The sequence below is a fragment of the Desulfitobacterium sp. genome (assembly GCF_035539115.1).
GTDB lineage: Bacteria > Bacillota > Desulfitobacteriia > Desulfitobacteriales > Desulfitobacteriaceae > Desulfitobacterium_A.
The window spans coordinates 1-47,094 of sequence record NZ_DATLJA010000056.1 but is presented as its reverse complement, the minus strand read 5'-3'; the positions used below and the strand labels follow the sequence as shown (position 1 = coordinate 47,094).

The following is a 47,094-nucleotide window of genomic DNA, read 5'->3' as shown; positions in this document are numbered from 1 at the left end:
ATGGTTTCGGGGCAGGTGCCGCGGCGAGTGAGGAAAACCAAAGGCACCGCCCTCCTTGGACCGCAGGGTTCTGGGAAAGTAAGTCATTGCCAGGTAAATGTGAAGAGACTATCTTGAAAGATGGTCTCTTTGCCTTTTACTGCGTAAAAACTCCAGGTAAGAAAGGGCTGGGGTCGGTTCCACCTGTTCGAGCCACACATTCAAGTGATGATCGTAAGCTCAGTGTGTGTCCGATACTGTCCACTGGACAGTATCGCCTGCGCCGCTCAGTAATTCTTTGGGGTATACGGCTTGGCCGAAGACCTTCAGCCGATGAGCGTTTCTTTGAGGGCTTGCGGCTTCGGCGAAAGTGTCCACCGGACACTTTCGTCATGGACACTTTCGTATACCGAACACGGAAGTTCGAGTACCCTCCAGGGCTGATACGAAAGCATCAAGTGGTGGTTTCGGGGTAGGTGCCGCGGTGAGTGAAGAGAACGTGAGGCACTGCACTCCTTGACTGCAGAGTCCTGGGAAAGTAAGTCGCGGTTCAATCCATTAGATTCTTAGCCGGTATATTTTTTTCTCCCGTCATCCTCCCCCTAATCCTGTGTTCTGGTGCGTATATCTTAATATATGACATGCTTTTTATTGGCAAAGGGGATGGTTAACATGGTTTTTGACCTTTTCATAAGTACTATATTTATTGCCTTTCTTGGGTATGCCCTTTGCTATATGGCTGCAGCTGAAAAGAAATCAAAACGCAAGTACAAATAATAAGTACAAATAATAAGTACAAGTAATTTGAACTGTAAATCTACTTATCTTGAAAATAGGCCTTGCTTGGAAATACACATAAGATCGTTTCATTATAAGAGCATTATAAGAGAAAGAACTACGTTGCTAGAGCGTAGTTCTTTCTCTTATAATGAAATCATAATTATTTTACCATAAGTTTCCCCCTAAGGTTGTTGTTGGCTATGTTTATGGTAGCAATTGAGTGGATTTTGGCAGTTTGGGGGATTTAGATCTTCTTAAAGAGAACATCCAACCGTAACCGCATAAGGACTATCTGGAAAAAAGCCGAAATATAGTGACAAGACCTCGAAGCTTATGTATTATTTAACAAGAGGAATTTATGTTTATGATATCGAAATAATTGTATAGATCGCAAAAATTGAATATAGATTGTTAAGATCGAGTAAAGGATGGTTGTTTTGTTGTCAACAAATAATAATAATATTGCCTATAATTCTGGGGAAATGGGGCAAGCTCCCCTTCTTCCTTCCCCACGGAGAAAGGGGCTTAACTTCAAGACTAAGTTAGCTTTCTTCCTCAAAGATGGATTTTTCTTTTTCACGATTATTTCACTTTTGCTTAAATCTATTGTCTTCATTGGTGTAGCCAATAACGATGGAACGAACTTTAGTTTAGTTAAAGCGTTTGCAAGTTTTAGCTCACCTCCCCCGCTTAGTGTTTATGTTTTCTTTATAGTGATTTTTGTCAGCTTTACTTTTTTATTTCGAGGTAAACGTCATTACTGGGCTTTACTCGGTATTAATTTTCTAATCTCTTCTTTCTTGATTGCCGATTTAATGTATTTTCGAGGGTTTGGTAGTTTCCTCACACCCTTTCTTTTGAGTGAATCTTCTAATCTTGATCATCTTTTTACAACGATAATCTCCATGCTAAGGCCGGTGGATCTATTATTTGTTGTCGATTTAATCATTTTATCGGCTATTGGTCTACACGTGCGCAATCTCTATGCCCGTGCGGAAAGAAGTTTTTTACTGTGTTTTTGCTTACTCGCCGTCTCCGTTTCCGGTATTTATTATCAACATGTCCAGCTTGACCTTAATGGGAATGGCGAGACGATGCTTTTTAGAGTGGCCTGGGCACCAAATCAAACATTAACCAATTTATCCCCTCTTGGATATCACCTTTATGATATCTACAATTACTACGAAGACACGAAGCCTTATACGCTCACAGCTCAGGAAAATCAGCAGCTCAAAACTTGGTTTACCAACAAACAGGAGAATTTACCGCCGAATCAATATGCGGGGCTTTTCAAAGGAGAAAACCTACTTGTCATTCAGGTTGAATCCTTGGAAAACTTCGTCATTAACCAAAAAGTCAATGGGCAGGAAATTACTCCGAATCTGAATAAACTTTTAAACAATAGCCTCTATTTTTCAAATTATTATGAGCAAGTCTACAACGGAAATAGCTCAGATGCGGAATTGATGACGAACACTTCAGTTTATCCGGCGCGGAACGGGGCGACATTTTTCCGTTTTCCCCAAAACACCTATAATTCGTTACCGAAGCTTTTGCAAAGTCAGGGCTACACTACCCAGGCGATCCATGCGGATAAAGGAGCCTTATGGAATTGGATGCCTGCACTCCAATCAATCGGTTTTCAAAAGACGACTGATGCGGCTTATTTCAAGCAAGATGAACAAATCGGGTTAGGAGTGAGTGATGGAAGCTACCTCAAACAAATTGTTCCGCTTATTACCCAAGCGAAACAGCCCTTTTATAGCTTTATGGTGACATTGTCGAGCCATAGCCCTTTTGATTTGCCGGAACAGTATCAATCGCTTAATATCGATGCGGAGCTTAATAAGACGAAGTTAGGGGGCTATTTTCAAAGTATTCATTACACTGATGAGCAACTTGGAATTTTCTTGAAGACTCTCGAGGAGAAAGGAATCTTAGCGAACACTACCATTGCTATCTATGGGGATCATACTGGGGTGCATAAATACTACAATAATGAAGTTCAAGCCATGAATGCTCCAGAAAGTTGGTGGCTTGATGATTCCAAACGTATACCTTTGATCATATTCAATAAAGGGTTGGCAGGACAAAAAATTAAAACTACGGGTGGGCAGATCGACCTTTTTCCAACCTTAGCCTATCTCATGGGGATTCAAGAGGAGCAATATAAAAATACGGCCTTCGGTCGGAATCTCCTGAATACTCAGAAGAACTTCGCGGTTCTTGCGAACCGAGAATATCTTGGAGATCCAGTTTCGCAAGCTGAACAGAACAAGGAAATTGAGGGAATAGATCTTGCAGATTTAAGCCTGCGCAGTAATTATTTAAAAGTTATTGGATTTGAAGAATGAAATTGCTTGATAATTAAATGCTCCTCCGTTTTGTATGTTTATGACGCTAACCTTCCATAATATAAAGGAAACTCACTTCAGGTCGAGTTTTACATTCTATCTTAAGTTGAGTTGAATGGAAATAGAATTGAAGGAGCGTCATACTCATGTTACAAAATAATGAGGACTTAGCGGAAGAGTCTAATAATCCAGAAGTGCAGAACATCAAGGAGTTAGGGCAGATTCAGATACCGGAACCCGCTGAAAACATTTTTTGCTTGACCGTTGTCGGGCAAATCGAAGGACATCAGATCTTACCTGCTCAAGCTAAGGCAACAAAGTACGAACACGTGATTCCTCAACTGGTTGCAGTCGAGCAAAATCCTAAAATTGAAGGACTTTTGCTGATTTTAAATACTGCAGGGGGAGATGTGGAAGCGGGGCTGGCGATCTCCGAGCTAGTTAGCAGCTTAAGTAAGCCAAGTGTGTCTCTGGTTCTTGGCGGTGGACATAGTATCGGGATTCCGATTGCCGTCAGTTGTAGCAGAAGCTTTATTGCTCCAACCGGAACAATGACGGTACACCCGATTCGTTATACCGGATTGGTGATCAATGGTCATCAACAATTCGAGTATCTTCAAAAGATGCAGGAGCGAATTAATAGCTTTATTGTTCAACACTCTAAAATGTCTGAAGAAGATTTGAAGAAATTGATGTTTGCAACAGGTGAACTAGCTCAGGATATTGGAACAATCCTTATTGGACAAGATGCGGTCAATGTAGGTTTGATTGATTCCGTCGGGGGATTGAAAGAAGCTTATGCTGAAATTAAACGCTTAATTGATGAACAAAATAGGGATTAGAAAATCAGAAAAACGGGCATTATAGCCCGCTTTTTTGCACAGGTAGAGTTTCTATATTATACTATTGAGGGAATAGGGAAATTATCAGGTAATAAATGGCTTGAATGAGAGGAAACCAGCCTTCAACAGAGAAGGTATGAAATCAAGAATATTAAATTGGAAAATTTTGAAGGTGTGGGGGATTATTTGTGGCGAAAAGAAAAACACGCCGCACGGTGATAAAAAGACCAACGTTAAAAGAAACCGTACAGCATGAGGTCGTTGGAATTTTGGCTTTAGGTTTGGCAGCACTGGGAATTGTCATGCTTTATTCAGGACCGAGCGGATATTTGGGTGAAAAGTTAAAATATGCCCTGACTGTTTTTGCAGGCGGGGGTAGAATTTGGGTGCTGATTCTTCTCGGACTTTGGGGTGTCGCCTATATGAACCGACGTCATTTTGAAAATGGATGGCGGAGCGGTGGCGTACTCCTCCTTTGGCTCGTTCTGGAGGGAATACTTCATTTGCAACTTCCAGGAGTCGAAGCCTTTTCTCAAACGGATCTCTGGCAAGCTGGCAAGAGTGGACAGGGCGGCGGAATTGTTGGTGCAGGGATTGTTATTCTCTTAAAATCCTCGGTTGGAATTGCCGGAGGTTATGTCATTTTGATTATGCTGGCTTTGATTGGGGCCTTACTGGTGACAAATCGATCTTTAATTGGTGGGGTTCAGGAAGTGAAGCGGATTGGTAAGCAGACGGGAGAGTGGGTCAAGGAACAGGTCGGAGAATTTATCTACGTTGTTCAAGATTCCGAGTCCGAAGAAATTCAGGAACCTAACCTGAAAAAGGATCCAATCATAAATAAAACCCTAAAAAAGACGATGCGGAAAAAGGATATCAAGGATGAGCCAATACCAAATAAAGTCCTTGATCCTGATGTTGCGGAACGCCCGCTCATTATTCATACATTGCAGGATAGTCTGGATTATCCTGGATCAGAAATGAATTCTCAAAATTTAGAAGTAACGGATTCAGCGAAAGGTGTAGATGAGAATCATCGGCAAGAAGAAATCCTGCCTCCTGGGAAATTAACTGGAACGCCAATTTCTCGACAGATTCAAAAAGATAAGACTGTTTATCAACTACCCAATTTTACGTTGTTACAGAAGTCCTTAAAGGTTAAAAATCCACGGATTAATAAGGACTTAGCAGATAATGTCAAGATCCTTGAGGATACACTGGGAAGCTTCGGGGTTAGGGTAAAAGTTACGCATGTCACACAAGGACCAGCTATTACTCGTTATGAAGCGCAGCCCGCGCCAGGGATCAAAGTGAGCAAAATCACCAACCTTGCGGATGATATTGCCTTGAGTTTAGCATCCTCGTATGTCAGGATTGAGGCTCCTGTTCCCGGAAAGTCAGTGGTCGGGATTGAAGTACCGAACAGTGAAATTGCGATGGTTCATTTTAGAGAAGTTCTCGAAACGCCCGAATTTCATAATGCTAAGGGCAAATTGTCGGTGGCTTTGGGTAAAGATATTACGGGGACTCCCATTGTTGCCGATTTAACTAAAATGCCGCATTTACTGATTGCGGGTGCGACTGGTTCCGGAAAATCCGTTTGTGTGAACACGTTAATTAACAGTATTTTATTCAAGGCTCGCCCGGATGAGGTTAAATTTTTACTTGTCGATCCGAAAATGGTGGAACTTACAAATTATAATGGCATTCCTCATCTGATCGCTCCGGTCGTAACGGATCCGAAGAAGGCTGCAGGGGCCTTGAAATGGATCGTTACAGAGATGGAAACGCGCTATGAACTATTTGCAGCTTCAGGGGTACGTGATATTGTGCGCTATAATTTTTTAAAGACCCAAGAGAAAAAAGAGGCTTCACCCCCTCTACCTTATGTGGTCGTGATTATTGATGAGCTTGCCGATTTAATGATGGTTGCACCAGGCGAAGTAGAGGATTCCATTTGTCGTTTGGCGCAGATGGCTAGAGCTGCAGGTATTCATCTCATTATTGCTACCCAGAGACCCTCAGTAGATGTCATTACAGGCTTAATCAAGGCGAATATTCCTTCACGAATCGCTTTTGCGGTATCCTCACAGACCGATTCGCGGACGATCTTGGATATGAATGGGGCAGAAAAGTTATTAGGACGCGGGGATATGCTCTTTTCCCCCATGGGTGCGAGTAAACCCATACGTGTGCAAGGATGTTTCCTCGCGGATAAAGAAGTAGAAAATGTGGTACGGTTCTTACAGAACCAAGCGACCCCTGAATATCAGGAGATCCCTAACATTGAAATCGGAAGTAGTAAAGTCGAGGCAGCGGGGGATGAATTGTTCCATAAAGCCTCACTTTTGTTCCTTGAATCAGGCAATGCTTCTGTTTCTCTATTACAAAGACGGCTCAGAATTGGATATACGCGTGCTGCGCGTCTTATGGATTTATTGGAGGAAAAAGGAGTGGTTGGAGGGTACGAGGGTTCAAAACCTCGTGAAGTACTCTTGACACGAGGACAATTCGAACAGAAATTTGGTTTAATGGATGAAATTGTCGGTAAATAAGTTGCGGATTTTGCAAGTAGGATTTATGATAAAAGGGGAATGTAAGGTTTCCAGAAGGGATTAGGATGATTCGCGAAATTACTGTAGAAGAATTGGAGAATTTAGAGAATCCAATTTTTGTTGATGTGCGTTCAGAAGGAGAATATCGGGAGGCCACAATACCGGGTGCTCTAAATCTGCCTCTTTTGAATAACGAGGAAAGGGCGCAGGTGGGAACAACCTATACCCAAACTTCGCCTAAATTAGCTCGAGAAGAAGGGTTGAAATTCATCAGCCCGAAACTGCCAAATTTGGTCCAACAGGTAGAACATTGGTCAGAACAAGGTCCGCTTGTTCTTTTCTGTTGGCGAGGTGGGATGAGAAGCAAAGCCTTAGCGACGGTTTTGGACCTCATGGGAGTTTCAGTTTACCGTTTGAAAGGGGGGTATAAGGCTTACCGTAAAACCGTATTCGATTTTTTTGAACAGAATTCATCCCTAAAATTCTTTGTCTTGAGGGGAAATACGGGGGTTGGCAAAACGGAAATCCTCACCCAATTAAAAAGAGACGGCTATCCGGTGATCGATTTGGAAAAATTAGCGAATAACCGAGGGTCAGTCTTCGGAGACTTAGGGTTAGGGGCTCCCCCCTCACAAAAGACGTTTGAGGCTTTACTTTATGATGAACTCGGGAAAATCAGAGCTAACGGTCATTCGTATCTTGTTGTTGAATGCGAAAGTAAACGTCTTGGACGAGTAACTTTACCAGTCAAATTCTATGACGCCATGCAGCAGGGCACACAAATTCTTGTTTATGATTCCATCCCAAACCGCGTTAACCGATTAATCAAGGAGTATACGGAAATTCCGGAAGCTATACCGCAGATCCAGGCAGCCCTTCTTCGGCTGGATAAGACCCTTGGACAGAAGAAGATAGAAGAATATAATTCACTTTTGGACGGAAATCATTTAGCTAATTTTACCGGTAATCTACTTGATTATTATGATGCGCTTTATGGGTATCCCAATGAGGCAAGCTTTGATTATGATTTCAGTGTCAGTCAATGTTATCCAGAGCACGCGATAAGGGAGTTGGAAGGCTATCTCGTGGAGCGTAGAGATGATCAAGATGGACCAACATCTTGATCTGAAGTGCAAAATAAGTTTGGAACGGCTGGATGAAGTGATGATTTTCTAAGTAATCTGCCTAGCTATATCGTTTTACTCGGGAAGGCTAAGTATGCCTATGACATGAATATGAGCTATTCTGTATTTGACGTGAGCTAAATTTTTTAAGGAGGGTTTTGTATGGCAGGCGAGGGACAACTCCTTCAGGCAGCACGTGAAAATAAAAGGTGGAGTTTAATCGAAGCGGAAGAAGCGACCAAAATCCGGGTGCGCTATCTGGAAGCAATGGAAAAAGAAAATTATGAGATCTTACCTGGAACGACTTACATTAAGGGTTTTTTACGTACGTACTCCAAATATCTTGACTTGAATTCCGAGGATATATTGGAACTTTATAAGGAAAGTGAACCAGTTATTCAACCGAAAAATGAGTTTGTTCCTCAGGCGGCCCAGCAAAGACCTATGTGGTTTAGGCCCATGGTTGCAGTAGTGGTTGGTTTGCTTGCAGTAGGAACGGTAGCGGTGATTGCGTCAATGAGTAAGCCTCAGGGAACGGTCCCTACGGCAGAATATACGCCTGCTCCTTTACCCAGTGCTCCGCAGCCGGAACAAAAACCAGTGACGGAGGCTAATCCTGCCCAACCCCAGACAAATACGCCCCAGAATCCGCCCAGCGTTACAGCAGCAACGACAGATGGCTTAAAGGCTAAACTTGTTTTTACCGAACTCTGCTGGTTAGTCGTGAATGTCGATGGTCAACATGCTCTGGAAGGAACATTTTCTCCAGGAACAACGAAAGAACTAACTGCTACTGAAAATATTGAATTTGTCACGGTCGGGAATGCAGGAGGTATAACGATTACTCTCAACGGAAAAAACGTTCCCGCCTTAGGGACATCTGGACAAGTCGTAAATAATGTCGTTCTCAATAAAGCCACCTTGGTCCAAATTTCCGCGCAAGCTCAAACTGTACAGAATCCTCAAACCTCGGCACAACCGCAATAACTATTTCTAAACAAGAATGTAAATAATGTAGAGTAAGGAGAGAATGGCTTTGGCTAAGGAATCTTCGTTTGATATTGTTTCCCAAGTTGAGATGCCAGAAGTGAGCAATGCGGTCCATCAAGCACAAAAGGAAATTGAACAACGTTTCGATTTTAAAAATAGCAAATCTTCGATTGAACTTCAAGACGATAAAATTATCTTAGTTTCGGATGACGATTTTAAACTGCGTAACGTTGTAGATATCCTAGAGAGTAAACTGGTCAAAAGACAGGTTTCTTTAAAAGCGCTGGATTATGGAAAAGTTATTCCTGCTGCAAGTGATACAGTACGACAAGAAGTTAAATTGGTTCAGGGAATTTCTCAGGAAAAGGCTAAACAAATCAATAAACTGATTAAAGAGAGCAAGATTAAAGTAGCGAGCTCCATTCAAGGCGATCAAGTTCGTGTTTCGGGTAAGGATAAAGATGACCTGCAGTCTATAATTGTCCTTCTCCGACAACAGGATTTAGGGGTTGACCTACAATTTATCAATTATCGGTAGAAATGTTTTTCAGAGATCTCCCACTTCCAGTGGGAGTTTTCACTTTTATTCGATGGCTACAGGAGTTTAATCAAAACTTTTTATTCTACTAGAGTTCATAATAGTTTCTTAATGAAATTTTACGAATTGGAGTGATACTCATCAAAACCCCACAGTTTTTACCCGTAAATCGAGAGGATATGAGAAAACGTGGTTGGAAGGAATTAGACTTCCTCCTGATTACAGGAGATGCTTATGTCGATCATTGTACGTTTGGGATAGCCATTATTTCTAGAGTGTTAGAAAAAGAAGGTTATCGGGTGGGAATTATCGCCCAACCGGATTGGCAGGACCTTGAATCCTTTAAAGTTATGGGACGCCCTCGGCTTGCTTGTCTCATCTCAGGGGGAAATCTTGATTCCATGGTTGACCACTATACTGCGGCTAAAAAAAGGCGCTCCAAGGATGTTTATTCCCCGGGTGGAAAAGTTGGACTAAGGCCAGATCATTCAACAGTTGTTTATTCAAATCGTGTACGAGAGGTGTTTCCAGGACTTCCTATCGTGATCGGAGGGATCGAAGCTTCCTTAAGGCGGTTTGCCCATTATGATTTTTGGAGTAATAAGGTGAAGCATTCGATCCTCCTGGATAGTCAGGCGGATTTACTCGTTTTCGGCATGGGAGAAAAGGCTATCGTGGAAATTGCCCAACAGTTGAAGGCGGGAACTCCTGCGCGAGATATTCAAGGGATCCGAGGGACAATGGTTCATTGGCAGGAAGAGCTTCCTGAAGAGGTTATTGAACTCCCCTCCTACAAGGAAGTCGTTGAGGATAAACGAAAGTATGCTGAAGGGTTTTGGATTCAATATAATCAACAGGATCCGTTTCGGGGGCAGGCAATGCTTCAACGACACGGCAAAGAAGGCGTATTGCAGTATGCTCCTGGATATCCACTCACACAGTCCGAGATGGATGCGGTCTATGCTTTACCCTACAACGGGACCTATCACCCCATGTATGAAAAAGAGGGCGGGGTTCCGGCCATTACGGAAGTCGAGTTTAGTCTGGTCAGCGCACGGGGCTGCTATGGTTCCTGTTCCTTTTGCGCGTTAACTTTTCACCAGGGCAGGATCATTCAAAGCCGCAGTGAAGAATCCATTGTTCGGGAAGCAGAGCGCTTGACCTGGCATCCAAATTTTAAAGGGTATATTCATGATGTTGGTGGACCCACTGCCAATTTTCGACGTCCTGCGTGTGAGGCTCAACTAAAAAGGGGTGCCTGTCCTCATCGGCAGTGCCTTTATCCCTCACCTTGTGAGCAAGCCGATGTGGATCATGGAGAATACATTCAACTCTTGCGTCGCTTAAGAAGTCTGCCCAAGATTAAGAAAGTCTTCGTCCGTTCCGGTATCCGTTATGATGTTGTCCTGGCTGATAAGAAAACCGACTTCTTACGTGAGCTTTGTGAATATCATGTGAGTGGACAACTTAAAGTAGCACCCGAGCATGTAAGCGATCGGGTGCTCAAAAGAATGGGGAAACCGGGAAGAAAGGTCTATGACACCTTTGTCAAGGACTTTAAGGATATCAATAAAGAGTTGGGCAAGAAACAGTATCTGGTTCCCTATCTTATGTCTTCTCACCCCGGAAGCGGGCTGCGTGAGGCGATTGAATTAGCGGAATACGTTCGAGATATGGGCGTTAATCCAGAACAAGTTCAGGATTTTATCCCGACTCCGGGGACTCTGTCTACATGTATGTATTATACCGGGTTAGATCCCCGAACGATGGAAATCGTTTATGTTCCACGAAGTATGGAAGAAAAAGCGATGCAACGGGCGTTAATTCAGTATCGAAATCCCAAGAATTACGCTCTCGTTGAAAAAGCACTCAAACAGGCTCATCGCGAGGATCTCATTGGCAATGGGTCGAAATGCTTAATTCGACCAAGAAATACCTATTATAAGACGAGCCGGATATCCGGCAAAGCAGCGGGCAAAGTATCAGGTGATGGAAAAAGACCGGATTTGAAGCTTAGAGAGTTTAGTTCAAAGAGAAAGTCTAGAAGGTCCGAACCCATAAAAACAGAACATCTAGAAACTGAACGCCCCCTCAAAACTGAAAAAAGAGCTCGAATTACGGATAAAGTAAACGGTCTTTCAAAAACAAAACACCCTAAAACCAGTCAGCTATCTGGTTCAAGTACGAAGGGCCCAAGGAACCCAAGTCAACAAAAAGGAAAAAGAAAAAAGGTTAAATAACGCCCCCAAACTCATCGTTTAAAGCATCTTCGACTTCATCGATAGCAATAACCCCTAGCTCCTTGACATAAGTTGGCTCATATTCTGGAAATTCCTCAACAGTAAGGGGCTCCTCTGAATAGAATTTGAGGAAGGAAAACCAGGTTCCCTTGTCATCCTTCTGAAGATACTTAAGTTGGTAAAACTCAGAACTATCTTGTTGACTCTGAAACACAATGGACTGTCCGGGTAGCACAAAAATGACAATTACATCCTCATATTTGTGATTGGATAGTCTCCCGATAAGGGATTCAACCAGAGAAGAGAAATCCTGGGGACCTTCCTGGTCTTCCCAATAAAACTCTAATGATTGGAGACCCTTTTCTTCCATGATATCGGCTAAATCATCGATTCGTGAGACAACCAGCGAGGGCAGGGTATACTGGTCACATAGTTTACTTCCACAGTGATAGATGGGGACCTGATGAATATGCCCCAGACCCTGAGCTAAGTCGATCGGAATTGTTCGCTTGCTTAAATAACCGGTATCACCGCAACCGCATAAATCAATGGGAGAAAGTTCTTTCATAGTAAAAACGCCTCACTCTTTAAATATTCGGCAGGATAAGACAACCAAGTCTGCCCGCTCTGTTTTGATCAATTCTTATATACTTATATATTATAGGACAAAAATCCTTTTGGGAAACTTTCTTATTTCCTAATTTAGTTCTTAATCTTAATTTGATGGTCTGAATAGTTTTTGACCGTTAAGAAAAGTTGGTTTATACTGTTAGAAGAATGCATAAGGTTAAACAGATATTGAGGTGCAATTTTTGAGTAAAAAAGTAGCTATTGTTACGTTAGGATGTCCCAAGAATCAGGTGGATAGTGAGATTATGTCTGGTCGGATCAGTGAGAAATATGATTTAGTCGAGGACCCTGAACAAGCGGATATCATTATTGTCAATACGTGTACCTTTATCGATAGTGCCAAAGAGGAATCTGTCGATACAATTCTCGAGATGGCTCAATACAAGAAGGAAGGTCAATGTAAGACCCTACTGGCAGCGGGCTGTTTGGCTCAACGATATGGTGAGGAACTGATGGCAGAAATATCAGAACTTGATGGAATTTTAGGAACGGATAATCTGGCGGAGGTTCTTGAATTTATTGATGAAGCTCAAATTCATAAGACCAGACATGTGACTCAAGGGGCTCCTCAATTTCTTTATGATGACACGATGTCAAGGCAGCGTCTTTCTCCGAAACATTATGCTTATGTAAAAGTAGCAGAAGGATGCGACAATTTTTGTACCTATTGTGTTATTCCAAAGGTGAGAGGTCATTTTCGCAGCCGTCCTGAAGAATCTATTCTTCGCGAAATCCAACAGATGGCGGAGGAAGGTGTTAAAGAAATCCTGCTTATTGCTCAGGATACAACGCGATACGGCGTGGATCTTTACGGAGAATTTAGATTACCTTCGCTAATCCGTAAAATAGCAGAGATTCAAGGAATTGAATGGATCCGTCTGATGTATTGCTATCCTGATTTATTTTCAGATGAATTAATTCAGACCATGAAAGAAACGCCGAAGGTGTGCCGCTATCTTGATTTACCCCTGCAACATGGTGATGATCAAATATTAGCGGCGATGAATCGTCGGGGAACCAGCGAGGAAGCGGAGATCTTGATTCAAAAGTTACGTCAAGCAATGCCGGATATCCGAATTCGCACAACGATGATCACGGGATTCCCGGGAGAATCAGAAGATCAGTTCGCCAATTTAATTGCTTTTGTCAAACGGATTGGTTTTGATCGTTTAGGGGCGTTTGCTTATTCACAAGAGGAAACTACACCTGCGGCACAACGTGAGGATCAGGTTCCAGTAGAAATCCGTGAACAACGTCGAGACGAGCTAATGCAGTTTCAACAAGGGATAGCTTTAGAACGACAGCAACGCTGGATCGGGCAGACATTAACGGTTCTGATTGAGGAAAAATTACCAGATGGACGGTATCTCGGACGTTCCGAAGGGGATGCACCAGAGATTGATGGCTCAGTCTATGTGAACTCTGCACAGGAATTAGAAACCGGGGAATTTGCTCAAGTGAAAATCCATGACGTGGATAGTTATGATTTAATGGGAGAGGTTGTTTCGTGAATTTACCCAATCGACTCACATTAGCCCGAATCTTTTTAATACCGATATTTATGGCCTTTCTGCTGATTCAAGATGCGAAAGGGCACAAGATAATGCCCTATCAAAATATTGTAGCGGCCCTGATTTTCATCTTGGCGGCTACAACTGATGGCTTGGATGGTTATATCGCTCGGAAGCGCGGTCAGGTCACAAATCTCGGCAAATTTTTGGATCCGCTGGCGGATAAACTTCTGGTATCAGCAGCGTTGATTTCCCTGGTCGAGCTTGGGGATGTACCCGCATGGATTGCCTGGGTCATTCTTGGCCGAGAGTTTGCAGTCACAGGGCTGAGGGGAATTGCAGCAGCAGAAGGGACCATTATCAGTGCGAGTAAGCTCGGCAAGATTAAAACCGTTACCCAAGTGATTGCCATTTCTGCGCTGCTCTTGGATGATTGGCCGTTTTCACTCCTTCATATACCCATTGGGCAACCTTTCCTCTATATTGCCTTATTCTTTACGTTGCTCTCAGGTATGGACTACTTATTAAAAATGAAGAAGCTTTTCCGCAAGTAAATTAATCAATAAAGACAAAGTTGATGGATTGTTAAATAGATGTACGTAGAAGAAGAATTCTCCAAAAGGACGAATTCTTCTTCTTATTTTCCATGAAGGTATTTATGCTCATTTCCTTTATATCCGTTACTAACGAGGTTATTCTTAAATTCCACCTGAGTTTAAACTTGTCAATTGTGGATATATTTATATATCAGGTTAGTATAGAATCAATGCTATAATATTATACGTAATTGATATATCAAGTTCGTAGCGAGAACGCGAAGTGGAGGGTACACATGTCTATGATGAAACAGAGGATCGCGCGGATTAGCCTTGTGGGGATTCTAATTTTCGGGCTTTTATTGGGTGGTCAATTTATTTATAAAAACAATTGGGTTAATGGGCATTTAGCGAAAGATAGTCAACAAATCAGCGGCGTCCTTTCAGCTCAGGTTGTTTCAGAAAATGGCCAACAAATCCTTGAGGTTACAACTGACCATCTGCAAAATTTAGCAGAGGTAGAGCAACAGCTTGAAAAACTTGCGGGTCAACGTCCGATCCGTTTAAAAGACCAAAGAACACCGGAATTAGAAAAGCTGCTGGCGAAGATGGAGTTTCCGCTCCAAGAAGGTATTGCTCGCGGGGATTTCGTTCAAATGGAACAAACGCTACAGCAGCAAGCGGCCCAAACCGGGGTAACTATCGATCTTTCAATGAACAACGAGAAAATTTTCTTAAACTTAACTCAGGGACAAGCCCAGTTACTTGAGGTTGTGGAACGCAGTACCCAAGGGAAGTTTTTAGCGTCAGTGAGTCAATGAGAGGAGAAGATAAAATGAAAATCGATATAGTATTAGGAGCTGGAATTGGACTTTTCTTCTTTCTCTGGGTGATTGGTTATAACGTCCTACCTCTTGGAATTTTGGGAGTAGGAGCCTTTCTTCTTTGGAAATTGGTCATTCAGAGACAAGTGCTCAAGACGGCAGGAAAAGGAGTTCAAATTTCAGATACCTCTGTAAACTTTGAAGATATTGGAGGGCAAAACTCAGCCAAAAAGGAATTGCAGGAAGCCTTAGATTTTCTTTTATATACGGAGCGCATGAAGGAGCTCGGAATTCGACCGCTGAAAGGGATTCTATTGTCAGGGCCACCAGGTACAGGCAAAACACTCTTAGCGAAAGCTGCTGCGCGCTATACCAATTCGGGATTTTTGGCGATATCCGGGAGCGAATTTGTTGAGATGTACGCAGGTGTAGGTGCCGAACGGGTTCGCAGCTTATTCCGTAGGGCAAAGGAACTTGCCAGTAAAGAGAAAAAAACAAGCGCGATTATTTTTATTGATGAGATCGATATTCTCGGGGCGAAGCGTGGAAGTAATATTTCTCATCATGAGTATGATCAAACCTTAAATCAGCTCTTAGTGGAGATGGATGGTTTAGGGACAGAACAAGAAATCCAAATCTTGGTCCTCGCCGCGACGAACCGTGCGGAAGCCCTTGATTCCGCCTTACTGAGGCCGGGTCGCTTTGATCGACTGGTTAAAGTCGATTTGCCCGACAAGGAAGGTCGACTGGCAATTCTCAATATACATGCACGTAATAAACCTTTAGCGCAGGATGTTAATTTAGAAAAGATCGCCCAAGAAACATTTGGTTTCTCAGGGGCCCACCTCGAAAGTGTAACCAATGAAGCCGCCGTTTTCGCTTTACGAGACGACGATCAAGAGATTAAAATGCGACATTTCCGAGAAGCTGTTGAAAAAGTATTATTAGGAGAGAAACTTGACCGAAAACCGACAGAAGGAGAATTGAAAAGAGTAGCTGTGCATGAAAGTGGGCATGCCCTGCTGGCAGAACATGTTCATCCACACTCAGTTTCCCAGGTTTCGATTCGTTCCCGAGGAAATGCGTTAGGGTATGTCCGCCATTACCCGGAGAATGATCTTTATCTTTATACCCAGGGAATGCTCGAAGAACAAATCATGATCGCTTTAGCAGGCGCGTTGGCCGAGGAAACAGTGTTAGGAGCACGTAGCACAGGCTCAGCAGGAGACTATGAGCAAGCCCTACAGATGATTGAAAAAATGCTCGCGTCAGGAATGTCTGAATTGGGAGTCGTGGATGTCAGCAAAATCAGTGCTGACCAGCGTCAGACGGTGACCCATGATATACTAGCGGACCTTGAGCAAAAAACCCAGAGAATCATTCATGAAGAAAAAACAGTTTTGAGCCATTTGGCAGAGATCTTGCAAGAGGAAGAAAGTATTAGCGGGGAAAAGTTTCGTTCTTACCTCAGAACTGTAGCATAAGTCGCAGTCTGATCGTTAACCCTCATGTCTCCTTTATAAAGAAAACCCGGCTTTCGCCGATCTTTGCGACATAGAAGACTTGGTCAGCGCCAAAGCGGGGGCCTTAGTCGCCTTATCCTGCCGAACTTAACCGCATTCATCGTAGGAAAGCGAAACCGCTGGTTGCACTTATGCTATCTGCCAAAAATTTATACTCCCTGTTAGGAAAAGAAAAACTGCCGCCGAAAGAGCAGGCAGTTTTGTCTGATGACAAACATTTAGTCTTGAAAAGTATCTATCTAAACTAAAGCATTTTATTTTGTCCATTTTTCGAGTATCAATTCAGCTGTGTGTTTAACAACAACTGAAGAGCCCGACTTATCTAACCCGCCTGAAATTTGCATAAGGCATCCTGGACAATCCACTGCGACAACCTCAGCCCCTGTATCCTTAATGTTATTCAATTTTTTCTCAAGAATCGGGCCAGCCATCTCTGGGAATTTAATCGCATACGATCCACCAAAACCACAGCAACGATCAGAATCTTTCATTTCAACGAGATCTACACCTTTAATGTTAGTTAGAATTTCACGTTGCTCTTTATAAACACCCATTTTACGTTTTAAGTGACAGGAATCATGGTAGGTAACTTTAACATTTTTCCCATCCCCACCTGGCTCTAAGCCGCCGAGGTCATAAAGAAGTTTCGAGAAGTCAAAAGTCTTGCGACTGAGTTCTTCCGCTCGTTTCGACATCGCTGGATCGTCCGCGACTAAATCTCGGAAGCTATCCTTCAAAGCATGGGTACAGGTTGGGCAAGCCGAAACTACATAATCCACTTTTTCTGCATTCATCGCTTCAATATTGATAATTGCTGATTTGCGGGCATTTTGACGATCCCCCATGTAGCTAGCTGGAGCGCCACAGCAGGATTGTCCTTCTGGAAAAGTTACCTTGTAACCTTTTTCGTTTAAGCCTCTAATAACTCCCTCACCAATTCTCGGATAAACAAAATCGACGAGGCACCCTCCAAAGAAAGCAACCGTTCCCTTTTGCTCCTTAACATCTTGTTTGATCGTCTTTATGACATCACGGAAAGGCACATCTGCAATGGTCGGTAAACTCCCATTTTGGGTTAAACCTGAGAGGAACATGGGGAGGTGACGAATGACTGACTGACCCTTTGAGAAAGGCAATTGGGCTTTAGAGGCTATTTTTAAGAGAGAATGGAAAAGACGTCGGTTGGAAACCACATCTAGCGCAAATTTTTGCGTGAAGGGCAAACCCTTCTTCTCTCCGATCCTGTTCCGGATTTCTAGAATCATTTCCGAGATATTTAGCTTTCCGGCACAAACTTCATCACATCTTCCGCACTGTATACATAGATTTTGTGGATTAGTACTATCATCTTCAGAATTAAGGAAGTTAGTTAAGATGATCCCAATCCCGCCAGTATAGATATCCCCAAAAACGTGCCCGCCTACGAGTTGAAAAGCTGGGCAAACATTCAAGCAAGCCGCACAGCGGATACATTGGAACGTCTTCTTAAACTTTTCATCTTCATACATTTTTCGACGTCCATTATCCATGAGGACAATATGGAACTCTTTACCATCAATTGTACCATCGGGGTAATAAGCAGGTGTTTGACCGGTAATCATCGTGACATAACTCGTAATTTGTTGACACGTCCCATTGCGGGGAAGCATCTGGAGAATAGCACTCGCATCCTCAAAATTGTTGACAAACTTTTCAATTCCCACGAGGAAAACATGCGTTTTGGGCCAGGTTGAGGTTAAGCGAGCATTACCCTCATTGGTAACCATCATTAATGTACCAGTTTCAGCCACTGCTATATTTGCTCCGGAAATTCCCATATCCGCATCCATGAATTTTTTGCGCATTTCGACACGCGCTGTCTTCACCAATTGAGAAATTTCAGGATCATTGTGACGATGTAAATGCTTCGTAAATTCATCAGCAACTTCTTCTTTAGTCAAGTGAATTGCTGGCATAACCATATGTGAAGGGCGTTGACCCGCCATCTGAATAATCCATTCCCCTAGGTCTGTCTCCTGTATATCCATCCCCGCATCAATCAAGGTTTGATTAAGGTGAATTTCTTCCGAAGCCATTGATTTCGATTTGACAATATTATGAGCATTTTGCTTTTTAGCAAGCTCGAGAATATACTGTCTGGCATCTTCTCCCGTTTTCGCACGGTATACTTTCGCGCCACGTGCTGTTGCTGCCTTTTCAAACTTATCAATCATCTCATCGAGATGGGTAGCTGCATAAGACTTAACTTCAGCTACTTGATTCCGCAGGGCCTCAACATCATAGCCTTCATAGGCTTGTACCCGTGCATCTGAATAAGTATCCACAAAACGACCTAAAGCTCCTCTTAAGATTTTATTTTCTAGAGCATCTTCAATTCTTTGTTTAAATTGTGCATCTGCCATTTTATTTTCCCTCCTCGACCGAATCATCCACAAAGATAGCGATGAGCTCTCCAGGTCCATGTACTCCAATTGTTAATACTCGCTCAATATCAGAGGTTCGGCTTGGGCCTGTAATGAACCCTACAAAACCTGGGATTTGAGGTTCCCTGTGGATTACGCTTAAGGCCTCTGGCAAGGTTGGAATCAAAGCAGACGTCCGCACAAGTGCAAAATGAATAGGAGTAAAAGAAGAACACAAACGTTCATTCACATCTTCAGCATATTGGACTAAAGTTCCTAGTTCAGCGATTGCCCATTTCATTTCTGTTATTCCGGCATCTACTAAGGGGGTGACCTCTTGATAATGATCCATATGTAGGGTAATTCCATTTTCAGAGAGAAAATGGGCTAAATCACAACTTCTGGCTAAGGGTGAATTCACCATGGCTACACTATGGATTCCTTTTTCCTGAAGAAGCTGACTAATCAGCTTTTGAGCCTCAGCTGACGTTTTTGCACGATAACATTCACCAGAAACAGACTCCATCTTACTTTTGAAACGGTCATATAAGAGATTTATATCTCCCACTCTACTCACTCCTCGTATAATATAATTTGTTCCCAGCTCCACAGGTCCTTCTTGAATTATCTAATAAATTCTAAATTATACTTTATGATGGTCAGGCCACCATGCCAATAATTATTTTATGCTAGATTATCAGAAATTACAATCTTTTTATGATATTTCAGGATAGAATTCATAATGCTACTAAGAGAAAAGTTGAAAAAGGATTAGAATTTAGGTATAAAAAATAGGGCCTCCCCCATTTGATGTGCTCCCCTTTCTGGTAGGAGGTTTTTATTATTTAACCTGTCTACTTTTAGGGGAGCATATCAGTTAGGAAGTAGCCCTCTTCATTTTAAGTGTTTCCATAACGGTCGTTTGCTTTCGCAACATGTCGTTTATTTATATTGATTGGCTAATCTCTTCTTTAGATTCTCCGCGACAATTTCAGGATCAATAGGGTTTCTGGCAAGTCCACTTTCAATCGCTGCCTTCGCAACGGCTTTAGCAACAGCAGGTGCAACTTCAGGGTCAAAAGCACCAGGAATAATATTATCTGCACGGACATCTTCTGGTTTGATGATATTTGCAATTGCATAAGCGGCTGCTACTTTCATGGCATCATTGATGTCCGTTGCTCTAACATCAATCGCTCCACGGAATACTCCTGGGAACGCTAAGATGTTGTTGATTTGGTTTTGAACATCAGAGCGACCGGTAGAAATAACAGCAGCGCCTGCAGCAAACGCTCTTTCGATTGGCCAAATTTCAGGAACAGGGTTAGCTTGGCAGAAACAAATCGGGTCTTTCGCCATCGAACGAATCATATCTTCGTTCAGGACATTGGCGGCCGATACACCGATAAATACATCCGCGCCGACCAAAGCACCCGCAAGGTCACCACTGAATCTTTCAGGGTTCGTTGCGTCGGCGATTTCGTCTTTATATTTGTTCATACCAATAGGGCGACCTTTGTATATTGCCCCTTTAGTATCACACATGATGACATTTTTCAGTCCCAAACTCATGAGTAGCTTAACAATAGCGATACCTGCAGAACCTGCTCCGTTAGCGACTAGTTTAATATCCTCAAGCTTTTTGCCGACAACTTTAAGCGCATTGACTAAACCTGCTAAGGTCACAATTGCTGTACCATGTTGGTCATCATGGAAAATCGGTCCCTTGAAAATGCCATGTTTTTTCAATTTGCTTTCAATTTCAAAGCACTCGGGTGCTTTTATATCTTCGAGGTTGACACCGCCGAACGAGGGGGCAATAAGCTCAACCAATTCAACAATTTTATCAATATCAGTTGTGTTAACACAAATCGGATAAGCATCGACATCCCCAAAGGTCTTGAAGAGAAGTGCTTTTCCTTCCATAACTGGCATTGAGGCGGCAGCGCCTAAATTACCCAATCCCAAGATCGCCGTGCCATTGGATACAATACAAACCGCATTGGCATGATTTGTGTAAACATCCAAGGTTTCTGGATTGGCTGCAATTTCCTTCACGGGTTCCGCAACTCCTGGCGAATAAGCCAGTGTTAAATCATCAAGGTCATTAGCCGGCACAGTTACTCTAATTTCAAGTTTCCCAGGTTTTACCTTATGGAATTCTAAGGCTTCTTCACGAAGATTTTTAATGCGTGACATAGACTCAGCATCCTTTCATATCTAACTTTCTTAACAGGGAATTCCTCACCCTAATGATTTTAGCCCATTATTGACGACGCCTGGCTACAAAGGCTTGCAGCCAGGCGTTTGAAACTTAAATGGGATTAAGACTTAGTCGCTATTTGCTATTGTTCTTAGCTTCAATTTCAAGGTGAGTTGCTAAAATATCCTTAGCGTTGAGATAAACTGGTGTGTCCACCATTTTGCCGTTAAGGGAAACAGATGCTTTACCTTTAGCGAGTCCTTCTTCTTCGAAGACTTTAACGACGGCTTGTGCCCATTCAACATCTGCAGGATCTGGAGCATATAATTTGTTGGAAGGTTCAACTTGTCCTGGATGAATGATCATGCGACCTTCATAACCCATTTGACGACCTTCAGCAACATTTTTCTCGAAGCCTGGAATATCTTTATAGTCTACGAAAGGAGCATCGATGGCAACGATTCCTGCCATGCGACAAGCTACTGCCACATGAGCGCGTGCATATTGTTGTTCAACTGCCGCCGAGGTCAGCTTGACATGCATATCACGGCAGTAATCTACTGCACCAAAGATCGCATTGACATTACGTTTGCTAGCAAGGCAGCATTCGGCAGCGTTGATAACACCTTTAGCGGTTTCAAGCAGCATAGAAATTTTAACGGTTCCGACCGGAATACCGCGACGACGTTCGAGCTCTTCCAGTTTCCAGTCGAGTCTTTGCACATCATCAGCACAACCTGTTTTAGCTAAGGTTACACCGTCCAAGCCCGGCCAGACAATAGCTTCAAGGTCATCATCGGTCAATAATGTTTCCCAGTTATTGATACGAACAAAAACTTGTGCTCCACCAGCATGACCCGCTTGAAGACTTTCCTTGATCATTTCGCGAGTAGCCACTTTCTCTGAAGGTGGAATAGCATCTTCAAGGTCAAAGGTGATAATGTCTGCCGGAATTGTCGGTATCTTGGAAATAAATTTGGGATTGTTTCCTGGAATGTACATAATTGATCTCATAACTGCCATGTTTTTTTCCCCCTAAAATATTTTTATATCTAAGGTGAGAACCTTAGTAGCATAATAATTGTGTTTCATCCTAATTGATGAAATCAGTTGCTATTTTTTCTTTTAGAATAATGGGAATATCAGTCGGCGTATCAGCTACAAATCCTCCAGCTTTGCGAATCGCTTCCATCTTACTTTTAGCCGATCCGCGTCCACGTTCAACGATATTGGATGCGTGAGAAAAGCGCTGCCCTTCTGGGGCCCAAGCTCCAGCCACGTAAATCACAAATGGTTTTGTGAATTTGCCAGCAGCTATAACTTCAGCACATTCTTCTTCCTGAGTCCCGCCGATCTCGGCATAGACCGCAACCCCTCTGGTTTCGCTATCTTCCTCAAAATAGGGAAGCAGATCTGCCATTGAGGTCCCGAGAACAGGCTCGGTACCCGTGTGAACCACAGTGCTGACCCCGAATCCTCCTTCTCTTAAGACCCAAGGAATCGTACCCGATTGTCCCCCACTCCGTGAGAAAACACCGATACTCCCTTTTTTGAAGAATTTATTGGCCCACTCGACATTACCGCCAAGCCAGCCAACAACAGCTTCTCCGGGGGTAAGGATTCCTATCGAGCCAGGTCCAATAACCCGAGCGCCTTTCATTTTGGCATAGGCGATCATCTCCATGATGTCATGGATAGGCGTGCCTTCGACACAAGGAATAATATTTTTAACCCCTGCATCTGCCGCTTCCATCACAGCAGTCTTCAACCCACGTCCTGGTACGAAAACGACGCTAAAATCGATTTCTCCGTTTTCACGGACAATTTCCTTCACGGTATTATAAACCGGAACGCCATGAATTTCTTCGCCGGCTTTCCCCGGACTGGTTCCGCCAATAAGCTTCGTCCCATATTCCTTCATATATTTTGTCCTCACCGATCCTTCACGTCCGGTGATCCCTTGGACAACAACCTTGGTCCCATTATTGATCAAAATACCCATTTTTATCCCTCATTTAAAATTTTGCTCGGTTTTCACCTAGTGTTGTTCTAGCTTTCAAGCTAAACAACGCTTTTTGAGGTATTCATCTAAGCCAGCAACAGGTACGTCAATATGAATAGCATCGTTTCCGCGAAATTTGCAAGCAAATTCACAGGCGAGGCATTCCGTTCCTAAACGTAATATTTCTTCATCGTTACGATGCGCTACAGAGGCTCTTCCATGATCATCAATACCAAGCAGACCCCGCGCATATTTTTTACAGGCATCTGCACAAGCCTTGCTCCCGCATGTCTCGCACTTGCTGGTATCGATCCTGATCGTACAACTTTTTTCTGCGAATTCCAGCATGGTATTTCCCTACTTTCTTTGAGCTTCTTTCTCGGCACGATACTCCTTGCTCAGGAGCAAGAGTCTTTCGCCAATAAACTTCGTATCGGTTACATGTTCCTTACCATAAATTTCAATTCTTCTTCCAGGCCCCCCCGCGGTCATGAGATCCGCTAAGCCTGTACGAAGTATTTCTAAGGACTCATCTTCTCGGTTACCGCAGAGTAATAGGACACAGGGCAATCCTGGTTTTTGCGTAGGTAAGACTTCGCGCAGGACTTTGACAATTGCGTGAGCATGGTGCCATTGTTCCTGGTTTGCCATCATGAAGCCACCCAACAAATAGCCATCGATATTCGGTTGAGAAAGAACAGCTTTAGCAACTCGGTAGATTTTTGACGCCACTGGGTTTCCACTCGTATCAGCATAGTTAGCTGGCATTAAACCCACTTGATTCAGGGCATCCAGCCCCATCATCGCCGAACCGCCACCGATTGGATGATAACCAATATAGCCTGGACTCACTTCGTCAAACCCCATATTCATCAGAAATCCTGTGCCTCTGGCGTCTGTTTCCTCAATGCTCCAACCGATGAAATCCAATTCTGTCGGCACTCCAGGGAGATCACGAGCAATTTCAATTCCGAATTCAGGATGACGTCCGACTGCACTATTATCAATTTCCATCTTGCAATCTGCACAAACAAGATCGCCATCTGCGGTTATAATCAACGGATTAATCTCTAAAGTCTGACAATCGTAGGTTTGATAGGTTTGAGACAATTTCGTTAAGAAATTCGCGAATTTGCTCAGTTCCTTAGCTGGAACACCGGCTTTTGCCGCTAAATCAACGGCATCATAGATTTGTAACCCGAAAATCGGGTCAACGTTGAGTTTGAAGATTTTCTCTTCGGGAACACTTTCGATGTCCATTCCCCCTTCAGTGCTGAACATCAGCATCGGGGAACGAGCTTCTCTGGACCCATTAACAACGAAAGAACAGTAGAATTCTTTCTTAATATTTAATTTTTCTTCAACTAGCACCTGATGTACAGGCAATCCTTTAACCGTTTTCGCCAGGATTTCTGCCGCAGCTTGAGCCGCTTCTTCCGGCGTATTGACTAATTTTACGATACCTGCTTTACCTCGACCACCCGCTTGGACTTGACCTTTGACCGCTACTGGTCCGCCAATCCATTCAGCTACTTGTTTTGCTTCTTCGGGAGTAGAAGCTGGTCGTCCTTTTGGTACAGGCATACCCGCTTTTGCAAGCCATCCCTTACCTTCATACTCTAAAAATCTTGCCATACGTAATCCCTTCCATAATGAAAATTTCCGGTAAACTAGAGATACTCCTTTTACTCATTACTCTAGTAAAGAAGTCTCTCACCCCTTTCCTACTCTCAATCCAGTCGAATAAAGAGCAACTTATTTGGATTATGGAGGATACAAACTGAAGCTCTCTTGTTTTACATTGTGAAACGTAGTTTCATTTTCTTTGACACACTTATTATCTATCGAATCTTCGTATAAGTCAATAAAAAGAATAAAAAGAATAAAAAGAATTTGGGAGAAATCGAATTGAATATTTTCCGGCAAATCTGAGTGCTACTACTTTCATTATTCACAACATTGTTTTATATTCACATGTCGAATATTCTCTACTAATTTTTAAATTCCTTCTCATCTATTGATGTTATTTCAATATTCAGGCTGTCTATTGGTCCTACCTTTTCCTACCGGACACATTGACATGCATCGTAGGGCACCAAAAAGGGTTTCAGCGAAAATATCATATCGCTGAAACCCTTGTCATATAATCTTATTAATGGTGGAGGTAAGCGGGATCGAACCGCTGGCCTCTAGAGTGCGATTCTAGCGCTCTCCCAGCTGAGCTATACCCCCATCGCTCATTAGTATAAACGAATTTTCTGGAATACTCAAGAACTTACTTATATTTCTTTCGAATTTAAGGTTTCGATTTATTCACTACGGAGGAATCTGAATGAGTCAAATTTACTACGATCGAGAAATTCTATATGTCTATAAGATCTATTTTTTTCTCTTATTATGGAGTTTATCCCTAGCATTGGGGGGAATAACTTTCTTGAGATTTGGGCGTCTCCCTGGACTGTGTCTCTTCGTTATCTGTACCTTACTTTCTTACCTAGCAATGGTAAGAAAGAAGGAGTTTCCCCCTCCTGATAGGAAGCTTACCGCTCAACGCATGGCCCGTGAAATCACTCAGGACACTAGTCCCCTGGCCATCTCTCGCTTTGCCAGTCAGCTCTATTTTTATCTGCACGAAACTCAGCAAGCGATTAACTTACTCGAAAAATATCTACCCTCCCTAGACCCGTTACTTTGCGCTACCCTTGCCGACATCCTTCTTCGAGAAGGTCTCCATCGTCAAGCTTTGTCGGTTCTGCGTGATAATCCTTATACTCTGGCTGATCCTCTACTCCTCGCTACCCAAGGACGCATTCTTCAACAGATCAATCGCTACCCTGAAGCCGTAAAAATTTACGAACGAAGTCTTCGTTTATCACAGAAAATAGGATTTCCTCATAATGGTGCACCATGGTTTACCCAAATTCTCTTATCCTTAAGCTATAAGGCCAGTTTGCACCATTCTCTGGCGGATTGCTATATCCAGCTCAAAGATTATCGTCTGGCCAAAAAACATATTTGGGCTGGGAATTTACGATTATTCGATCTCTCGTTGTGGAAAAAGGTTAGACTTTCTCATAATAATTCTGCAAGAAACTACATAAAATCACATTAGTTCATCATTCTTTTCTTAGTTTTAGCCGTCTAAGCTGTCCTTTTCCAACACATTTCACCGTTGGGATTGAATATAATAAAGACAAGCTAAATTTAACTACAGAATCTAACAGCAAGTTTTAAGATAACCTATTTGAATGGAGGAATGCTTAATGCTGTCATCAAATGAAGAGGTTTTAAGGTTTATTCGCGAATTTGAAGATTCTTCCCGAGAATATCTCTTATCGCATGGAACAAGTGAACATGATCTGGAAAATGCCTATTTAGAACTTCAGTGGCAATTTCTGCAGACTATTTTAAAAGCGAAACCTATTTCACACAAGCGTCGTTCTCTTCAATCCTTAAGACAAAATTCACGCGCCACAATTGCCTAATTTATATTCATATCCTCAAATACCTCGCGAAGGCCCGAATCCCCGTTAGCGCTGTGCTTACTGGTTCTTCGTAGTTCCATCCTTTGGCGTAGATTCCTTTATAATCCGGCTTAAAAGCGCCACATTCAGTTTGTCTCTCGATAAGAGAGTAAATTCCTCGATCAAAAACCTCGACTGGAAGATGCCCTTTCTGCGGGCAAAGCGCTGCTAGGGTGAGGGCTGTTTCAACCATTGAGCTTCCCCATCCCCCATCTGAATTTTGCTGGGATAATAAATACTGCGTCGCTTTAGAGCGACTTGAAGCTATTTGTCGCATCAAACCCCATTGACTCCACACCCCATGAAATTTATTCATCAGTTCTAACGCTTGAGCAGTTCCATAGATACGACCTTCTAACCAGACGGCGTCAAATTCGCCGTCTTTTTTTTGTTGTGATAATACCCATTTTAAGCCCCTAATACTCGCAGGATGATGAAGCGAAATCCCCTGTCTTCTTAACCCTTCTAAAATATGAATTGTTACATCTAAACTTTGAATGTAGACCGGGGTACAGGCTTCAATTTCGGGAGGTTGACCCCTAAAATCAGGGAAGGTACCCCAGCTTCCATCCTCATTTTGAAAACGAAGTAATAACTCGAGAGTTAATCTGGAAGCAATGTTTCCTATTGGCAAAGCCATTAATGCAACGGCTGTATCATCTAAATCTGGATGAGTATAGGGTGGAGTCGTACCATAACTTCCATCACTGTTGCTGGCCTTCACCAGCCACTGTTGGACCTTCTGATTCAGGTTACTTTCATCTGACGTCAGATTGAATTCCTGATAGATCGCACCTGTCCATCCCATCGCCCACGTTTGCAATTGATCAAAGGCTGGCCAACCTCCACTTGGATATTGTTTTCGGACAAGCCAATCTCCTGCTTTCTGGATCGTCTCCTTCTGCTCAGGGAAGCGGATTAAAGCCAGTATGACTAAAGAGGTTGCGATAACATCCTCGGCCCATGATCCATCTGGCATTTGGGTTTTTCTTAAAAATTGAATTGCCTCTCGCGTACCAGAGGAATTGGTTGTATCACTCAGTAGACAGGCGGCGACGACAACAGGTCGACCATACTGAGGAAGTTTCTTCTGAACGTTCTCTTCAAGTACGTGCGCTAAAGAAGTTTCTAGCGGTTTAGGACCTTCTAACCCTGGAACAACATCTTTACCTAATGTCAGCACTAGATCTGACAGTCTTCTGCTTTGTTCGAGAACAGATAGTTTGGCTAAAACTCCACCACGGCTGAGCTGAACAACTATTCGGGCTAAATGACTCACTTCCTCGTCTTCTAGCCCTCCTGGTATCTTTCCCCAACCGTGATTTGAACTTTCTCGTAATAAGCACTCGGTTCCCCGTCTTTGTGCCTTTTCGTAGCCCCGTCCCAGAGCTAAAAGAGAAAGAGTTGCCAACGCCGTTGCTCCAGGGCAAACTGAAACACGATGCGCTTCGTCGAGCGAGTTTACCAAAATTTGTTGAACACCTTCTTGCACAAACTCATTCGCCTTTTGTAAAGATTTTTTAGCCTGTTCGCTGTACTTCATAGTATGCTCCCTTTTGATTCTTGTGAGCTATACTATGGTCTATGTCAAAAGTGATCCTTCCGTGATTATTCTTCTTCGTTTTTAACATCAATAAGCATCGCATTTTCATCGCAGTTAGGGAATTTAACACAATAAAGACATTCTTGCCAGACTTTTTGGGGCAATTCTTCTTTATTCACACCATGAAAACCTAAATGAAAGAAAAATTCTGACTGGTAGGTTAAGGCAAAGACCTTAGGAACCCCCAGTTCCTCAGCTTCCTGTAAGAGAGACGCGACGATAATTTTTCCTATGCCTTGGCCTTGGTGACCTTTATTTATAGCTAAAGCCTGTATTTCCGCCAAATCATCCCAGAGAATATGGAGTGCTCCTACGCCTATGATCTCTTCCTCATTTTCATAGACCATAAATTCGCGAATATGTTCACACAGCGTATGGCGCGAACGTGCAAGCATCAAACCTTCTTCGGCAAAACCATTGACTAAACTTTGAATACGCTCGATATCTGCGAGTTTGGCCGTTCTAATTCCCATATTCATCACTCCTCCGTTCCGTATAATTATACATTAATTAGATGATTTATACTATATCTACTTTTACTGAAAAATTTGTCACAATTTTGGGGATAACCCCAATGGTAAAATCATGCTTTAATCCCTGTCTGCATAGGCTTCTCGGACAATACAGGAGCTTATATTCAATCGCCTTTTTATTACATTTTTCTTTTCTCGCCTATGATAAGATATCACAGGGCCATCTTCAGAATGGAATCTCGGAAGGGGTTTGGTTTAAAATGCTTGCCAGGTTAGTGCAATTATCAAAAAGAGTAGGATTTCAATTAGTGATGATATTTCTCAGTTTATTATTCATAGCTCTATCTCATATTATCAAGGTTTTTTCTCCTCTACCTAATATCGTGCTTATCATCTCCATTTATTTATTAGCAAAAAATCTGAAAAATGAAAGGCGTTTTCATCGGCAGCAGATTCGAACGATGAAAGTTCTATTACACCAGAACCCCCCCCTGATTCAGACAGTGGATTATTCCCGGGCACCACTTTTAGTCCTTGATCGTGATCATCTCATCATCGATGCCAGTCCTGAAGTTCAGAAACTTTTGAAACTTTCAGAGTCTTCACTACTCAATCGATCTATTTTTTCTGTTCTTCCCCTTCCTGAAGCAGAACTAAAGGTCTGGGAAAGCTTTAAAGGAGAAATCACCTACTATAGCAAAGACCAGGAAACGATTTATTTGAACTATTTTATCCACCCCATCCTCGATCGAGGTCAGAGAACGGGAAGATTAATTACTTTTTCCGATGTTAGTGAAGAAAAGAAGCGTGATGAGGCCTACCTCCAGGCCGCTAAATACTCCGTTGTCCGGCAGGTTGGAGCAGGATTAGCTCATGAACTTAGAAATCCCTTAACGACGATTAAGGGATTTATGCAGTTGATTGGCCCTAACCAATTTCCCGAAAAACTTCGTCCCTATCATCAACTCATCCTCGATGAAATTAAAACAACTGACGAACTCATTCACAACTTTTTGCTTCTGACTAATCCTTCAGCTCCCCAATTCAAGACCGTCGAACCCGAGGATCTTATCCGAAATGTAATGCAAATTTTACAACCCTCGCTCTTAATTAATGGATTAACAATTCAATTGTCGATAGTTAACCCGATTGTGCCTATATTAGGAGATGAGGAGCAACTTTTACAAGCGCTCCTCTCGATTATTCAGAATGCAATTGATGCCTCACCAGTCGAAAGCGAAATAAGGATAACTCTTAGCGGGCAAGAAAACGTCTTAGAGCTTAGCGTCGAAGATCAGGGAAAAGGAATTCCGAAAAATATGCGAGATAGAGTCTTTGACCCTTTCTTCACTACTCGAAAGGATGGAAGTGGTTTAGGACTAACGATAGCCAAACGAATCATCCTTGCACACCATGGAGAACTAAAATTTATGGATCCCCCTCAGGCTAAAGGCACTTTTATTCTTCTCCGTCTTCCTGCGCACAATATTAAGGAGTGTAAAATTGCATAAGCGAAGAATTGCTTTGACTTCGGCAGGATATTTCATCTAAGCCGCTCGTTTGCCAATTCTCTGGTAGAGTCCAGATTTGAAAGTGGTCTGGATTCTTTAGCCAAGACCTAAAGAGACGAAGGTCTTCTTCCATACTCATTGTAGTTAGCCAAATAATCTGCCCATCCCATAAAACCTTGGAAGGTTTCAACTTGGGTGAACAGAGAAGATCACTATTTCTTAAAACACAACTTAAGAGAAGAGACTGACTCGCGAAAACCATGGGTTTCTCCAAAATTGGACAAACAACGCTTAATTGACCGTCACCCTGGAAATAGAACCATTGACCGAGTTCATGAACCAAATTTTCTCCCCGTTCTTTAGGTAGCCATGGCCACTCCCAGGGATTCCCCCAGAGCATGCCGATAATCCCGCTCCCTTGATGCAAATATAGAGAAAGGATTTCTTTGGGTTTGAGCTCCCCTCGTTTTTCCTTTTCCTCTAAATGTTCCAGAATACTCGAAATCGCCTGACGGAATTCTAGATTTAATACTCCTGAAACATCAACCCACCCAGAACGTAGCCATAGTTTACGGAGGAATGTATCGCGTTCCCACTTTGTTTTGGTCGAGAGTTCAAACTTTCTTCCTTTGCGGCGGATCTCAGCAATTTCGAGGTTACTCCAGTAAAGGCTAATATTGCGGGCTTTAATATCGGCTCTGACCTGACGCGTGAGCAATTGATCAGCGTACGCTTTGACCACATCGAGTTGATATTGGGCCACAGGGTTTAGCTCCTGACGCCATTTGTTCCAGTCGAGGCGCTCTTCCCCTAAAGAATAACGAATGTTTTTTTGATTTGAATTTTCATTTTCCGGAATAAGATAGAGACTTGGTGTCAGTTTTTCACGCCAATAGACAGCACGTACGTTTAGACTTCCACCGACCTTTGCTAGGGCCTGTAGAAAAAAGGGAGTAAAATCTGGGGCAATAAAATAGATGACCGTCTTAGCGCCATTACTTAGACGGCTCCCCCACAACATTCCTGCGAGCAGAAAATCCTCTTCCTTGGGAATCTTCGAACTTGCGATAATCCCCACCCGCAGTGAAGTCTCGCCCCCTGTAAAATAATCAAACTCGATCGGAAGTCGCCAGTCTTTTCTCTTATCATTGGGGCACTCCTGAAAATTATTCACAATAAAGAAATCAGGATGAGCCTCCCAAACTGTTTGCCATCTTTCCACAATGATCCTCCCTTAGCTTTTGTCATATTACATATCTACGCATAAAAGAAGTACAAAATGACACAAGCAGGGAGAAAAAAGAGAGGGAGTTTTACTCCCTCTCTTTTCATATTATATTTAGCACGAATGGTAATATGTTTTAATCTCTTATCTAAAGAGTTGCCCAGAATAAACGACAAAATACCGCAATTAAAATCCACCTGGTGGCTTACTCAAAAGGGAATTCCCTTTTAAGGTCAATCTTATTCTCCTCCCGAAGATGGTTTATCCTTCGACACGTCATGGCATTTATGGCAGTCATCGGAAGACTGTTTAGCCGGATCCTGGCGGCATTTACTGCCAATTACCTGAGGAATTGAAAATTTTTCGCCATTTGTTTTACGATAACTAAACCATTTGCCGTTTTCCAGACGAACGTAAGGTAATTCCTCTCCCTTTGCCGTCTTCAGAATGACATCCCCCATTTTGAGAGGTGGAAAGTCTGGATTGATGCGGGCTTCCGCCCAGGCCATATCGGATTTGTCAGTTATTTTCCACTCTATAGGTTGGCTGACCGTACTTCCATGGCAATCCTGACATTGGATTTTCAACGTTTTCCATTCGGAGAAATACATCTCCCCGTCCCCCATGGCCTCCTTGCGAGTATGGCAGTCCACACAGTCCAAGTTTACTTCGCATTTGGTAAAGACCAATCCTGGGGAATAAACATTCTGCCAGCGCGTCTCTAAACTCTCCTTATCCGGGGAAGGAGAAGATTTAACTCGGTTCAAATCAAAGCGGGGAGTAAAATCCATAGTGTAGAGTTTAGCTTCTCCCTGATTATGACATTGATTACACTGGGTGTAGGGGATTTGAACGGTCAACTTATGCGATATCCCATAGTCTGGTTTTTGTTTAGGTATGGTGACATCCTGTCCTACATAGGTGTGCGTACTATTGCTAAGCACATGACAACTCTCACAGCCATTAGCCTGGGCTTGTTGGCCCGGAAGATTTCCTCCAGCTTGGTGGCAAGATGTCAAACAGTTCTGCTGAAATTTCGATTCTTCTACACGATGATCAAAAGGCGCCTGCACCTTAGCCGCTGTCTCCCCAGGCTTTAACAGTACCTTTGGCGGGATGTCTAACCCATACATGTACCTACTCATAGAGAGTTCACCCCCTTTACTGGCCATTAAGGAGGTTGTCATTAAATCCACCTGATTATCAATCTCGTTTTTATTACCACTATGGCACTGCCCAACAGCTGAGTTCCCTCCGCAACTTAGCCGAGCTACTTCTAACTGACCCGGGTGTCCTCCACCATACATCCCCTCATGGGCTGTCTTCTCATCTAAAGACAAAGCATTTCCCCCGTGACAAACTGTACAACCCATATCGCTAGGATGAGATTTGGAAATTTCCTCAGTCCCTAAATGACAGGTTGTGCAACGCTCAATACTGCCGTTCGCTAATCGAATCTCCTGCACAGTTGGTTTCTTTTCCTGCCAGTCCTTAATTTCCTGTTTTAATTTTGCTGCTTGCTCTTCTCCTTGAACCTTAGTTAGATTTCCCTGAAGTTCAGCAATTTGGGCTTCAAAGTATTTTGTTTGCCAAGTCTGCCATGAGGAAGAGCCATATGACCTCACTGCCAAAAAGAACAATGTGACGCAAAAGATAATCGCCAATCCTAAAAGTATGTGTAAGCGCTTAGACATGCTGGAATTCCCCCTTCAGCCCATGAACCGATATATTAACGTTAATCCTACCCATGCCAAACTCAGAATCAGGAAAATGATCCACGTCCACATTTTACCCACTTTTTGTGCCCACCAAGGTAAGCTTAATAACACAATCGCAGACAGAACAGGCAAAACCCACCCGCTCAGCCAAACTGGCCACCGTTGTAAAAGCCATTGGATTGAGCCGAATACCCAGGGGGCTTTGGATTTACCCACCGCCGTCGCCACTGGTGAGCTATCCAACGGGACTTTCACAGCAATAGTCAAACCAAATAAAAAGCCCAGCCAAAGAAATGTACTGATGGATTCTCTTGCCTGTAACTCACTTAACATTACCTTTTCACTTTTAGTGGGATCCATATATTCTCCCTTTACGTCCAGATTACTTTCTTTTTCATCAGTAAGCTTGCTCGCCACCCCATATAGCATCTCCTTTACAAAGGTCGAACTCCACCATCTTTCCGAATCCGCCAAAAGTGGAACATCTGTAGAAAACCTGCTATTCCCGCCAAAATAAAAACGTGCCAAACGAAAATATTTAAGGTGCTTCCATTGAGAGGCGAAGACTGCCCAAAAAAAACTGTAGCCAAACCGTGTCCACCCGGTAATGTTTTAAGGAGAGTTTGTCCTACAGATGAAGCCGCTCCGCTTTCTTGCCCCCCCCGAAGCAGGTAGCCAGAGTAGTCTAATACCACAGTCAAGACAAAAAGCACTACACCCGTAACCCAATTCAGCTCCCTTAAAGGTCGGTAAGCTCTCGACCATACCACTCGTACCATATGCAAAAAAACACTGAACACCATCATCTGGCCTGCCCAGAAATGGAGGGAACGAATGAACCCCCCATAAGGCAGTGCAGAATCAATTTCACTCAGAGAGGCAAACGCCTTCTCTCCGGGCTGGTAATAAAACATAAGCAATATTCCAGTTATAGTCAATATGATAAAAGCCAAAAAAGAAAATCCGCCTAAACAGAAAGTTACTCTAAACCGAAGAGTTCCTGCCTTTATTTGGCGAGGGCGAATATGTACTATAAAGGAGTTATTTCCTTGCCTTCCCATCTTATTTACCCTCCTGTCGGCTGGTTCAGAATATAATAACCGCCTTTTTCCGTTACATTCGCTCGTAGCAAGGGGGTGACCGCTGGTCCTTGTATAGGCTGGCCCTCTCTGTTGTATCGACTGCCGTGGCAAGGGCAAAGCCATTGGTCTTGTTCAAGATTATAGTTGACCTCACACCCCAAATGAGTACAACTAGCCCATATCGCTTCCACTCCATTGTCTCCTTGACACAGCCAAAAACGGGTTTCGCCTAGTCGCTGCCAATACATGCTAAGGGGCATCTCACGACTGGCAATACGGGCCACAGCCAATCGTGTTTCTTTACCTGTTAAAAAACGACTGACAGGGTAAAGACTACATGCCCCTACCACAATTAGAGCCTTTCTCCCCAAACTTAAGACTTGTCGCCTGCTATAGAGCGATCGATCACTTGTCAACAGGCCCCCCCCTTTTTTAATCGAGGTTTTACGCTAAAGCAAATTTCGAGCACAACCATATATTATCCTCTTTAATGGAGTTGCCGAGATAGGTACACAGCTATTCTTTTAATGTTACAGTATATCTTTATATTCTTCAAATTACATCCTTTCCAGCTACAAACTCAAAAAAAGAGTATTTTTTAGTTTGTAGCAGGAACTTATAATGTGACCACGAATATAAATATCATAGTCAGAATATTCTTTAAAAATAATTCGTGATCAATATAGATCCCGAAGGGAAGACCAGAAAGGGGTTGTTTAGGATGTCAAAGTTTCCAATTGTTTATGGCGTAGGTATTGGAATCCTTATTGCATTTGTTTTAATGAAGTTTGTTTTTACAGATGCCAATCTGTTACTGTTGCTGAGTTGTTTAGCCTTAGCAATCGGTACTCTTGTCGCCCTTTTCGAGATCAAAGAAATCCCCCCAGGATCGCCGCCAACTCTGTAATGTTTGCTCAATACTTTTCTTTTAGAATCATGCATTTTTCCCTAAAGAAAACTTGGCTTGCGCCAAGCCTCTAGCGTAGGCGGAAACCTTAGTTGCACTTATGCTATCTGCCCAAAACTTATACTTTCTTACGAAAATGGACTACATTTTCATACCTCCCTGTGAATCGGCAGGTTCATGGAAGTTTCTGTTAGTATAAAGAAAACCCGGCTTTCGCCGAGCTTTAGCGATAAAGAAAACTTGGCTAGTACCAAGCCCTAGCGAAGGTGCTAGCCCTAGTTGCCTTATCCTGCCGGACATAAATACATGCATCGTAGGAGAACGAAAACCGCTGGTTGCACTTATACTATCAGCAGAAAAGCTTATGCTTTCCGTTAGTATAAAGAAAACTTGGCTTGCGCCAAGCCTCTGGCGTAGGCGGAAGCCTTAGTTGCACTTATGCTATCTGCCCGAAACTTATACTCTCCGTTAGTATAAAAGAAAACGGGCTTTAAGCCCGTATAAGTAAGGAATAGATAGAAGATCCAATTGATCTTCTAAGCTGACAACCTTATCTGAACAACTGTCCAGTATATACAACAAAATATCTTAAACACAATCCCCCAATGACTACCATCCCGCAAACCGGTACAACTAAATTCTTGTGCTTAGAGACACCATAGATTGATAAAAGCAAGGGAACCATTAATCCTACCGTAACTACTCCTAACCAGAATAGGGCAGTCATACTTCCAGTAAAGTAAATAGGTTTGACGGATAGATAAAGAATGGAGATTAAAACTATCTCAATGATAAGCAGCACAATATCAGTTTTTTTATAGGCTGTCAAATCACTGCAATCGTATGCTCCAATCAATGTTGCCGCTAAACCCGTAGAAATTGCAGACACTAAAAATAGAATCGGTAAGAAGGGAATGGCCTCAATACCAAGAAACGGTGTGTGCCAAAAGTTATTGGTTGTAATAGCAGATAATAAGAAACCAGTATAGGATGCAGTCCCAATCGAAAATATTACTCCTAGGACAGCCACCGGTTTACGAAAAGCCTGAATACCCTTACTTGTAGAAGCAGCAGCTACTTGTGTGTTCCCAGAAGTAATCTGAATCTTTTTTTCCGCTGCAGCACTTGACCATACCAGATAACCATAGACAACTGACAAGGCTGAGAAACCTGAGACGATAAAGACACCGATTGACATCACCGATCCAAAGTTCACATTTAGAAGAAGTTTCCAGAAAGTGAACGGACGACCTAAGTCAACAACCAATAACAATAAGCCAATAATAATCATAATTGGAGCAATATAGGCTCCAGCCCGAATTACCTTTGTAAACTTCGTTTTGTTGAAAAGATCAGTCAAGGAGGCAGTTAGGAAAGCTCCTCCGGCAACTCCGGCCAAGAATAAATAAATAGCAATCATTCCGCCCCAAGCGATTTCATTTACACTAACACCCCAGGTAACATCCATTTTACTTCACCACCCCTTCATAAATGTAATAAACATTTGGGTGTGTGCCAAACTCTGGTTTACGAACTTCCCCTTTGTGTTTTGCTAAGAATTGGGATACATCACTCGCTGGATCATTAAGGTCGCCAAACATTAAAGCCCCGCCGAGGCAGGTTGAAACGCAAGCCGGTTTTTCCCCTTTAGAAACCCTCGCTTCATAACAGAATGTGCATTTGTCTGCCGCACCTGTTTCCTTGTTAAGAAAACGAGCATCATAGGGGCAGGCAGTCAGACAATACTTGCAGCCAACACATTTATCAACATCGATTAAGACCACTCCGTCTTCATTGTAGTGAGAAGCTTTTGTTGGACAAACACTAACACAAGGTGCCTTTTGACACATTTGACAGGCTTCTTTTATAAAAAACATCGAAACATTAGGATAGGTCCCCTTCAGGCCATTTGCGGGAGTCTTTGTTCTAAATTGTCCATCTGGTACATTATTTTGGAACTTACAAGCGACTGTACACGCCTGACAGCCAATACACTTCGCAAGGTTAATGACCATCGAATACTTTTTAGCCAACAAAATCACCCTCTTTCTGTAAATTTAGCTGTCTTACTTCAAGAATAGTGGCAACCTCAGAGTAAACTGGACGATCAGAATTCTTAATCCTGGGTAAAATACGCTCTAAAAAAAGGGTTAAATGCCTTTTTTCAAAATCTTTCAATACTTGATCCTGCCCATTTCGGGCAAGCAAGGCGCAGAACTCTAATTCAACCGCTAAATGGTCAGGAAGTTCTCCACTTTCCTCTCCCATTCCGTACCCATACGTTGCATAGAATTGTTTAACATTAAAGGCCTCTTTACCTAGAACTAAACCTTCTTCCCCGAAATAAACAGAGGCATAAGGAGGAGCTTCAACTGCACCCGTTTCAAATAGAGGAATATAGTTTTCCCATAAAGCATTGAGCCGTTGTTCCCCTGGTGGAAATTGATAACAAAAGCTACACAATTTTTGAACTAATTCGTCTATTCCTGGAATTACTTCAGACCAGAGATCAATCAACTCTTCTAAATGATCGGAGACATCTTGGTTAGGTCGATGAAAAACTGCTGCAAAAGACAAATATAGTTCTGCGATAATACTTTTGTCCATGGATTCTCCCTTTCCCGCTGAATCACCAAGCGAAGCAAGTTCGCAAAACCAAAGCAACCCTCATTAAGCTTTTCGAACACTTACAAAAGTAGTAGAGGTAACGGTATTGCCAACTACCCCAATTTCATTAGGGATTAAGTAATTACCATTAATACCCTTACCAAAGGCTCTTTTAAGTTCAGGCGAAATTCGTCCAAAACCATGGTAACAGAAAACGGTATCCGGCCGGATTCCTTCGGTCATTTTCAATTTTCCTTTTTGCTCATATTTACCTGAGGAAATGACAATGTCATCTCCATCGTTCAAACCGAGTTTTGTACAACTCACTGTATTCATCCACAACGTATTTGTGGGCATTAACTCGTTCAGGATTGGGACATTCGCCGTTCCTGCATTCGTGTGAACAGCTACTTTACCCTGGACAAAACGGAACTTTCCTTCTTCTGGTTGTGGATAACTCACATATTTCGGAATACCTTCTTTTGTTGCTTCTTCAACTTCTTTAGAAAATATCTCGATCTTTTTACTTTTGGTTGACAAAATGTTATCTAATGATGCTTTAGGATCGTTTGCTCGAAGATAGAACGCTTTCATCCCTGGAGGAGTCCAAACCCCTTTTTCCTTCATTTGGTCTAAGGTTAAACCAGCAGGGGTGAGTTGTTGAGTGAGATAGTCTTCCATATCCTTGAAGTCAAAATAGTCGCCAATGCCCATCTTTTCCCCAAGTTCTTTATAAATCTGCCAGTACGGTTTTGTATCCGCATAAACAAGCGGTACAGCAGGTTGTCTTAGAACATATTTGGGAGTTAACCCAGTCATATCAAAAATTGGTTCATAACGTTCTAAATAGGTGCATTCCGGTAATACCACATCAGAAAAATAGGCGGTGTCCGTCATATAGACATCACAGGTTACCAAAAGGTCGAGTTTTTTGAATGCCTCTACAACCCTTGCACTTTCAGTGATCGTTATATAGGGATTAAAACGATGCACAAGCCATGCTTTGATAGGGTATGGTTTTTCCATTAAGATGCTCTCGACAATTTGTCCGACAGCTCCATCATAAGCAGGAATAAGTTGACCTGGTGTACCTTTAACGCCTGTGCCGTCAATCCGCCCCTTAGCAGCCTTAGGGAAACCCGGCTGTGTTATATTCCCTAACCCTTTAGCGTAAACGGCTTGATCAGGGAATTTTTTCAAGACACCTGTACCTTTATTTTGATAATATCCCCCTGGGACTTCAAAGTTTCCAATCATCATATTAACGATCATAATCGCACGACGCAGTTGATAGTCAGTCGGTGTATAACCCGTCCGCCAGCCAAAGTCTAAGATAGCTTTAGGTTTTGCAGCAGCAAACTCCCTGGTTATCTGAATGATTTTGTCTTTGGAAATTCCAGTCTCTTTCTCTGCCCAATCTGGGGTTTTGTCTTTAACCTCTTCGGCCCATTTATCAAAGCCCTCCGTATATTGGGAGATAAAGTTTTGATCATAGAGATTTTCCTGAATCATGATATTAGCCATGGCCATGACAAAGGCCAATTCAGTGGCGCCTTTGATAGGAAGCCATTCTCCTTTTGAGGCAGTAATACTAAAACGCGGATCGAGTACTACAAGTTTAGCCCCATTGCTAAGCGCTTTGGAAACTGCTCTGGTCTGAGCAACGTGAATTCCCTCAAACCAGTTTCGCCCAATGGAGATAAGATACTTGGTATTGCCATAATCAGCTGCAATCGCTTCAGTCCCAAAGGTAGTGTCTAAGGCCACGGAACGAGCCAGTGGACAGGTTGCTTCATGTGAAAACACATTAGGGGAACCCAGAGCTTTACCGATCGACCGGAAAAACCAATCATGGGGTCCTTTACGACTAGCCAAGGCGATAGCTTCCCCGCCGTATTGATCCTTTACGTTATATAATTTATCGGCTATATAGGTGTATGCTTCGTCCCAACTTACTTCTTTGAATTTGCCGTCACCCCGTTCGCCGGTACGAATCATCGGTTTCTTAATCCGTTGGGGGTCATAAAGAAGTGACGAACCTGCATTTCCTCTTGCACAGATTACGCCACCGAAAGCCGTATCATTGGGATTACCATCAATTTTAGAGACTTTCCCATCTTTAACTTTAACGGCAATTGGGCATTGGTTTCTACACATTTCACATGAAGAAAAAACAGTCGTTTCACTATCCTTACTTGCAGCCTCAACTTTGCGAGTATCCAGTTTATTAAAGGTTCCAAACCCACCCATGACTGCCATGGTACCGCCTGTTCCATAAAGTATTCCCTTTAGGAAATTTCTTCGTTTCATATTTTCCCCTCCATTCATGTTGAAATCTGACATCAAGATAGCATTAAAATTTTTCAACCATTTTTTAACAGCCGCCTACCACTCCCTGAACCTCAGGCTTAGGTGCCGCAGCATTGTTACCGCTAGTATTAGTGTTATCGGTGCTGTTGCTACCTGCTGAACTAACTATCCCGTTCCACCGCAGCATACCCCCGGTTAAGACTTTAATCTTGTTTTGGTCATAGCCCTTCTTTACCAAAACTTGCCACGCTGACTCTGAGCGGGTACCATTAAGATCGATTAATACAATGTCTTTGTCCTTACTAATCTGGGCAAGATTTTTCTCCAGATCACCCAAAGGTCTATTAATTGCCATTTTGATATGCCCGGCGGCAAATTCTCTGGATTCCCGAATGTCAATTAACTGCCACCCTTTATTATCCTTTATTGCGGTATCTAAATCATCGGTTGATAACTTAGCCGTAGCAGGTATCATGTCGGCGGCATTCTGGTTAACGTTCGCTTGACTACTGTTAGCTTTTGGCGGATCCTGCACCACCGTTGGACTGTTGCCGCAGCCGGGTAAAAGAATCATGCTAAAACCCAATAACAATAGATAAATAAAAGTCAAACCCTTAGACCGCACTGACATCGACTCAGCTTTCAAATCACTCGCCCTCCTCTTAAATAATTAATTCCTACATGTCAATGATAAAAGCATGTAGGTTTCTACTGCAAAAAGTACCATTCTGCATTTTTCCGAGCTATATATAGTGTTTAACTCCAATGCAATAAATTACGCTATATGTAGCAAGTTAGAGGCAAAAATAGTATTTTTGCGGTGGAATCATATATATATATTCGTCAAATAGAATGTTCTCTCCTGCCATTGCTTTCACATGCACTTATAGTTTAATCTTATACACATATAACAAATGTTTATGAATTGTGATAAAGGGATTTTTCACATATTTAGCGAAATATAATTCTTAAGATATTGAAATTTGAAAGGATGAATTACATGCAAAAAGGAAAAGTATCTCTCCTCTTATCTAACCTCCTGATTGTCGGCCTTCTTGTTACGGGTTGCAGTCAAGCAAAGCCAGCTGCCACTACTCCCTCCAATTCACCAGCAGCAACTGCTACTGCGGAGGATCCATCCAAAGTAATTAAAGGATCTATTGAAACTTATTTCGGTAATATTGGCTCCACTGTTAAAGATTCCTATAAGATTAGTGAGAAAGATTTAAAGGCCGCGCTCGATACAAGCCCTGATAAATACGTAGTATTGGATATTCGTAAAGCAGATGCTTATGCTGCAGGACATATCAAAGGAGCGATTAATGTACCTTATGGCCCAGATATCGCCAAAAACCTTGATAGCATTCGTGCAATCGCCAAAGACAAGACAGTAATTGTTGCTTGCTATACCGGACAAACTGCTGGTCAAGCAGATTCACTACTCAACGCTGCCGGAATCAAGACTCTCTCCTTAAACTCAGGTATGGGTGGCAGTGGTACTCCGGGCTTTGAGACCAGAGGCTGGTTAGGACAGAAATTCCCAACAGTAACAGAAGCGACTGCAATGCCGACTGCTCCCGCAGTTGCCACTACGAGCAAAGCAATTGATGATGCAGTCAAGAATTATTTTGAAGCTATTGGCACTACAGTCAAAGACTCCTATAAGATTGATCTCCCAGCTATGAAAGATGCCCTGGCTAAAGAGGCTGATAAGTACTATATCGTTGATGTTCGCCAAGCAAAAGATTTCGCTATCGGCCACATTAAAGGCGCGGTAAGTGTTCCTTACGGTCCAGATATTGCGAAAAACCTTGATTCTATCAAGGACAATAGCAAAGGCAAAACTGTCGTTGTCTATTGTTATACCGGACAAACGGCTGGTCAGGTAGACTCCTTGCTTAATATCTATGGCATCAACACAAAGAGTTTGAATTTCGGATTCGGTATGGATGGCTTTACCAAAGGGTGGAGTGCTGACAAATCTTACGAAGTTGTCAAATAATCACTTTTTACTTCTGAAATAGAACAACCTTTAATCAAACGGGAAGAAGAGATGGCTAAGCCGTCTCTTCTTCCCGTTTATGAGATATATGAACTAAATTTTTCTACTGGACGTCACTCAGCTATTAATCTTACAGGTGGAAATTTGACATGCTCAAGCGTACAAGCATAAACAAAGATGTTTATCTTTTCTAGTGAAAACGCTTATCCGCAATATCTACCCCTGCTTCAAAATCTCATTAGCCTTATTGTCATAGTCTCCATAATTCAATTGTATTATGGAAGGATAGAGCTTACAATTTACTTGTACCCAATAAACTGTCAAAAAAGTAGGTGAACTGCAATAGATAGTTACCAACTCAAAATATTTTGTACGGTAACCCGGTCACAAAGTTTTTCTAAAGCAGCAAAAATGTTACACATGAGCCAACCTGCGGTCAGTACACATATCAAAAATCTCGAAGAGTATTATCAGGGACACCTATTTGACCGAACTCCTCATGGTGTTCTTTTAACGAAGGCGGGCGAGGTCTTCTACACTTATGCCCAAAGAATGCTGGATCTTCAAGAAGAAATGGAACAACATCTTGAACGTGCTCTGCAAAGGGAAAGCAACCAAATCATTGTCGGAGCGAGTACAACGATTGGTAATGTTTCACTTCCCTGTTCAATTTACATTTTTAAAGAGGAATACCCCCAAGTGACGATTCGGTTGGAAATTGCCAATTCCGAAGATGTTCTACGCAGGGTTATGTCTAATGAAGTTGATATTGGAGTTCTCGAAGTTTACCATGAATCACCAGAACTCAATGCTATCCCCGTGACCACAGATGAATTAGTTCTGATCGTTTCTCCTAACTATTCTAATGACGAGAGTAGCATTTCTATTGAAGATTTTTTAAAACAGCCGATTATTCTTCGCGAAGATGGTTCCGGCACTCGGCAAATTCTGGCTAATGCTTTAGTAAAACAGGGGCACACCATTGAGGAGTTAAATGTGATTACCCAAATGACGACCATTGATGCCATTAAATCTGCCGTGGAAGCAGGATTAGGCGAAGCTGTTGTTCCCCGTCTCGCCGTCCGAAAAGAAGCTTACCTCGGAAGTTTGAAGGTCTTAAGAATTGCAGGCATGGACATGCCCTTGGATTTCAACATTATTTACCCTGTCCACAAGTCTCTGTCCAGAACTGCAAAACGGTTCATCAAATTTCTTTCTGATCCAGAAGAGCGTTACTTATGTTAAATTTAGAGGTTATAAAAGGGTTGCCACAATAACGTGACAACCCTTTGCTCTGTTAAAATCAGACTAAAAACCGGATCAGAATTTTCGTTCCAATGTAGGTTCCCAATAAAACAGCTCCTGCGAAAATCCAACCCGTCAGAGAACTTGAAGCTATGCCATTGAGCAGCCCGCCGATGTTACAGCCATACGCAATTCTAGCGCCATACCCCATCAAAATTCCGCCAATCAAAGCAGAGAAAACAAATTTCTTTTGTCGAATCGGCCGGAAACGGCCTTGCGACGCTACTAAAGTTGACCACAAGGCACCCAATACGACGCCAAGATTTAAATACGTTCCGCTTGAGCTCATCAATTCAGTCAAGGTAAACTGACTTTCAGAGACAATGCCTACTTTCCCTCCAAGCAAAATGGCCCATTCTTCAATATTAGCAGTCACTCCCCACGGAGACTGTCGCACATAGAGAATAATGATATTTAAAAATGCCAAAACCACAGCTCCAACCCAATAAGGCCATGGGCCATGGTAAAAATCTTTCCACAGCATCTTCATGAAACCACTCTTTCTAAGCATGTGTTTTGGTCAGTTCTAAGTGCCAAATTCCATTTGCTACTTCGGTCTCTTCGATTCCATACTTCTTTTTCTTAGCCCAAATCACAATTCCCTGGGAAGTACAACTATGCTCTGTTTCCATGACCAGAACATCCCCATTTTCCATAGTCTTAAGCTTTCTTTGGGCTTTAATTAAAGGTATCGGGCACATTTCTCCCCAAATTTCTAACTGGTACTTTACCATATTAGGCACCTACTCTCCAAGATGCTTATTCTGCCACCAATAGGCTAATTTCCATAAGCCTCCTAGCAGCAAGAGTTCAAAAATAATTGTTGGAATCCACCCCAGAAAGGCAGGTATGAAGATTCCGGGCCATTCTCCAAAGGTTCCCCGCCAAAAAGCCAGCGAACTTTTGCCTGCGAGTACTCCAATTAGCAACCCCACCAATGCAACCATCTGCATTCCAAATCCCTCGCCAATTCGCATTAGTACTCCTGAGACGCAACCGCCCGCAAGCACCATCCCGACCCCGAACAAGACACCACCAGCGATCGTGGAGAATCCTAGAGGAAAAATGTTTAGGCTTAGAGAAAGGTGAGTCCATTCACTGATCTGATAAACTACCCCAAAGCCGAGAATACTGAGGCCAATTAATAGAATAACGGCCCGCGTTATTTCTGTAATTCCAGTGATCATCGGATCACGGAAGGCTGAAACGAAGCAAAAACGTGATTTTTGCAACGTAAATCCTAAGCCTGTCCCTAAAACAAAGATTAGCGCGATCTTCAGATTAACTTGCATTAGGGTAAGGAAAAGCATACCCATAAAAGCAGAGAAAGCAATATTCCATTTGCGCTGTGATTTGACCATGCTCCAACCTACCTCATAAAATTATATTTAATTCCATTTATTTAATGTATAGTTTCACAAGAAGCATAGCATTTGACAAAAAGCTTGTCAATTTAAGAAGCAACCTTAAAACAGTAAATAATTCATGCTTCCCTTATTATCTGTTCAGAATCTGAAGAACCTCCTCAATAGGTAAGGCATAGCGAATTCTCTTATCTCTACCTTCCATAGTTCGCGCTAAAAAGAGAGAATTCCAGATACTTTCAGCTGAGGCTTCAACGGCTGCCTGATAAAATTCGTCCATATCCCAGTCAAGAATTTTATCTTGAAGATTTAACCCTTGGTTATTAACCATGATACAGAATTCTCCACTTCCTGTACGTGATAGCCCTCCGGTACGACCAACACCTAGAAAAGCCCTTTCAGCAAGGCGTGTCAGCTGCCAACGTGACAAGGGAGCATTCGTCATTCCGATCAGAATCAAAGATCCAGGACAATACCCTTCTGCCTCAACGGATAACATCTGACCAATAGGTACCCCATTAATGAGCAAATCCTTCAGTAATCCAAAGTTCGCCAAGGCAAGCATCCCTAAAACATAGTTTTTATCCCTACTTCGAAGGAGACGGGAGGAACTGCCAATTCCACCCTTAAGCTGGAATAGAGACATTCCGGTCCCAGCCCCAACATTACCCTGAGGAACAATTTCATTTTTTGCCCGAGTTAAAGCAAGAATGGCATCAGCAGGATTAACATGTTGACCTCGAATATCATTCAAATACGAATCATCACATTCCATGACAACAAGATTCGGGGTTCGAGCATCATTCCCGATTTCCGGATTCTCGGTTAAAAGATACGTTAATAAACCTTGAGCAACCGCACTCACGCTTAAAGTATTCGTTAAGAGGATTGGGGAATTGAGGATTCCGGTTTCTTGAATAAATGGAACCCCTACCGATTTACCAAAGCCGTTGAAAACAGAGATTCCAGCCCAACACGGATTCCCATACAGATTTTCGGAGTGCGGTCGGATCGCAGTCACGCCGGTACGAACAGGGCCTCTGCCGGGAACCAGAGCTCCCTCACCTCTGATTATTGAAACATTCCCAATCATTACACCTGGGACGTCACAAACATCATTCTGTCTACCTGTTGGCAATTCTCCCATCCATAACCCGTAACCACGTGGTGTTCTCCGATTCATAAAACCCCCCCTAGTCACCTTATGTAATGACTTAGGGGGGTATAACTAGCTCCAAAGCTTAATTAACTTCCCTATGTTAATTAACTTGCTTGTAAAAGAAACAAGCATAAGGGCCAAGGGATAAGCCCGCTTTTGATCTTCAAAATGTCGTTCCAAAACCTTGCGGTTAAAAAGCTCCTCGACTTCCTCTTTGAGCGAGGATGAAATTATCTCTCGTTCTATTAATGAATTAAGCTGATCCCTTAAATCTCCCGATGGTTCTATTCCATTTTCTTGAAGCATGTGAGAAGTTATATTTTTAAGGGTTTGCCCGATTTTAGGGATAAAATCATTATAGCGCTCGCTGCCTAAGAGATCACACGCCTCTTCTAATTGCTGAGATATTTCTTGGGGCAGATTGGAAGCGTTTTGTAGTTTCTCCATCTTTTTTAAACAGGGACACGTAAATTCTGAAACAATCCGCACATCACGCGCCATCGCAGGCTCTACGATGCGAGATTGGGGTATGCTCGCCATGGCCGTAGTAACAAGTTTTCGAACATTCTCCTCGGAGGTGCCACGATAGATCCACCGCGTTCGTCCTAATTTACGGGTCTTCGCCTCTTCATCCGTAAGTTCTTGAAGTCCTGGACACTCTGGGACAGGTACAGAGAATTCGATATACCACCCTTTGCGTCTTCGTAGAATTTTAAATATCTTTTCGTTATGATTATGAAAAGTTACACCATCGCGCACCGGGCAACTCGTCAATTTCTGTCCTACCCATTCATGAAGCTTTTCCAGTTGAGATTGATACTCCATTTATCTTCCCCCCTACGAATCTTCTCTACTTGAAAGTTCGAGTTATTCTTTAGAAATCCTTCTTCTATATTTCTGAATTCTCAGATTTTCAAAGTCAAAAAAATTGCTATACTTGCTTTATCTGAATAGAATAACTAAGACCTCGGATAAAGAAAACCCGGCTTTCGCCGAGCTTTAGCGATAAAGAAAACTTGGCTAGTACCAAGCCCTAGCGAAGGTGCTAGCCCTAGTTGCCTTATCCTGCCGGACATAAATACATGCATCGTAGGAGAACGAAAGCCGTTGGTTGCACTTATGCTATCTGCATCCTGTACTCATAGGTTGTTGGAGTCAGTTTCTGTTCCGGGGTATAACCCACCACAAAGTAGAACGGCTTACTGTACCCACCTTAATTGAATTATCTCAGTTTATTGATGCTATGAAAAGCTAATCCCTATATATTATTT

At 42.7% G+C, this 47,094-nt stretch carries 43 protein-coding genes and 1 tRNA gene; 18 read left to right on the top strand and 26 right to left on the bottom strand.

All coding sequences use genetic code 11. The features are described 5' to 3' along the window. The 8 genes from VM640_RS10410 to VM640_RS10375 form a co-directional block, all read left to right on the top strand. Positions 1–455, top strand: a 455-nt coding sequence (locus tag VM640_RS10410; RefSeq protein ID WP_325391924.1) for a hypothetical protein, incomplete at its 5' end; no start/stop codon positions are given. Positions 456–1,199: 744 nt separating this feature from the next. After that, a complete protein-coding gene (locus tag VM640_RS10405) occupies positions 1,200–3,113 on the top strand; it encodes an LTA synthase family protein (RefSeq protein WP_325391922.1) in 1,914 nt (637 codons plus the stop codon). Between the two features lie 146 nt (positions 3,114–3,259). Beyond that, on the top strand, positions 3,260–3,955 hold the full coding sequence (locus VM640_RS10400) for a ClpP family protease (RefSeq protein WP_325391920.1): 696 nt from the start codon (positions 3,260–3,262) through the stop codon (positions 3,953–3,955). Positions 3,956–4,143: 188 nt separating this feature from the next. Further along, positions 4,144–6,510, top strand: a complete 2,367-nt coding sequence (locus tag VM640_RS10395; protein ID WP_325391918.1) for a DNA translocase FtsK — start codon at positions 4,144–4,146, stop codon at positions 6,508–6,510. A gap of 65 nt (positions 6,511–6,575) precedes the next feature. Beyond that, positions 6,576–7,634 carry a tRNA 2-selenouridine(34) synthase MnmH gene (gene mnmH / locus VM640_RS10390; protein WP_325391916.1) on the top strand — a complete coding sequence of 353 codons (1,059 nt, stop codon included), beginning with the start codon at positions 6,576–6,578 and terminating at the stop codon, positions 7,632–7,634. 162 nt (positions 7,635–7,796) lie between these two features. Beyond that, on the top strand, positions 7,797–8,621 hold the full coding sequence (locus VM640_RS10385) for a helix-turn-helix domain-containing protein (RefSeq protein ID WP_325391914.1): 825 nt from the start codon (positions 7,797–7,799) through the stop codon (positions 8,619–8,621). Positions 8,622–8,670: 49 nt separating this feature from the next. Next, complete coding sequence (locus VM640_RS10380; RefSeq protein WP_325391912.1) at positions 8,671–9,162, top strand: YajQ family cyclic di-GMP-binding protein; 492 nt, start codon at positions 8,671–8,673, stop codon at positions 9,160–9,162. 179 nt (positions 9,163–9,341) lie between these two features. Beyond that, a complete protein-coding gene (locus VM640_RS10375; RefSeq protein WP_414647955.1) occupies positions 9,342–11,402 on the top strand; it encodes a YgiQ family radical SAM protein in 2,061 nt (686 codons plus the stop codon). Here VM640_RS10375 and VM640_RS10370 read toward each other — a convergent pair. Beyond that, on the bottom strand, positions 11,395–11,970 hold the full coding sequence (locus tag VM640_RS10370) for a hypothetical protein (protein WP_325391908.1): 576 nt from the start codon (positions 11,968–11,970) through the stop codon (positions 11,395–11,397). The genes VM640_RS10375 and VM640_RS10370 overlap by 8 nt on opposite strands. Positions 11,971–12,214: 244 nt before the next feature. On the opposite strand from VM640_RS10370, the gene rimO reads away from it, so the two are divergent. From rimO to VM640_RS10350, 4 genes are all read left to right on the top strand, one after another. Continuing rightward, a complete protein-coding gene (rimO, locus tag VM640_RS10365; RefSeq protein ID WP_325391906.1) occupies positions 12,215–13,543 on the top strand; it encodes a 30S ribosomal protein S12 methylthiotransferase RimO in 1,329 nt (442 codons plus the stop codon). Then, positions 13,540–14,097 (top strand): CDP-diacylglycerol--glycerol-3-phosphate 3-phosphatidyltransferase, encoded by a 558-nt coding sequence (gene pgsA, locus VM640_RS10360; RefSeq protein WP_325391904.1) that lies wholly within the window; start codon positions 13,540–13,542, stop codon positions 14,095–14,097. The genes rimO and pgsA overlap by 4 nt, the downstream gene beginning before the upstream one ends. A gap of 278 nt (positions 14,098–14,375) precedes the next feature. Beyond that, positions 14,376–14,900 (top strand): hypothetical protein, encoded by a 525-nt coding sequence (locus VM640_RS10355; RefSeq protein ID WP_325391902.1) that lies wholly within the window; start codon positions 14,376–14,378, stop codon positions 14,898–14,900. A 14-nt stretch (positions 14,901–14,914) separates the two neighbouring features. After that, entirely contained in the window at positions 14,915–16,387 is a 1,473-nt protein-coding gene (locus VM640_RS10350; RefSeq protein WP_325391900.1) for an AAA family ATPase, read from the top strand. 293 nt (positions 16,388–16,680) lie between these two features. Here VM640_RS10350 and ldhH read toward each other — a convergent pair whose 3' ends face one another. From ldhH to VM640_RS10310, 8 genes are all read right to left on the bottom strand, one after another. Beyond that, the gene (ldhH, locus tag VM640_RS10345) at positions 16,681–18,828 is read right to left on the bottom strand and encodes an L-lactate dehydrogenase (quinone) large subunit LdhH (protein ID WP_325391899.1); all 2,148 of its coding nucleotides are present in this window, start codon (positions 18,826–18,828) and stop codon (positions 16,681–16,683) included. 1 nt (position 18,829) lies between these two features. Beyond that, entirely contained in the window at positions 18,830–19,396 is a 567-nt protein-coding gene (locus VM640_RS10340) for a LutC/YkgG family protein (protein WP_325391897.1), read from the bottom strand. A gap of 374 nt (positions 19,397–19,770) precedes the next feature. Continuing rightward, a complete protein-coding gene (locus tag VM640_RS10335; RefSeq protein ID WP_325391895.1) occupies positions 19,771–21,027 on the bottom strand; it encodes an NAD(P)-dependent malic enzyme in 1,257 nt (418 codons plus the stop codon). 139 nt (positions 21,028–21,166) lie between these two features. Continuing rightward, positions 21,167–22,054 carry an HpcH/HpaI aldolase/citrate lyase family protein gene (locus VM640_RS10330; protein WP_325391893.1) on the bottom strand — a complete coding sequence of 296 codons (888 nt, stop codon included), beginning with the start codon at positions 22,052–22,054 and terminating at the stop codon, positions 21,167–21,169. A 70-nt stretch (positions 22,055–22,124) separates the two neighbouring features. Continuing rightward, positions 22,125–23,033, bottom strand: a complete 909-nt coding sequence (locus VM640_RS10325) for a succinate--CoA ligase subunit alpha (RefSeq protein ID WP_325391891.1) — start codon at positions 23,031–23,033, stop codon at positions 22,125–22,127. A 54-nt stretch (positions 23,034–23,087) separates the two neighbouring features. Beyond that, positions 23,088–23,381 carry a hypothetical protein gene (locus VM640_RS10320; protein ID WP_325391889.1) on the bottom strand — a complete coding sequence of 98 codons (294 nt, stop codon included), beginning with the start codon at positions 23,379–23,381 and terminating at the stop codon, positions 23,088–23,090. A 9-nt stretch (positions 23,382–23,390) separates the two neighbouring features. Next, positions 23,391–24,668: an ATP-grasp domain-containing protein gene (locus tag VM640_RS10315; RefSeq protein ID WP_325391888.1), complete on the bottom strand. Its 1,278-nt coding sequence runs from the start codon at positions 24,666–24,668 to the stop codon at positions 23,391–23,393. 521 nt (positions 24,669–25,189) lie between these two features. Continuing rightward, positions 25,190–25,265, bottom strand: a tRNA-Ala gene (locus VM640_RS10310). Between the two features lie 100 nt (positions 25,266–25,365). On the opposite strand from VM640_RS10310, the gene VM640_RS10305 reads away from it, so the two are divergent. Together VM640_RS10305 and VM640_RS10300 are read left to right on the top strand one after the other, a co-directional pair. Continuing rightward, a complete protein-coding gene (locus tag VM640_RS10305; RefSeq protein ID WP_325391886.1) occupies positions 25,366–26,145 on the top strand; it encodes a tetratricopeptide repeat protein in 780 nt (259 codons plus the stop codon). Positions 26,146–26,296: 151 nt separating this feature from the next. Continuing rightward, complete coding sequence (locus VM640_RS10300) at positions 26,297–26,518, top strand: hypothetical protein (RefSeq protein ID WP_325391884.1); 222 nt, start codon at positions 26,297–26,299, stop codon at positions 26,516–26,518. A gap of 7 nt (positions 26,519–26,525) precedes the next feature. Here the strand turns inward: VM640_RS10300 and VM640_RS10295 are convergent, their stop codons facing one another. Both VM640_RS10295 and VM640_RS10290 read right to left on the bottom strand, forming a co-directional pair. After that, positions 26,526–28,100 carry a prenyltransferase/squalene oxidase repeat-containing protein gene (locus VM640_RS10295; RefSeq protein WP_325391882.1) on the bottom strand — a complete coding sequence of 525 codons (1,575 nt, stop codon included), beginning with the start codon at positions 28,098–28,100 and terminating at the stop codon, positions 26,526–26,528. A gap of 65 nt (positions 28,101–28,165) precedes the next feature. Further along, the gene (locus VM640_RS10290; protein ID WP_325391880.1) at positions 28,166–28,633 is read right to left on the bottom strand and encodes an N-acetyltransferase; all 468 of its coding nucleotides are present in this window, start codon (positions 28,631–28,633) and stop codon (positions 28,166–28,168) included. A gap of 461 nt (positions 28,634–29,094) precedes the next feature. Between VM640_RS10290 and VM640_RS10285 the strand changes: the two genes are divergently transcribed. Next, positions 29,095–30,144, top strand: a complete 1,050-nt coding sequence (locus VM640_RS10285; RefSeq protein ID WP_325391878.1) for a two-component system sensor histidine kinase NtrB — start codon at positions 29,095–29,097, stop codon at positions 30,142–30,144. Here the strand turns inward: VM640_RS10285 and VM640_RS10280 are convergent. The 5 genes from VM640_RS10280 to VM640_RS10260 all read right to left on the bottom strand — a co-directional run bounded on the left by VM640_RS10280 (position 30,122) and on the right by VM640_RS10260 (position 34,585). Continuing rightward, on the bottom strand, positions 30,122–31,366 hold the full coding sequence (locus VM640_RS10280) for a hypothetical protein (protein WP_325391876.1): 1,245 nt from the start codon (positions 31,364–31,366) through the stop codon (positions 30,122–30,124). The two genes, VM640_RS10285 and VM640_RS10280, sit on opposite strands and share 23 nt — an antisense overlap. 242 nt (positions 31,367–31,608) lie before the next feature. Then, positions 31,609–33,063, bottom strand: coding sequence for a multiheme c-type cytochrome (locus tag VM640_RS10275; protein WP_325391874.1), 1,455 nt, complete (start codon positions 33,061–33,063; stop codon positions 31,609–31,611). A 15-nt stretch (positions 33,064–33,078) separates the two neighbouring features. Further along, positions 33,079–33,516 carry a hypothetical protein gene (locus VM640_RS10270; RefSeq protein ID WP_325391872.1) on the bottom strand — a complete coding sequence of 146 codons (438 nt, stop codon included), beginning with the start codon at positions 33,514–33,516 and terminating at the stop codon, positions 33,079–33,081. 5 nt (positions 33,517–33,521) lie between these two features. Then, entirely contained in the window at positions 33,522–34,148 is a 627-nt protein-coding gene (locus VM640_RS10265) for a cytochrome b N-terminal domain-containing protein (RefSeq protein ID WP_325391870.1), read from the bottom strand. A gap of 5 nt (positions 34,149–34,153) precedes the next feature. Further along, a complete protein-coding gene (locus tag VM640_RS10260; protein ID WP_325391868.1) occupies positions 34,154–34,585 on the bottom strand; it encodes a Rieske (2Fe-2S) protein in 432 nt (143 codons plus the stop codon). A 305-nt stretch (positions 34,586–34,890) separates the two neighbouring features. Between VM640_RS10260 and VM640_RS10255 the strand changes: the two genes are divergently transcribed. Then, entirely contained in the window at positions 34,891–35,076 is a 186-nt protein-coding gene (locus VM640_RS10255; protein WP_325391866.1) for a hypothetical protein, read from the top strand. A gap of 550 nt (positions 35,077–35,626) precedes the next feature. On the opposite strand, the gene nrfD is transcribed toward VM640_RS10255, so the two are convergent. The 5 genes from nrfD to VM640_RS10230 all read right to left on the bottom strand — a co-directional run bounded on the left by nrfD (position 35,627) and on the right by VM640_RS10230 (position 40,624). Then, positions 35,627–36,544: an NrfD/PsrC family molybdoenzyme membrane anchor subunit gene (gene nrfD, locus VM640_RS10250; RefSeq protein ID WP_325391864.1), complete on the bottom strand. Its 918-nt coding sequence runs from the start codon at positions 36,542–36,544 to the stop codon at positions 35,627–35,629. A gap of 1 nt (position 36,545) precedes the next feature. Further along, on the bottom strand, positions 36,546–37,109 hold the full coding sequence (locus tag VM640_RS10245) for a 4Fe-4S dicluster domain-containing protein (protein ID WP_325391862.1): 564 nt from the start codon (positions 37,107–37,109) through the stop codon (positions 36,546–36,548). Further along, the gene (locus tag VM640_RS10240; protein WP_325391860.1) at positions 37,102–37,683 is read right to left on the bottom strand and encodes a TorD/DmsD family molecular chaperone; all 582 of its coding nucleotides are present in this window, start codon (positions 37,681–37,683) and stop codon (positions 37,102–37,104) included. The genes VM640_RS10245 and VM640_RS10240 overlap by 8 nt, the downstream gene beginning before the upstream one ends. Before the next feature lie 63 nt (positions 37,684–37,746). Next, positions 37,747–39,993 carry a thiosulfate reductase PhsA gene (gene phsA / locus VM640_RS10235; RefSeq protein ID WP_325391858.1) on the bottom strand — a complete coding sequence of 749 codons (2,247 nt, stop codon included), beginning with the start codon at positions 39,991–39,993 and terminating at the stop codon, positions 37,747–37,749. 64 nt (positions 39,994–40,057) lie between these two features. Continuing rightward, complete coding sequence (locus tag VM640_RS10230; RefSeq protein WP_325391856.1) at positions 40,058–40,624, bottom strand: rhodanese-like domain-containing protein; 567 nt, start codon at positions 40,622–40,624, stop codon at positions 40,058–40,060. Positions 40,625–40,984: 360 nt separating this feature from the next. Between VM640_RS10230 and VM640_RS10225 the strand changes: the two genes are divergently transcribed. Continuing rightward, on the top strand, positions 40,985–41,995 hold the full coding sequence (locus VM640_RS10225; RefSeq protein ID WP_325391854.1) for a rhodanese-like domain-containing protein: 1,011 nt from the start codon (positions 40,985–40,987) through the stop codon (positions 41,993–41,995). 342 nt (positions 41,996–42,337) lie between these two features. Next, a complete protein-coding gene (locus tag VM640_RS10220; RefSeq protein WP_325391926.1) occupies positions 42,338–43,240 on the top strand; it encodes a selenium metabolism-associated LysR family transcriptional regulator in 903 nt (300 codons plus the stop codon). A gap of 58 nt (positions 43,241–43,298) precedes the next feature. On the opposite strand, the gene VM640_RS10215 is transcribed toward VM640_RS10220, so the two are convergent. From VM640_RS10215 to VM640_RS10195, 5 genes are all read right to left on the bottom strand, one after another. Then, positions 43,299–43,790, bottom strand: a complete 492-nt coding sequence (locus VM640_RS10215; RefSeq protein ID WP_325391853.1) for a YeeE/YedE thiosulfate transporter family protein — start codon at positions 43,788–43,790, stop codon at positions 43,299–43,301. A gap of 13 nt (positions 43,791–43,803) precedes the next feature. Beyond that, the gene (locus tag VM640_RS10210) at positions 43,804–44,034 is read right to left on the bottom strand and encodes a sulfurtransferase TusA family protein (protein WP_325391851.1); all 231 of its coding nucleotides are present in this window, start codon (positions 44,032–44,034) and stop codon (positions 43,804–43,806) included. Positions 44,035–44,043: 9 nt separating this feature from the next. Beyond that, positions 44,044–44,661, bottom strand: a complete 618-nt coding sequence (locus VM640_RS10205) for a YeeE/YedE thiosulfate transporter family protein (RefSeq protein ID WP_325391849.1) — start codon at positions 44,659–44,661, stop codon at positions 44,044–44,046. A gap of 136 nt (positions 44,662–44,797) precedes the next feature. After that, positions 44,798–45,847 carry a DmpA family aminopeptidase gene (locus VM640_RS10200; RefSeq protein WP_325391848.1) on the bottom strand — a complete coding sequence of 350 codons (1,050 nt, stop codon included), beginning with the start codon at positions 45,845–45,847 and terminating at the stop codon, positions 44,798–44,800. Positions 45,848–45,892: 45 nt separating this feature from the next. After that, entirely contained in the window at positions 45,893–46,648 is a 756-nt protein-coding gene (locus VM640_RS10195) for a hypothetical protein (RefSeq protein ID WP_325391846.1), read from the bottom strand. Positions 46,649–47,094 lie beyond the last annotated feature (446 nt).

Bases quoted from the DNA above. Each gene is read 5' to 3' on its own strand.
- VM640_RS10205 (WP_325391849.1), bottom strand. From the start codon at position 44,661: ATGGTCAAATCACAGCGCAAATGGAATATTGCTTTCTCTGCTTTTATG.
- VM640_RS10335 (WP_325391895.1), bottom strand. From the start codon at position 21,027: ATGTCACGCATTAAAAATCTTCGTGAAGAAGCCTTAGAATTCCATAAG.
- VM640_RS10255 (WP_325391866.1), top strand. From the start codon at position 34,891: ATGTCAAAGTTTCCAATTGTTTATGGCGTAGGTATTGGAATCCTTATT.
- VM640_RS10350 (WP_325391900.1), top strand. From the start codon at position 14,915: ATGAAAATCGATATAGTATTAGGAGCTGGAATTGGACTTTTCTTCTTT.
- VM640_RS10330 (WP_325391893.1), bottom strand. From the start codon at position 22,054: ATGGCAGTTATGAGATCAATTATGTACATTCCAGGAAACAATCCCAAA.
- VM640_RS10355 (WP_325391902.1), top strand. From the start codon at position 14,376: ATGTCTATGATGAAACAGAGGATCGCGCGGATTAGCCTTGTGGGGATT.
- VM640_RS10215 (WP_325391853.1), bottom strand. From the start codon at position 43,790: ATGAAGATGCTGTGGAAAGATTTTTACCATGGCCCATGGCCTTATTGG.
- VM640_RS10320 (WP_325391889.1), bottom strand. From the start codon at position 23,381: ATGCTGGAATTCGCAGAAAAAAGTTGTACGATCAGGATCGATACCAGC.
- VM640_RS10195 (WP_325391846.1), bottom strand. From the start codon at position 46,648: ATGGAGTATCAATCTCAACTGGAAAAGCTTCATGAATGGGTAGGACAG.
- VM640_RS10210 (WP_325391851.1), bottom strand. From the start codon at position 44,034: ATGGTAAAGTACCAGTTAGAAATTTGGGGAGAAATGTGCCCGATACCT.
- VM640_RS10200 (WP_325391848.1), bottom strand. From the start codon at position 45,847: ATGAATCGGAGAACACCACGTGGTTACGGGTTATGGATGGGAGAATTG.
- mnmH (WP_325391916.1), top strand. From the start codon at position 6,576: ATGATTCGCGAAATTACTGTAGAAGAATTGGAGAATTTAGAGAATCCA.
- nrfD (WP_325391864.1), bottom strand. From the start codon at position 36,544: ATGGATGTTACCTGGGGTGTTAGTGTAAATGAAATCGCTTGGGGCGGA.
- ldhH (WP_325391899.1), bottom strand. From the start codon at position 18,828: ATGGCAGATGCACAATTTAAACAAAGAATTGAAGATGCTCTAGAAAAT.
- VM640_RS10240 (WP_325391860.1), bottom strand. From the start codon at position 37,683: ATGGACAAAAGTATTATCGCAGAACTATATTTGTCTTTTGCAGCAGTT.
- VM640_RS10290 (WP_325391880.1), bottom strand. From the start codon at position 28,633: ATGGGAATTAGAACGGCCAAACTCGCAGATATCGAGCGTATTCAAAGT.
- VM640_RS10385 (WP_325391914.1), top strand. From the start codon at position 7,797: ATGGCAGGCGAGGGACAACTCCTTCAGGCAGCACGTGAAAATAAAAGG.
- VM640_RS10375 (WP_414647955.1), top strand. From the start codon at position 9,342: ATGAGAAAACGTGGTTGGAAGGAATTAGACTTCCTCCTGATTACAGGA.
- VM640_RS10270 (WP_325391872.1), bottom strand. From the start codon at position 33,516: ATGCTATATGGGGTGGCGAGCAAGCTTACTGATGAAAAAGAAAGTAAT.
- VM640_RS10315 (WP_325391888.1), bottom strand. From the start codon at position 24,668: ATGGCAAGATTTTTAGAGTATGAAGGTAAGGGATGGCTTGCAAAAGCG.
- VM640_RS10400 (WP_325391920.1), top strand. From the start codon at position 3,260: ATGTTACAAAATAATGAGGACTTAGCGGAAGAGTCTAATAATCCAGAA.
- VM640_RS10285 (WP_325391878.1), top strand. From the start codon at position 29,095: ATGAAAGTTCTATTACACCAGAACCCCCCCCTGATTCAGACAGTGGAT.
- VM640_RS10265 (WP_325391870.1), bottom strand. From the start codon at position 34,148: ATGGGAAGGCAAGGAAATAACTCCTTTATAGTACATATTCGCCCTCGC.
- VM640_RS10230 (WP_325391856.1), bottom strand. From the start codon at position 40,624: ATGTCAGTGCGGTCTAAGGGTTTGACTTTTATTTATCTATTGTTATTG.
- VM640_RS10325 (WP_325391891.1), bottom strand. From the start codon at position 23,033: ATGGGTATTTTGATCAATAATGGGACCAAGGTTGTTGTCCAAGGGATC.
- VM640_RS10295 (WP_325391882.1), bottom strand. From the start codon at position 28,100: ATGAAGTACAGCGAACAGGCTAAAAAATCTTTACAAAAGGCGAATGAG.
- phsA (WP_325391858.1), bottom strand. From the start codon at position 39,993: ATGAAACGAAGAAATTTCCTAAAGGGAATACTTTATGGAACAGGCGGT.
- VM640_RS10370 (WP_325391908.1), bottom strand. From the start codon at position 11,970: ATGAAAGAACTTTCTCCCATTGATTTATGCGGTTGCGGTGATACCGGT.
- VM640_RS10305 (WP_325391886.1), top strand. From the start codon at position 25,366: ATGAGTCAAATTTACTACGATCGAGAAATTCTATATGTCTATAAGATC.
- VM640_RS10225 (WP_325391854.1), top strand. From the start codon at position 40,985: ATGAATTACATGCAAAAAGGAAAAGTATCTCTCCTCTTATCTAACCTC.
- VM640_RS10275 (WP_325391874.1), bottom strand. From the start codon at position 33,063: ATGTCTAAGCGCTTACACATACTTTTAGGATTGGCGATTATCTTTTGC.
- VM640_RS10300 (WP_325391884.1), top strand. From the start codon at position 26,297: ATGCTGTCATCAAATGAAGAGGTTTTAAGGTTTATTCGCGAATTTGAA.